The sequence below is a fragment of the Actinosynnema sp. NPDC023658 genome (assembly GCF_040639995.1).
Classification (GTDB): Bacteria; Actinomycetota; Actinomycetes; order Mycobacteriales; family Pseudonocardiaceae; genus Actinosynnema.
Map to the genome: position 1 here is coordinate 1 of NZ_JBFAAX010000006.1, position 49,598 is coordinate 49,598.

Here is a 49,598-nt window from a genome sequence, read left to right on the forward strand (position 1 = left end):
CCGCCCGTGCCGCCACCGCCGCCCCACGCGGGCCCGTACCAGGCGCCGCCCGCCCCGCCGGCCCGACCGTCCCCGCCGCGCCGGCCCTCGCCGGCCGAGGAGCCCGACGACTTCTCGCAGCGCCGGTTCCTGCGCGACGACGACCAGCCGCCCGCGCCGCCCCGGCCGAGCGCGGGGCCGAACCAGGACGGCCGTTTCCTGAACCTCTTCGACGACGAGGACCGGTGAGCGCGCGATGAGCGGTTTCGACGTCAACCCGGCGGAGCTGCGGGAGTTCGCCGGCAAGCTCGACGGCCACCGCGGCACCGCCGCCCAGATCGCGGGCCTGGTCGCCAAGGCGGACGTGTCCGACAAGTCGTGGGGCGTGGTCGGCCTGTTCGTCAAGGACAACTACACCGACATGCTCAGCGACCTGAACGACCTGTTCACCGCGCTCCAGGAGGGGCTCCAGTCGGGCGCGGACAAGTTCAACGGCGCGGCACAGGACTACGACGAGCAGGAAGAAGCGGTCAAGGCGCTGCTCAACGGCCTGCAAGTCGAGCTCGACGGGCAGTAGGGGGAACTGCGATGGCGGAACAGAAGACCACGGCCGGCGGCGTCGAGATCACCGTCGGCGAGAAGACCACCGGCCAGAAGATGGCGGAAGCCGCCCCCTTCTACGGCAACTACCTCAAGACCAAGGACGCCGCGGGCAAAGCCACCGAGAAGGGTGGCGCCGAGGTGACCGGCCTGGTGTCCGAGGGAGCCGGGTTGATCGGCTCGCTCGGCACGTCCGCGTACGGCATCGCCACCGACCCGATCGGCTGGCTCGTCGGGCAGGGGCTGAACTTCCTGATCAGCGTGGTGCAGCCGCTGGAGGACGCGATCCACTTCGTCAGCGGCGACGGTCCCGCGCTGGCGCAGGCCGCGGAGAACTTCGACGCCATCGCCAAGGGCGTGGCCAAGCTGCGCGACCAGTTCGACAGCGACCTGGAGAAGTCGGTGACGAGCTGGGGCGGCCCGGCGTCGGAGGCGGCGAGCACGAAGCTGGGCGAGTTCGCCAACGGCATCGACGGCGTCGCGGGTCAGGCCGGTGAGCTGGCGCAGATGCTCCAGGTCTCCAGCATGATCATGACGATCATCGAGGACTTCATCAAGGCGATCCTCACCGAGCTGATCACGTGGTTGATCATGATCTGGATCCCCGCGCTCGCGGCCGCCGTGCCCAGCTTCGGGGCGTCGACCGCCGCGGCGGGCACGGCGACCGGCGTGCGGGTCGCCACCACCGGTAGCCGGGTGGCCCGGATCGTGGCCAGGCTGAAGCAGTTCCTCACCAGGATCCTGGACTTCCTGCGCAACCTGGCCAAGCGGGTCGGCAACGTGAAGACCGCCTTCCAGCGCTCCATGGCCAACAAGCAGATCAGCAACGCGGTCGCCCGGGGCATGCGGGAGAACAAGCTCCCCGGCAGCAACTCGCCGGTGGTGCGGATCTGGGGTGAGGGCGGCATGCTCGGCCAGCGGGTGCAGGACGGGGTCGGCGGGTCCCTCGGGACGGCGGCCCTCGACGCCGCGAAGGCGCAGCTGGGCATCGGCAAGGGCGCGAACGCGGGCGTCGACAAGCCGATCCGGAACTTCGGCGCCGGTCAGAAGGCGGCCGGCTACGACGACACCGGGGCCGACCAACCCCAGCAGCAGACCGAGGAGTACCTGGACATCTGATCATGGAATACCTACTGGACCTCGCGCCCCTCGTCGCCATCGTCGTCGTCCTCCTCGGCGTGCTGGTCTGGTGGCGTCGGCACAAGAAGCGGAAGGCCGAGCGCGCGCACGCCGAGGAGGTGGCCGCCTTCGCGAGCGCGCTCGGGGGCCGGGTGGCCGGTCCGGACGACGTGCGGCCGTGGTCGGCCGAGCTGCTCGCGCCGTTGCGGGACGAGACCGACGGCGTGATCAACCGGATGGGCGTGGCGTCACGTCGGCGCTACACGACCGCCGTGGACCTCCGGCGCGGTCCGTGGTCGGTGCGGGTGGGCGAGGCGTCGGTGGAGAAGTCGCGCGACAACGGCACGCGCACGGCCCGGGAGCAGCGGATCGAGGTCGCCACCGCACCCCTGGCCCCGACCAGGATCGGCCGCCGCGTCCACGGGGGCAGGACCCTCCTCGGACCGGACCGCACCGCCGCCGAGGGCGGTGGACTGGTGCGCGAGGTGCCGGTGACGGTGGCCGCGGCGGGTGGCGGGTGGCACCGGGTCGCCTTCCCACCGGGACCGTTCGACGCCGGGTTCGCCGTGTTCACGAGCGACCCGGCCGCGGCGGTGCGGGCGCTGCACCCCCGGGCCGTCGAACACCTCCTCGCCGTGGGTCACGACCTGCCCTTCACGCTGCACTTCGAGGCGGGCCTGGTCTTCGGCACGATCCCCGGCCCGATGGAACCGGACCGCACGACGGCCGCCGTGGACGCGATCGTCGGGCTGCTCGACCGGATGGGAGCGATACCAGTGGATCGTTGAACAATCCAGCGATCCTTCGTTCGACCCACCGCACTAGACTCGGTCGACATGACGACCGCGCAGGCAGACGGCTGGCTGAACGCCCTCGCCCGGGACCGGGACGGCCTGGACCGGTCCAGCACTGCCGAGCGCGTGGCGGACAAGCTCCGCGCCAGGGTCCTCGACGGGGACATCGAACCCGGTCGGCAGCTCAACGAGAAGGCGCTAGGCGAAGCCCTCCGGATCTCCCGCAACACGCTCCGCGAGGCGTTCCGACTGCTCACCCACGAACGCCTGCTGGTGCACGAGTACAGCAAGGGCGTGTTCGTCCGCCGCCCGGACGTCACCGACGTCGTCGACCTCTACGCCGCCCGCCGGGTCATCGAGTGCGGCGCGGTCCGGCGCTGGCCGGACGTGGACGAGGACGCGAGGCGTGCCGTGCGCGAGGCCGTCACCCTCGGCCTGGCCTGCCGCGAGCGGGACGACTGGACCGGCGTCGGCACCGCGAACGTCAAGTTCCACCAGGCCGTCACCGCCCTGGCGGGCAGCGCCCGGCTGGACGAGGAGATGGAGCGCCTGCTCGCGGAGCTGCGGCTGGCGTTCCACGTCATGGGCGACCACGAGGAGTTCTACCGCGACTACCTGACGCTCAACCAGTCCATCGTGGACCGGTTGGACGCGGGTGAGGTTCGGCAGGCCGAAGAAGCGTTGCTCACCTACTTCGACCGGGCCGAGAACCACTTGGTCACCGGCCTGCAGGCGGCCGAACGGTAGTTGGTCACGATCCAACTACGTCATGCGCCGGCAACCCACCTGACATGGTGACGACTGTCCCCCCTCCGGCCTAGCATCGCGACACCGCGTCACCGGGCCGCCGTACGGAGGGGCACATGTCGTCCGCTCGAAAATCCAGCCTCCGCTGGAGCAACTGGAACCTGCTCCTGCTCGTTCCGCTCCTCATGCTCATCACGCCTTGGTTCAACTCCGACGAGCCCAGGGCCCTAGGGCTGCCGTTCTTCTACTGGTACCAGTTCGCCTGGGTCCCGGTGGGCGTGATCTGCGTGGGCCTGGTCTACGTGAAGACCAGGGACCGATCCGCCGTCGGTGGCAAGCCGGACCGGCTCGGCGTGGACGACCTGGACGAGGGGGCCAAGTAATGCAGTGGACCGAGTTGGTGGTGTTCAGCGCGCTGTTCCTGCTGGTCACCGTCCTGGGCTTCATCGCGGCGAAGTGGAAGGCCGGCAACACCCTCGAACACCTCGACGAGTGGGGCCTGGGCGGCCGCAAGTTCGGCTCCTGGATCACCTGGTTCCTGGTCGGCGGTGACCTCTACACCGCCTACACGTTCGTCGCCGTGCCCGCGCTGGTGTTCGGCTCCGGCGCGCTGGGCTTCTACGCCCTGCCGTACACGGTCGTGCTGTACCCGATCGTGTTCCTGCCGCTGGTGCGCATGTGGTCGGTGTCCCGCGTGCACGGCTACGTGACGCCGGCCGACTTCGTCCGCGGCCGGTACGGCTCGCACTGGCTGGCGCTGCTGGTCGCGATCACCGGCATCATCGCCACGATGCCCTACATCGCGTTGCAGCTCGTCGGCCTGGAGGCCGTGCTGCGCACGATGGGCCTCAACGGCTCCGGCATCCTCGGCCACCTGCCGCTGTTCATCGCGTTCGTGATCCTGGCGCTCTACACCTACCAGTCGGGCCTGCGCGCGCCCGCGCTGATCGCGTTCGTCAAGGACACGCTGATCTACATCGTCATCCTGGTCGCGGTGATCTACCTGCCGTCGAAGTTCGGCGGCTGGAGCGCGATCTTCGACACCGCCCAGGCCAAGTACGCCGCCACGGAGAGCAAGGCCGACGGGATCATCCTCAACGCCAACAACCAGCTCCAGTACGCCACGCTGGCGCTGGGCTCGGCGCTGGCGCTGTTCCTGTACCCGCACTCGCTGACCGGCATCCTGGCCTCGCGCGGCCGCAACGTGATCAAGCGGAACATGGTCGCGCTGCCCGCGTACTCGCTGCTGCTGGGCCTCCTCGCGATGCTCGGCTTCGTGGCCATCAGCGCGGGCGCCAAGCCCATCACCAACCAGGCCACCGGCCGCCCGGACACCAACACGATCATCCCCGTGCTGTTCGGCCAGCAGTTCCCCGGCTGGTTCGCGGGCGTGGCGTTCGCGGCCATCGCGATCGGCGCCCTGGTGCCCGCGGCGATCATGTCGATCGCGGCGGCGAACCTGTGGACGCGCAACATCTACAAGGAGTACCTGAAGAAGGACGCCACGCCCGCCCAGGAGGCCAAGCAGGCCAAGCTGGCGTCGCTGGTGGTGAAGTTCGGCGCGGTCGCGTTCATCGTGTTCATCGACCCGCAGTTCTCCATCGACCTGCAGCTCATCGGCGGCGTGATGATCCTGCAGACGCTGCCGGCCGTGGCGATCGCGCTGTACACGCGGTGGTTCCACGTGTGGGGCCTGATCATCGGCTGGGTCGCCGGCATGGGCTACGGCATGTGGCTGCTGTACAACATCGGCAACCCGGCCGTCGGCAAGGCGCACTTCGCCGGGTCGGCGCTGCCGCTGGGCAAGCTGTCGCTGTTCGGCTGGCACCCGTTCGGCGCGTCGACCGTGCAGATCTACGTCGGCGCGGTCGCCGTCGTGGCCAACCTGGTGGTCGCCGTCGTCGTGACGCTGATCGCCAGGCGGTTCCGCGCGTCCAACGGCACCGACGAGACGCAGGCCGACGACTACCACGCGGACGAGGACAGCGACCGGGTCAAGCCCATCGCCGTCCACTGACCCGCGAGGTCAGCCGAGCACCAACCGCGCGGCTCCGACGAGTCCCGCCCGGCCACCCAGCCGGGCGGGCTCGACGCGCAAGCCGTCCAGGTAGGACAGTCCGCAGTGGTCGGCGACGGTGCGCCGGATCGGGTCGAACAGCAGGTCACCGGCCTGCGCCACGCCGCCGCCGACCACCGCGAGGTCCAGGTCCACCACCGCTGCCGTGGCCGCGATCGCCAGCCCGACCGCCCGCCCGGCCCGCTCGAACGCGGCCTTCGGGATCTCCTGGCCCGCCTCGGCCTCCGCCGCCAGGTGCGCCGCGTCCGCGTCGTCGGGCGCCAACCAGCCGTGCCGACGCGCCCACGCCACCAGCCACGGCCCACCGGCCACGGTCTCCGCGCACCCGCGCCCACCGCAGGGGCACCGCTCGCCGTCGTCCGGCTCCACCACCACGTGCCCGACGTGCCCGGCGTTGCCGGTCCGCCCGCCGAACGGCCGGCCGCCGAGCACCAGCCCGCCGCCGACGCCCGTGCTCACCACCAGCCCGAGCATGAACCGGCTGCCGACGCCCGCGCCCAGCCAGTGCTCGCCCAGCGCCATGCACGGCCCGTCGCCGGCCACCTCCACCGGCACGCCGGGCAGCAGCTCCGACACCCGGTCGCGCAGCGGGAACCCGCGCCACCCGGTGACGTTGATGGGGCTGACCTCGCCCCGCTCGACGTCCACGGGCCCGGCCGACGCGATGCCCACACCGGCCACGCCCTCGCCGCGGGTGACCTCCTCGACCACGGACGCCACCGCGGCCCACGTCCGCTCCGCCGACTCCAGCGGTGTCGCCACCCGGACCGCCCGCCGCACCGCGCCGTCGCGGTCGACCAGCCCTCCGGCGATCTTGGTGCCGCCGACGTCGAGTGCCAACACCAGGTCCGTCACGGCCGCAACCCTAGGTCACCGCTTCAGCATCCGGGTCACGCCGGCCGCGACCGTCGTCGCCAGGGTCCAGCCCATCACGATCAACCCGGACGCGATCCACTGCGCCCCGCCGGGCGTGTGCCAGCGGTTCTTGTTGCCGAAGTCCACGATCGGCACCACCAGGTCGATCGTGTACAGCCACGGGTTCCACGTCAGGTGGTCCTGCTCGTTGATCTCCGACAGCTCCGGCCCGGCGGCGAAGTACGCGCTGCCCAGCAGCCACGTCACCACCAGCCACGCCAGCGCGCGGGCCGGGCGGTAGCCGTAGCCGACCATCGAGCGCTGCAGCCAGCTCCACAGCAGCACCAGGGGGCCGAGCCACCGGCGGCCCTCCGCGACCGCCCGGTAGCGCAGCCGCTGCTTCTCCACCAGCACGGTGGCCGCGTGCTCGTCGTTGCCGCCCGCCCGCAGCATCTCCGCGAACTGGTCGTACGGGCCCGGTCGGTAGGCGCGGCGCATCGCCTGCCGCAGCCAGCGCAGCCGCCGGTCGACCTCGGCGTCGTCACGCAGGTCGATCGGGTGCCGCAGCGAGTCGTAGCGGAACTCCTCCAGGTCGATCCACCCGGTCGCGCCCCAGAAGTGCTCGTTGTCGTCCAGCACCGTGCAGCGCACCTGCCGCAGCGTCACGTCGCCGCGCGGCGGGCTGATCGGCGTCACCTCCAGCTCCTGCACCTGCATGCCGAGGAGGTTCAGCGCGTGCGCGTCGAGCTTGTCACCGAGCACCGCGCCCGCGAACGTGGCCATCCGGCCGACCTGCGCCCGCCGGGCCCGCACGCCGCCGTGCGCGACGAACTCCTTCGCGCCCCGCGCGCAGATCAGGTCGCGCCCGATGACCGCGCCGCCGACGTCCAGCGACGGCTTGCCCGCCGGCTGGTGCCGGTAGCGGCCGGGGCTGGTGATCCGGCTGCCGCGCAGGTCGAGGTTCGCGCCCACGTGCACGCCGCGCAGCTCCAGCCCGCCGGACACCTGCACCTCGCGGGCGGCGAAGTTGCTGCCGATGCGGGACCGGTTGCCCAGCACCGCGTCCGCGCGCGGGTTGTCCAACGTGGACCCGTCGAGGATGAGGCTGCCCTTGGCCCGGAGGTCGACCATGCGGAACTGGCCGCGCACGGTCGCCTGGCGGCCGATGACGTCCCCGCCGATCGCCGTGCCGTCCAGGTGCAGCGCGCGCCCGTACCCCGTGGGCTCCGCGGTGTCCGTCGCCAACGCGCGGCCGTAGCCGGTGGGCTCGGTGTCGGCTTCCCCCATCGCGTCGAACGTGCCGCCGGACAGCGACAGCGTGCCGCCGACCGAGGCGTTGACCATGCGCACCGTGCCCGCGCTGGTGAAGCCGCGGTCCAGCTGCACGTCGCCGTCCACCGTGATGCGGTCGAACACGAGGGTGGCGTTCGGGTCGGAGTGCGGGTCCAGCGCGTCCTCGTCCGGCCGGCCGTCGGCGGCGGTCGCGCCCCGCAGGGTCAGCGCGGAGTCGACGCGCGCGCCCGCGAGCAGCACGGTGCCGTGGAACGCGCAGCCGTTCATCAGCAGGTTGCCGCCCACGTGCAGGCCGGTGCCGTTGAACGAGTGGCCCGACGGGTTGGTCAGCAGGCCGCCGCTGAAGTTGCAGTAGCCGCCGACGTGCGCGCCCGCCATCCGCAGCTCACCGGTGACCCGCACCCGCTGCGCCAGCAGGCCGCCCGCGACCTTCAACCGGTCGGCGTGCAGCGCGATCCCGTCCGGCAGGCGCAACGCGCTGTCCCGCAACGACAACGACCCGGCGACGTCGGCGTCGACCAGGTCCACCAGGCCCTCGACGGCGCTGCCGGCCAGCGAGACCTCGTTGGCGCTGCCGAGGTTGCGCGCCGACAGGCCGGGCAGCCAGCAGTCGGCGAACTCGATCCCGGCCAGCTTGGCCTGCCGCAGGTCCGGCGGCTCCTCGAACCGGCACCGCACGAACTCCAGCAGGTACGGGAACTCCACCGCGCGCAGGTCGAGCGCGCCGGTGAGGAACCGGTCCGCCACCCGCACCACCGGCGGCATCCCCGCCCGCCTGCGCGGCAACCGCCACGTCCCGTCCGGCTCGCCCACGCCGCGCAGCACGTCGGCCGCGGCCACCCGGGCGGAGCGCGGCGGGCTGGGGTCGAACACGTCCAGCCCCCGCGCCCCCACATCGGTCATGTGATCGACAATCGCGGTCCGACGGCCCCTTGGCAAGCGAACCGCGCGAGGATCAGGCCCCGCGCGGCCCCTGGTGCGTCGGGTCGAGCACGCGCGCCAGGAACGACTGCGTGCGCTCGTGCTGCGGTGCCCCGATGACCTGCTCGGCGGGACCTTCCTCGACCACGCGCCCGTCGTCCATGAACAGCACCCGGTCCGCCACCTCGCGGGCGAACTGCATCTCGTGCGTCACCACGAGCATCGTCATGCCCTCGTCGGCCAACTGGCGCATCACGCCCAGCACGTCACCGACCAGCTCCGGGTCCAGCGCCGAGGTCGGCTCGTCGAACAGCATGACGTCCGGGTCCATCGACAGCGCCCGCGCGATCGCCACGCGCTGCTGCTGGCCGCCGGAGAGCTGGGCCGGCATGGCGTTGACCTTCTCCGAGAGCCCGACCCGCTCCAGGTTGCGCAGCGCGATCTCCTGCGCCTGCTTCTGGTCGCGCTTGAGGACCTTGCGCTGCGCGACGGTCAGGTTGTTCAGAACGTTCAGGTGCGAGAACAGGTTGAACGACTGGAACACCATGCCGATCTTGGTGCGCGCGGCGTCGATGTCCACGTCCGGATCGGTCAGCTCGGTGCCGTTGACGACGATCTTCCCGCCGCTCGGCTCCTCCAGCAGGTTCACGCAGCGCAGCAGCGTGGACTTGCCCGAGCCGGACGGCCCGATGATGCACACCACGTCACCGCTGTTCACCCGCACGTCGATGCCCTTGAGCACCTCCAACGAGCCGAACGACTTCTTCAGCCCGGTGATCTCGACCGCCGACCCGGTCACGCGGACACCCCCAACCCGGTCGATTCCGGCGTGCTGATCTTCTTGCCGCCCGTGCGCCGCTCCAGGTACCGCGACAGGTGGCCCAGGGGCAGCGTGATGAGCAGGTAGCACAGGCCGACCACCAGGATCGGGGTCAGCGACGGCGACCGGCTCAGCGTCTCGCGGCCGAACTTCGTCAGCTCGTACTGGTCGCGGGCCAGGCCGATGATGTAGATCAGCGACGAGTCCTTGGTGAGCAGGATGAGCTCGTTGGTCAGCGGCGGCAGGATGATCCGGAACGCCTGCGGGATGACCACGGTCAGCAGCGTGCGGCCCTGCGACATGCCCAGCGACCGGGCCGCTTCGAGCTGCCCCTTGGGCACCGCCTGGATGCCCGCGCGGATCGTCTCCGCCATGTACGCGGCGCCGACGATGCCCAGCGCCAGCATGACCGTCGAGTAGATGTCGAACTGGATCCCGAACGCCAGCGGCACGCCGAAGCTCAGCGCGATGAACACCAGCAGCGCGGGGACACCGCGGAAGAACTCGATGTAGATCGTGGCCAGCCACCGGTACGGCGCGACCGGGGACAGCTTCATCAGGGCCAGGATCAGGCCGAAGACCAGCCCGAACACGAACCCCAGCGCGGTGTAGACGAGGGTGTTCTTCAGCGCCACGGTGAAGACGCCGGGGAACATCGACGCGGCGATGTCGAAGTTGAAGAAGGCGCGCTTGATCTCGCCCCAGTCGGCGACCAGGGCCAGGACGAGGAAGACGACGACCAGCAGCGCGTACTGGGCACCGCGGAACGCTTTCGTCCGCTGTCGCTTGGTGAGTGCCATGTGGGTTACCTCGTGGGTGGGGTGGACAAGGCGCGGGGCCGGTGCTTCGTGAGCACCGGCCCCGCCGTCGTGCCGGTTACTTGGACTCCGGCTTCTTGCCGAACCACTTCTCGTAGATCTCGTCGTACTTGCCGCTGTCCTTGGCCTTCTTCAGGACCGCGTCGACCTTGGTCTTCAGAGCGGTGTTGCCCTTCTTCATGCCGATGCCGTACTGGTCACCGGTGTCGAACTCCTTGGTGACCTCGGTGTCGGGGAACTCCTTGGCGTAGTCGAAGAGCACGCCGTTGTCGTTGACGGCGGCCTCGACCGAGCCGGTGCGCACGGCGGTCTCCATCAGCGGCAGGTCCTCGAACTGCACGACGGTGTAGCCGAACTCGGCGGCCTTCGCGTTCGCGTACTCCTCACCGACGGTGTCGAGCTGCACACCGACCCGCTTGCCCTTCAGGCCGTCCAGGCCCTTGATCCCGGAGTCCTTCTTGACCAGGAGGGCCTGGCTGGCGTCGAAGTAGGGATCGGAGAACTCGATCGCCTCCTTGCGCTCGTCGTTGATCGTCATCGCCGCCGCGGCGAGGTCGCACTTGCTGGTGTTGAACACCTCGCCGGAGGTGATGGTCTCGAACGGCGTGTCGAAGATTTCCTGGGTGACGTTGAGCTCCTCGGCCACCAGGTCCACCAGGTCCACGTCGAACCCGATGGTCTTGTCCCCCTCCGAGTACTGGAAGGGCTTGTACGACAGGTGGGTGCAGGTGACCAGCTTGCCGCTCTGGACCAGGGTGATGCCCGACCCGTTGTCCTGCGAGCCGGTGTTGACCTTGGTCGCGCACGCCGTCATCGTGGCCGCCAGGGCGAGCACGGGGAACAGGGCGAGCGCAGCGTGCCTGGTACGACGGGCCACGGCGTCACTCCTCGTAACTGTGTCGGTCGAGTGTTCGGCATACTGCCACTCGTTTGACGCCATGCACAGCACGTGCATGTTACGGACCGGTATGGGTCGGTGAGTCTCTTATCATACTCAAGGGTTGCGAACCGTGTTTGAGACGAGCCATCCGCGTTCGGCGGAACCTTCGCGAAGGTCACGATCGACAGCGCGTGATCTGCAAGGGTGATCTTTCCTCCATTCGTGGAGTGATCAATGGTGGGTTTCTGTCAACCTATTTTAGGTATCCAGTAAATCGGACAAAATTCGTAAACGTCATCCATGGTGGTGAATGGGTGGACATCTTCACGGATTGCGTCCATTGATCCGTTCGGCCTATTTTCAGGTCCTTGGGATGATGGGAGGCTGGGTTGCCGGGGGGCGCAAGGGTATGCCTCTCGGGGGTTTCATTATCGAGGGGGTTACTTTGCTGCGTCGTTTTGTGCGATATTTTTCCGTGCTCGCTTTGGTGGTGTCCGGGATCTTCACCGCGGCTGGAGCGGCTTCTGCCGACCCTCCTGGCCCGTGTGGCTTCTACAGCGGAACCAACGGCAAGTACGTGGTGAACTGCGTGTACGGGTACGTCAAGTACCGCATCTACTTCGCCTTGGGCTCCTCGGAGGACCGGTGCCTGGAGCCCAAGGAGTGGTATGCCATTCCGACTACTTTCGCGCCGTACGCCGCTGACAAGCTCGGTGCCTGCTGACGAACACTGAAATGTCGGATTGACGGACATGGGTGGCGCCGACTGCGATCAGGTGCTGCCCATGTCCGTAATTCATCTCCCCGAAAGTCCGATGAGCAAGCTGGCGACCAGCGCCGTCCAGCCGGTCTGGTGGGTGGCACCCAGTCCTTCACCCGTGTCGCCGTCGAAGTACTCGCTGAAGGTGACGTGCTCCCGCCACAGGGGTGAGTCGGTCGACTCGACCCGCTTGCCGTCCGCGGGCCGGCGGCCGTCGTGGTCGGGCAGGAACAGCGACACCAGCCGTCCGACCAGCTCGTCCGCCGCCCGACCGGCCGTCACGTGCTTCTGGCTGCGAGTGGGAAGTTCCACGTGGAACCGACCGCCGTGGAACTCCTCGATCGTCCGCAGCGCCTCCACGAGCAGCGCGTTCGTCGGGAACCACACCGGGCCGCGCCAGTTCGAGTTGCCGCCGAACATCGGCGTGCGGGACTCGCCCGGCTCGTAGCCCATCCGGTGCTCCTGGTCCGCGACGTGCACCTCCAGGCCCTCCCGGTGCGCCGCGGACAGGCTGCGGATGCCGTGCGGCGAGAGGAACTCGCCCTCGTCCAGCATCCGGCTCAGCACCCGTCGCAGCTTGCGCTCGTCCAGCAGGCTGAGCAGCGCGCCGCCGCCGCTGTTGCGGCTGAGGAACTGCTGGAGCTCCGGCCGCTTGGACAGTAGGTGCTCCAGCCGCCGGCTGAAGTCGGGCAGCTCCTCGAACACCCACGGCTCCAGCACCGCGCACGCCAGCACCGGGATCAGGCCGACCATCGACCGCACCCGCACCGGCTGCGACTCGACGTGCCCGTCCGACCGACGCCGCGACACCACGTCGTAGCAGAAGCCGTCCGTCTCGTCCCAGATGCCGCGCCCGCCGGAACCGAACTGCGTGGACGCCTCCGCGATGCCCAGGAAGTGCTCCACGAACTTCGTGGCCACGTCCTCGTACGACTCGTCGTGCCGCGCCAGCTCCAGCGCGATCTGCATCAGGTGCAGGCTGTAGGCCGCCATCCACGACGTCGCGTCGGACTGCTCCAGCCGCCACCCGCCGAGCATCGGCTCCGACCGGTTCACCGGGCCGATGTTGTCCATGCCGAGGAAGCCGCCCTCGAACAGGTAGCTGCCGTCGGCGTCCTTGCGGTTGACCCACCAGGAGAAGTTCAGCAGCAGCTTGTGGAAGACCTTGGCCAGGAACTTGCGGTCCTTGACCTCCTCGGACCGGTAGACCTGCAACGCCGCCCAGGCGTGCACCGGCGGGTTGACGTCGCCGAACTCCCACTCGTAGGCGGGCAGCTGGCCGTTCGGGTGCATCAGCCACTCGCGGCACAGCAGGAGCAGCTGCTCCTTGGCGAACGCCGGGTCGACCTTCGCGAACGGCACGGTGTGGAACGCGAGGTCCCACGCGGCGAACCAGGGGTACTCCCACTCGTCCGGCATGGAGATGACGTCGGCCACGTCGAAGTGCCGCCAGTGCGCGTTGCGGGCGTGCATGTTCCGGCGGGACGTGGGCGCGGCGGGCTGCGCCGGGTCGCCGTCCAGCCAGTCCGCGGTGCGGAAGCGGTAGTGCTGCTTGGTCCACATCAGGCCGGCCAGCGCGCGGCGCACGATGGCGGCCCGCTTCGGGTCCAGGTCGGTGTGGTGGAACTCGTCGGCCTCGGCCTTCCGCTGGTCGACGGTGTCGGAGAAGCTCGGGCCGAACGCGTCGAGGTGGCCGTCACCCTCCACCAGGCGCAGCCGCACGGTGACCGACTCGCCCGGCTCCACCGGGTCGAACGAGTACCAGGCGGCGACCTTCGTGCCGGGCTCGCTCGTGTCGTCCGGGCCGACGACCTGGCACGCCGTCGCGTCCTCGCGGATGACGTACCGGTCGATGCCGTCCTTGGTGTAGCGGGTCGGGTTGCGGTGGGTGCCGAACAGCTCGACCTCGTTGGTCTCGTTGTCGGTGACCAGCAGCGTCGGCGTGCCCTCGACGTGCAGCGTGTAGCGGCCGAGCGCGCCGTGCTCGGCGGTGATGCGGCGCCAGCCGTCCCGCGTGGACGCGGTCAGCGACGGCTTGCGGTCGTCGCGGCCCCACGCCCACGTGTTGCGGAACCAGAACTGGGGCAGCAGGTGCAGCGGCGCCGGGTCCGGGCCGTGGTTGGTGGCGGTCAGCTCGACGCAGATGTCCTTCGGGCCCGCCTTGGCGTAGCTGACCCGCACGTCGAAGAACCGGTTGTCGTCCAGCGCGCCAGTGTCGGACAGCTCCGGCTCGCGCTCGTTGCGGCCGGCGCGCTGGGCCATCCCGCGCAGCTCGGCGTAGGGGAACTCGCACTGCGGGTACCGGTAGACGACCTGCATCCACGAGTGCGTGGGCGTGCCGTCGGTCACCCACCAGTGCTCCTTGGCGTCCTCGCCGTGGTTGCCCTCGTTGTTGGTGAGCCCGAAGTAGCGCTCCTTGAGGATCGGGTCGCGGCCGTTCCAGAGCGCGACGCCGAAGTTCAGGAAGCCGTGCACGTCGCAGATGCCCGCGATGCCGTCCTCGCCCCAGCGGTAGGCGCGCGAGCGGGCGTGGTCGAACGGGAACGACGTCCACGCGTCGCCACCCGCCGAGTAGTCCTCCCGGACCGTGCCCCACTGGCGTCCGGCCAGGTAGGGGCCCCAGAGGCGCCAGGGTGCGGTCGGCGAGTCGGACTCCGCCAACCGCGTCCGCTCGGCTTGCCGGCTGTGCTCGTTCACTCGGCCAGTGTGCGGCATCGGTTCAGTAAACCTGTTACCCGCCGGTTAGGTCACACCTCCGACCGGTGTTTGCAAACCCTGTCAGTGGACTGCGATGGTCACTCTCCGTGGACTACGACTTACCTCCCTGGTACAGCGGCTCGGACGCGCCCCCACGCGTGCTGGAACGGGCCGTGGCGGCGGCGCTGGTCCGCCCGGAGGTGACGCGGTCCGTCGAGGCGGGGCACGTCACGCAGCAGGAGCTGCTCCGCGCGCTGGACGGCGCGGAGACCGCCGTGCTGGCGGCGGCGGTCCAGGCGGAGCTGCGGTACCGGGCCCAACGGCCGGGCTGGTGGGCGTTGTTCGCGGTCAACGCCCCGGTCGGCCGGTGGGTGCTGCTCGTCGCGCCGGTGCTCGGCCTGGCGGCCCTGGCCTGGTTCGTGACCGTGCTGGTCGGCCTGCCGCGGCTCGGCGCGCTCGCGGTGGTCGCGGGCACGGCCGCGCTGGGGGTCGTGCTCGACCTGCTCCTGCTGGCGAACTGGTCGCAGGGCCGTTTCAGCCGACGTCTCGTGATCGGCTGGTCGTGGTGCGGGTGCATGTTGCCGCAGACGGCCTTCGAAGCGCTGCTGGCGTCCGGCTCACCGCAGCGCCCGCTGCTCCTGGCGACGGCGGTCGGTTCCATCGCGGTGAGCGTCGCGGCATTCCTCACCGTGCGCACGCTGTTGCGCGGCTTCAAGCACTACGGCCTGGACGACGTCGCGCGGGTCGCCTTCACGGCCTGGGAGGAGAGCGTGCTGGTCGACGGGGTGCTGCCGGTGCTCTACAGCCGGCTGAACGAGGCGAGGCCGCCCGTGCACTCCACCACCCTCACCGCGCGGGAGGCGTTCCCGGTCGTCCGGGCCGACCCGCTGCGGATGCACGTGCCGACGCCGGCGGGCGCCGTGCTGGCCGGGCTGGTCGACCAGCTCGACGGCGGCAGCTTCGCCGTGGCCGGGCCGCGCGGCGCGGGCAAGACCGACCTGCTCCGGGCGTTCTGCGGCGGGCGGTACCGGCCGGCCGGCCGTGCGCCCGACCTGGCGGTGCTGGTGTCCGCGCCGGTCGACTACGTGCCGCAGGAGTTCGTCGTGCACCTGTTCGCCGAGGTGTGCGGGGCGGTCCTCGACCGCTTCGGGCCGCGCCACCCGCTGACCGCCGCCGCACGTGACGAGCTCCTGCTGCTCAACCACGTGCGCAGCCTCACCGACGAGGTCAGCGGCAAGGGCGGGTTCAAGGGGTTCGAGCTGGCCGGCAAGCGGGCCGTCACCCTGACCGGTCGGGCGCTCACCTACCCGGAGGTGGTCAAGCGCTTCCGGGTGTTCCTGGGCCGGATCGCCGCCGAACAGGCGACCGAGCGTGAGTCGGCACCCGGTCGGGTGATCATCGGCATCGACGAGCTGGACCGCATCGGGGCGGGTGAGCCGGCACGCAGGCTGCTCAACGAGGTGAAGGCGCTCTTCGACGTCCAGGGCTGCTACTACCTGGTGTCGGTGTCCACGGAGGCGCAGCACGACTTCGAGCTGTCCGGCATCGGCCTGCGCAGCGTCTTCGACAGCTCGTTCGACGAGGTGGTCCGGGTCGACTACCTCGACCTCGTCCACGCCCGCGCGCTGCTGCGCCGCTACGTCCTCGACCTGTCCGAGCAGTTCCACGCCCTGGCCTACGTGTTCTCCGGCGGACTGGCCCGCCAGCTCGTCCGCACCGCGCGGGCCATCGTGGACCTGGGCCGCGACCGGCCGGGGCGCGACATCGCGGACGTCGTCCGGGCCCTGGCCTCGGCCGAGCTGACCCGCGCGTGCCAGGCCACCGCCGACGCCCTGACCGCCGCCGACGACCGCGAGGGCGTCACCGGGCTGCTCCGCCTGCTCGACGAACGCCCGCCCACCGACCTGAAGGCCTACGGCGACCGCGTCCTGGGCGCCTACGCCGGCGGCCGGTCCGACCGCGTCCGGCGGCTGAGGGACGCCGTCGCCGCCCGCGCCTACTTCCTCGCCACGGTGACCCGCACGTTCACCGCGGACCTCACCGAGGACCGCATGGCCGCCCTGGACTTCGACGAGCTCGCCCGCGCCCGCCGCTACGCCGGCACCAACCCCGACGCAGGTCTGTCCCTGCTCCGCGACCTCGACCGGAGGTGGGCCACGTGAGGGGCGGCGGTCGGTGACCACCGCCCCGTCCGCTCAACGCCGGGCGTGCGCGTCCAGCACCACGGCGACGGCCTCGGTGATCCGGGCCGCGTGCGCCAGGTGCAGCCACTCGTCCGGCACGTGGCAGTTCGAGTCCGGCCCGACCGCGCCCGTGACCAGGAACTGGGCCTGCGGGTACGCCTCGTGCAGCAGCCCCATGAACGGGATCGAGCCGCCGAGCGCCACCGTCCGCCACGGCGCGTCGAACACCTCCTCACCGACCCGGTCCAGCGTCTCGCGCAGCCACGGCGCGAGCTCCGGCGCGTTCCAGCCGTCGGCGTGCTCGACGCGCGACAGCTCCACCGTCGCCCCGTACGGCACGTCGGTCGTCAGCGCGTTCCGCACCGCGTCCATGGCCGCCTTCGAGTCGGCCGTCGGCGGCAGGCGGAAGCTCAGCACCAGCGTGGTGAACGGCCGCAGCACGTTGCCCGCGTCGTCCGGCTGGGGCAGCCCGGCCGCACCGGTGACCGACAGCGTCGGCCGCCACCCGGCGTTGAGCGCCAGCTCGGCCTCGTCCTCGCCCATCGGCCGCGTCCCGTCGGCCCACGGCACGCTGCCCACCAGCACGCCGGGCACGCTGGACACCGCGTCGCGCACCTCCGCCACCCGGTGCGGCGGGATGTCGACGTGCATCTCGCGCACCAGCACCTCGCCGGTCGTCGAGTCCTCCAGCCGGTCCAGCAGCTGCCGGGCGATCCGGAACGACGACGGCACGATCCCGCTCGCCATGCCCGAGTGCAGCCCGCTCTCCAGCACCCGCACGGTGACCGAGACCTGCGCCAACCCGCGCAACGACGTGGTCAGCCACATCCGGTCGTAGTCGTTGCCGCCCGAGTCCAGGCAGACGACCAGCGACACGTCACCGAGCCGCGGCCGCAGGTGGTCCAGGTAGGCGGGCAGGTCCGGGCTGCCGGACTCCTCACCGGTCTCCAGCAGCACGACGCACCGCGAGTGCGCGCCGCCAGACCGCCGGACCCCCTCGATGGCGGCGATGGCCGCGTAACCGGAGTAGCAGTCGTCGGCCGAGCCGCGACCGTAGAGCCGCCCGTCGCGCACGACCGGCGTCCACGGGTCGAGCCCCTCGCCCCAGCCGCCGACCGGCGGCTGCTTGTCCAGGTGGCCGTACATCAGCACCGTGTCCGACGTGGAGGCGGTGCCGGGCACGTCCACCAGCAGCAGCGGCGTCCGGTCGGGCAGCTGGACGACCTCGACGGTCGCGCCCGGCAGGTCGCGGTCGGTGAGCCAGGCGCGCACGTGCTCGATCGCGGCGGCCAGGTGGCCGTGCGCGGCCCACTCGGGGTCGAAGGCGGGGGAGATCGACGGTACGGCGATCAAGGCGGACAGGCTCGGGAGGATGTCGTCATCCCAGAGCCCGCGAACGGTACGGGTCAGCGCTGAACGGTCCACGCCCCGATCCTGTCACGGCCCCGTTCGCCGTCGTCGCACCACGAGGGCGCGTCCGGGTGCGCGCTACCAGGTTTCGCTTCGTGGAAATGGGCAGTCCGGCCGATGGTCGGTAGTCCATCCAAAGGCACGGTGCCGACGTGGGCCGTTTGGTCCACCGCCCGTGCCGGGAACCCTACCGACGGTGGTTAACGATCGGTAACCGGGACAAGGGTGTTCGACATCCGGGCGCTCTACTCGGACTGCCGAAGATTGGCCGTCCAACCGTTGCCGCACGTCAGAACGTTGCGCCGGAGATTACGAACTGGGATGGGGCTCACCATGACGGGTGACGCCATGTCAGGATGTGGATGAGAACACCGTCAGCGCCGACGGTTGCCAGACCCCCACACCCCGGGGACGACGGCGACTGGCGGTGCAGCCGCGCTGGGTCGCCACAAGCGACCGGGCGGCCTCGTAGACGAGGAGACAAGGCGCATGTCGTCCCCCGAAGAATGGACGCACCCAGGGCCGGATGCCGCGCCGGCCACTGCTGCCACACCGACAGCGGAACAGGTGATCGCAGGCTTGCGAGCGACAGACGAGGGCGGCGCCGACCTGGTGCAGCTGCTCACCCCCGAAGGTGAGCGCGTCCAGCACCCGGACTTCGACATCGACATCACCGGCGAGGAGCTGCGCGGGCTGTACCGCGACATGGTCCTGGTCCGCCGGGTCGACCGCGAGGCCAACGCGCTGCAGCGCAAGGGCGAGCTGGGCATCTGGGTGCCGCTGCTCGGCCAGGAGGCCGCGCAGATCGGCGCCGGCCGGGCCCTGCGCCCGGAGGACATGGCGTTCCCCAGCTACCGCGAGCACGGCATCGCGTGGACGCGGGGCATCAAGCCCACCGACCTGCTCGGCATCTTCCGCGGCACGGACATGGGCACCTGGGACCCGGTCGAGCACCGCTTCCACCCGTACACGATCGTCATCGGCAACCAGGTGCTCAACGCCGCCGGGTACGCCATGGGGCAGAAGTTCGACGGCAAGGTCGGTGACGCCGACGGCGAGGCGACGATCTGCTTCTTCGGCGACGGCGCGACCAGCCAGGGCGACGTGCACGAGGGCTTCGTGTGGGCCGCGGTCTACGACGCGCCGCTGGTGTTCTTCTGCCAGAACAACCAGTGGGCCATCTCCGAGCCGACCGAGCGCCAGTCCCGCCTGCCCCTCTACCAGCGGGCCCGCGGCTACGGCTTCCCCGGCATCCGGGTCGACGGCAACGACGTGCTGGCCACCCTCGCGGTCACCCGCTGGGCGCTGGAGGAGTGCCGCCAGGGCAACGGCCCGATCCTGATCGAGGCCTTCACCTACCGGATGGACGCGCACACCACGTCCGACGACCCGTCCCGCTACCGGCTGTCCGACGAGCTGGAGCTGTGGAAGCTGAAGGACCCGATCGAGCGGGTCAAGGTGCACCTGGTCAAGCAGCAGTGGGCCGACCACGCGTTCTTCGAGTCCGTCGAGGCCGAGGCCGAGCAGATCGCGGTCGAGCTGCGGGACTACTGCGTCAACCTGCCCGACCCGCCGGCCGGGCGGATCTTCAGCGAGGTCTACGCCGAGAGCAACCCCGTCCTGGACGCGCAACGCGACGAGTTCCTGGTCTACCACACCGGGTTCGCGGGAGGTGAGCACTGATGGCTGCTCCGACCATGGACCGCCCCGCGACGGGCGACCAGGGCGCGACCGCGGTGCAGACGCTGACCATCGCCAAGGCCTTGAACAACGGCCTGCGCGCGTCGATGGAGGCCAACCCCAAGGTCATCGTGATGGGTGAGGACGTCGGCAAGCTCGGCGGCGTCTTCCGCATCACCGACGGCCTGCAGAAGGACTTCGGCGAGCAGCGCGTGCTGGACACCCCGCTGGCCGAGTCGGGCATCATCGGCACCGCCGTCGGACTCGCGATCCGCGGCTACCGGCCGGTGTGCGAGATCCAGTTCGACGGGTTCATCTTCCCCGGCTTCGACCAGATCGTGTCCCAGGTCGCCAAGCTGCACTTCCGCACCCAGGGCCGGCTCAAGGTGCCCATGGTGATCCGGGTGCCGTTCGGCGGCGGCATCGGCGCGGTCGAGCACCACTCCGAGTCGCCCGAGTCGTACTTCGCGCACACCGCCGGCCTCCGGGTCGTCTCGTGCTCGAACCCGGCCGACGCCTACTGGATGATCCAGCAGGCGATCGACTGCGACGACCCGGTGCTGTTCTTCGAGCCGAAGCGGCGCTACTACGAGAAGGGCCAGGTCGACACGACCGCCGTGCCCGGACCGCTGTTCTCCTCGCGCACGCTGCGCACCGGCGACGACGTCACGCTCGTGTCGTACGGCCCGATGGTGCGCACGTCGCTGGACGCCGCCGCGGCGGCCGAGGAGGAGGGGCGTTCGCTGGAGGTCATCGACCTGCGCACGCTGTCCCCGCTCGACCTCGCGCCCGTGTACGAGTCGGTGCGCCGCACCGGCCGGCTGGTCGTGGTGAGCGAGGCGCCCGGCGAGTCCTCCATCGCCGGCGAGATCGCGGCCAAGGTGCAGCAGGAGTGCTTCTACTCCCTGCAGGCGCCGGTGCTGCGGGTGACCGGGTTCGACACCCCGTACCCGCCGTCGAAGCTCGAGGAGGAGTTCCTCCCCGACCTCGACCGGGTGCTGCACGCCGTCGACCGCTCGCTGGCCTGGTAGGGGGAGTCGTGCCGCAGTTCAAGCAGTTCCCCCTGCCCGACACCGCCGAGGGGCTGACCGAGGCCGAGATCCTCACCTGGCACGTCAAGCCGGGTGACGCGGTGAAGGTCAACCAGATCATCCTGGAGATCGAGACCGCCAAGGCGGCCGTCGAGCTGCCGTGCCCGTGGGACGGCGTGGTGACCGAGTTGCTGGCCGAGGTCGGGCAGACCGTCGAGGTCGGCGTCCCGATCATCACCATCGACGTGGACCCGTCCGGTGCGGCCCCGGCCGCGCCCGCACCGGCGGCCACCCCCGCCCCGGCGGCGTCGAACGGCAAGATCGGTGAGGAGATGCCGGGCGGCCGGATCGCCACGCTGGTCGGCTACGGGCCCCGTGCCGGTGCGGCGAAGCGCCGTCCGCGCAAGGACGCCCCGGTCGCCGCGGCTCCCGCGCCCGTCGTACCTGCTGCTCCCGTCGCTCCCGTCGTCGCTCCCGCCCCGGTGGTCGCTCCCGCTCCGGCTCCGGTGGTCCCGGAACCGGTGACGCCCCCCGGCGGGTACGTGCCGCTGGCCAAGCCGCCGGTGCGCAAGCTGGCGAAGGACCTGGGCGTCGACCTGTACGCGCTGTCGGGCTCCGGCCCTGGCGGCGTGATCACGCGGGAGGACGTCGAGCAGGCCGTCGCGCCCGCGCCGACGACCCCGCCGACCACCGCGCCGTTCCCCGCGGCCGGCGGTGCGCGGGAGCGTCGCGTCCCGATCAAGGGCGTCCGCAAGGCGACCGCGCAGGCGATGGTGGACAGCGCGTTCACGGCGCCGCACGTCACGGAGTTCCTGACCGTGGACGTGACGCCGATGATGGAGCTGCGGGCCCGGCTGAAGAACGTGCCGGAGTTCCGCGGCGTCAAGCTCACGCCGCTGGCGTTCGCCGCCAAGGCCGTGGTCCTGGCCGCGCGCCGCACGCCCGACGTCAACGCGACGTGGGACGCCCAGGCGGGCGAGATCGTCTACAAGGACTACGTGCACCTGGGCATCGCCGCCGCGACGCCGCGCGGACTGGTGGTGCCGAAGGTCCGCGACGCCGACCGGATGTCGCTGCGCGAGCTGGCCGTGGCCCTGGACGAGCTCGCCACGACCGCCCGCGAGGGCAAGACGTCACCGGCGGACATGATGGGCGGCACGTTCACCATCACCAACGTCGGCGTCTTCGGCGTCGACACGGGCACCCCGATCATCAACCCGGGTGAGTCCGCGATCCTGGCCCTGGGCGCGATCCGGGACATGCCGTGGGTGGTCGACGGCCAGGTCGTGCCGCGCAAGGTGTGCCAGCTGGCGCTCAGCTTCGACCACCGCGTGGTCGACGGCCAGCAGGGTTCGCAGTTCCTGGCGGACGTGGGCGCGCTGCTGGCCGACCCCGGCGTGGCGATGACGTACTGATCGACAGAGCGGCAACGGGCCGGCGTCCACCTCGGGCGCCGGCCCTTCCGCGTCCGGGTGTGGTCGCAGGCCGGTAAAACCGGTTGAAGTTCCAGTCGCTGGAAAGTTCAGGGTGATCCCGTGACGCACTACTCGATCGGTGACCTGGCGCGGTTGACCGGCCTGTCCACGAGGACGATCCGGTTCTACTCCGACACCGGCGTGATCCCCGTGGCGGGGCGCACGGCGGGCGGCTTCCGCACCTACGACGTCGACGGGTTGGCGCGGCTCAAGCTCGTGCGGACCCTGCGTGAACTGGGCGTCGACCTGCCCACGGCGCAGCGGGTGCTCGCGCGGGAGGTGTCCGTGGCCGAGGTGGCCCGGACGCACGCGGAAGCCATCGACGCGCAGATGCGCACGCTCCGGTTGCGCCGGGCCGTGCTGCGGGTCGTGGCGCGGAACGGGGAGGTGGAGATGGTGCACGAGTTCGCGCGGCTGTCGGAGGAGGAGCGGCAGGCGATCCTGGACGACTTCTTCGACGAGGTGTTCGGCGGGCTGGAGATGGACCCGGACTTCGTGCGGCACATGAGGTCGGTCCGGGTGGAGCTGCCGGACGACCCGTCGCCGGAGCAGCTGGAGGCGTGGGTCGAGCTGGCGAACCTGGTGCGCGACCCGGACTTCCGGGCGTCGATCCGGCGGATGTCGGTGCGGCACGAGGAGATGAGGGCCGAGGGCACCGACATGTCCGCGCCCTCGGCGGAGCAGATGGAGGCGTTCCGGTACGCGATGGCCCAGGCCCGCGAGGCGCTGGACGCGGGGGTCGAGCCGAAGTCCGCCGAGGCGGCGGACATCGTCCGGCGCGTCAACGAGCGGTGGGCGGGGGTCGTGGGCCTGCCGGTCGGCCCGGAGCTGGCCCGGCACCTGACCGAGTTCGGCGACCCGAGGGCCGAGCGCTACTGGTCCCTGCTCGCCACGGTCAACGGCTGGGAAACCCCGATCCCCGACACCACGGCCGAGCGGAAGTGGCTGGCCGACGCGGGCCGCTAGCCACCCCCGGGAATCCGGCTCGACGCTCGCACCGACCCGATCGGCCGCGGGTGGCGAAGGGCGGGGTCTTCCGCGTCCCGAAGACCCCGCCCGCTTCCCAGGCGGCCCGTGGGCGGCCTGGGAAGATCAACTCACTTGATGTACATGCCGGAAATGGCCCTGGCCACCACCAGCCGCTGGATCTCCGACGTCCCCTCGAAGATGGTGAAGATCTTGGCGTCGCGGTGCATCCGCTCGACCGGGTGCTCGCGCGTGTAGCCCGCCCCGCCCAGGATGTGGATCGCGCGCTCCGTCGCCCACACCGAGACCTCGCCCGCCTTGAGCTTGGACATCGACCCCTCGCCCGCGGTGAACGGGACGTTGTTGCGGCCCATCCAGGCGGCACGCCAGACGAGCAGGCGGGCGGCGTCGATCTCCATCTTCATGTTCGCCAGGTCGAACGCGATGGACTGGTTCTCGATGATCTTCCGGCCGAACGCCTCGCGGTCCTTCGCGTACTCCAGCGAGTACTCGTACGCCGCACGGGCGACGCCCACCGCCATCGCGCCGACGGTCGGGCGGGTCGTCTCGAACGTCGCCATCGCCGCCTGACCACCGGCCTTCTGCCCCTCGCGGGCACGGGCCAGGCGCGCGTCCAGCCGCTCCTTGCCGCCCAGCAGGCACCGGCCGGGCACGCGCACGCCGTCCAGGAACACGTCCGCCGTGTGCGACGCCCGCATCCCGTGCTTCTTGATCTTCCCGGGTGACGACAGGCCGGGCGTGCCGGGAGGCACGACGAAACCGGCCTGGCCCCGCGCGCCCAGGGCGGGGTCCACGACCGCGGTCACGACGTGGACGTTGGCGATGCCGCCGTTGGTGGCCCACGCCTTCTGCCCGTTGAGCACCCACTCGTCGGTGGCCTCGTCGTACACGGCCCGCGTCCGGTACCCCGCCACGTCCGACCCGGCCTGCGGTTCGGACGCGCAGAACGCCGCCAGCTTCGGCTCGTCCTCGGTGCCGAAGCACTCGGGCACCCACTCGGCCAGCTGCTCCGGCTCACCGGAGGCGAAGATGCCCGCCGCCGCCAACCCGGTGCCCATCAGCGCGAGCGCGATCCCGGCGTCACCCCAGAACAGCTCCTCGGTGGCGATCGGCAGCGACAGCCCGATGGGGTCCGCGAACCAGGTGGCCAGCGACTCGAACCCGTACAGGCCGATCTTCGCCGCCTCCTGGATCACCGGCCACGGCGTCTCCTCGCGCTCGTCCCACTCCGCCGCCGCCGGCCGGATCACGTCCTTCGCGAAGCCGTGCACCCACTCGCGCAGGTCGACCTGGTCCTCGTTGAGCTCCAGCGAAAAACCGCCCATGGTCCCCTCACGCCTTCGGAATGTTGAACAGGCTCATGAAGCCGGCCGCGAAGCCGAGGTCGCCCTTGACCTTCAGCTTGCCGGTCATGAACAGCACCGGCGCCGACGCGTTGCCGGTCGCGAGCTTCAGGAACTCCACCGGTCCCAACGTCACAGTGGCCCTGGGGTCACGGGTCGCGCCCTTGTTGATCGTGCACGCGGCGTTCTCGATGATCACCTCGTACACGTCGTCGCCGTCGGACCCGCCGGTCAGCCCGAAGTGCACGACGGCACGCGTCGCGCCCGCGCGGTCGCTGCGCAAGTGCACCTCCATGCGCCGGAACACCTCGTCGAGCACGCGTTCGCGCAGCCCCGGCCGGGACGTCACGGCCTCGACCTGCTCCTTGGACGCGCGCGAGATGATCCGCGCGAAGTTCTGCGGGTCCATCTTCGCCAGGTCGAGGTCGGCCCCGCCGTCGGCCAGCGCGCCCAGCGCGTCCAGCAGGTCGGCGAACTCGTCCCGGCCGAGCTTCTTCGGGTCGATGCCGCGCGCGATGACGTCGATGTCGACGCCCTTGAGCGCGGGATCGGCCGGATCGACCTGCTTGAGCGTTGAGATCAGCTCCGGTGGGCTGAGCTTCGCGATCGCCTCGGTGGTGAGGTCGATGGTCATGTGGCACCTCCGCTACCTACTGATTGGTAAATCTACTGGCGAGTAGGTAGGGCGGCAAGGGGCTCGGAGTAATCTCTGTGCCAGCCATCCAGGGGGTGCGATGCACGCAGAGCAACCGGTCCGCTCGGGTCGGGCCAAGAGGCTGCCACGAGCGGTGCGCGAACGGCAGATCATGGACGCCGCGGTGGACGTCTTCTCGCGCTTGGGGTTCCACGCCGCGTCCATGGACGAGATCTCCGAGGTCGCCGGCATCTCCAAACCCATGCTGTACGCCTACCTGGGTTCGAAGGAAGAGCTGTTCGCCACCTGCATCCGCCGCGAGGCGACCCGGATGATGGAGGCGATCGCGGGCGGCGTCGAGGCCGAAGAGCCGCCGGACGTCCAGCTGTGGAGCGGTCTGCGGGCGTTCTTCGGGTTCGTCGGCGAGAACCGGGCGAGCTGGCAGGTGCTGCACCGGCAGGCGTCCTCGCAGGGCGGGCCGTTCGCCGAGGAGCTGGCCGACATGCGCGGTAGGGCGATCAGCCTGGTGGCGGCGCTGCTGGTGCACTCGTCGGACTTCAGCAACGTGCCGCGGGCGGGCGACAAGGAGGCCGAGTCGCTGGCCGCGGCACTGGTCGGCGCGGGCGAGTCGCTGGCCGACTGGTGGTTGGACAACCCCCAGGAACCGGCCGGCGTCGTTGCCGCCCGACTGATGAACCTGGTGTGGATGGGGTTCGGGGACCTGGTGGCCGGCGACGTGTGGCACCCGCCGTCGCGCAGGTCCGAGCACGTCGCCGGAGGGTCGGAAGGGGCTTAGGCCAGCGCGTTCTTGAGCACGGACACCGCCTGGCCGATCGCGGCTTCGGCGGCGTGGGTCTCGCGCAGGGCGTTGAGCATCACGAAGTCGTGGATGACGCCCTGGTAGCGCACGGCGGTCACCGGCACGCCGGCTTCGCGCAGCTTGTTCGCGTAGGCCTCGCCCTCGTCGCGCAGCACGTCGGCCTCGGCGGTGATCACCAGGGCCGGCGGCAGGCCGGCGAGGTCTTCGAGGGAGGCGCGCAGCGGTGACGCGGTGATCTCCGCGCGCTGAGCCTCGGACGTCGTGTACTGGTCCCAGAACCACTGCATCGCGTCACGCCGCAGGAAGTAGCCCTCCGCGAACTCGTGGTACGACGGGGTGTCGAACGACGCGTCCGTCACCGGGTAGAACAGCACCTGCTGCCGGAACACCACGTCACCGCGCTGCTTGGCCAGCAGCGTCAGCGCGGCGGACATGTTGCCGCCGACCGAGTCGCCCGCCACGGCCAGGCGCGACGCGTCGAGCCCGCGGGCGGCGCCCTCGGTGACGATCCACCGCGCCACGGCGTAGCTCTCCTCCAGCGCGACCGGGTAGTGCGCCTCGGGCGAGAGGCTGTAGTCGGGGAACACCACGGCCGCGCCGACGCCCACGGCCAGCTCGCGGACCAGCCGGTCGTGCGTGCCGGCGTTGCCGAACACCCACCCCGCGCCGTGGACGTAGAGGACGACGGGCAGCGGGCCGGTGGCGCCCGCGGGCCGGACGACCCGGACGGGCACCTCCCCGACGGTCACCCACTCCTCGTCGACCTCGGGCTTGAACACCTCGCCGGACTGCACGGAGTCCACGGCCTCGCGGCCCTCGACCGGGCCGAGGTCGAACAGGTACGGCGGGTTGGCGGTCGCGGCGGCGAACTCGGCGGCGGCCGGTTCCAGGACAGTCATCTCGGGCTCCTCGGGGGTCGTGCGGTCCTGACACCCGAAACATAGGCCGCGATTACATCGTGCACAATCTAAATGGGTGCAGGTGTATCGTGGTCTTTCTCACAAGTGGAGGGACGACCCGCATGCGGGACTTCAGCCTGGAGCTGGACGACCAGCTCTGCTTCGCGCTCTACGCGGCCTCGCGAGCCGTCACTGCGCGGTACCGGCCGCTGCTGGACGAACTGGGCCTGACCTACCCGCAGTACCTGGTGCTGCTGGTGCTGTGGGAGCGCGGCCCGGTCCCGGTGAAGGACGTCGCCGCCGCGCTCCAGCTCGACTACGGCACCCTCTCCCCGCTGCTCAAGCGGTTGGAGGCGGCCGGCCTGATCCGCCGCGAACGCCGTCCCGACGACGAGCGCTCGGTCCGGCTCGTGCTGACCGAGGCGGGCGACGGGCTGCGCGAACGCGCCAAGGACGTGCCGCCCGTGATGGGCGAGGCGATGAACCTCAGCGACGAGCAGACCGCGCACCTGCGCGACCTGCTGCGCACGCTGGCCGACAACGTCAGCCGCTGATCACGCCCTCCAGGTGCGGCTTGCGCGACCAGAGCGCGAACCGCCACCCGTCACCGGTGGGCGCGGAGGAGAAGTCGACCTCGCCGAGCAGCGGGATCGGGGCCTTGAACCGCACGTCGACCTCGTACGCGTCCGGGAGCCGCCCCTCGAACGCGGCCACGCACCGCGCCTTCGACCACATCCCGTGCGCGATGGCGCGGGGGAAGCCGAACGCCTTGGCGGTCAACGCGTGCAGGTGGATGGGGTTGCGGTCGCCGGACGCGTCGGCGTACCGCCGGCCGAGGTCGCCGGGCAGCCGCCACCGCGCCGTCGGAGCGGGCGGGTCGGCGCGCGCGGAATCGGTCCCGGCGGTCCCGGTCCCGGTCTCTACCGTCCCGCCGCCCCGGCGCAGATAAGTCGACACATCGACCCAGACCTCTTCGCCGTCCACCGACGCCGTGGTCACCACGTCGAACTGCCGCCCGCGCTCGTGCGGCCGCAGGTTGCCGAGGCCCACGTGCAGCGACAGCGGTTCGGTCACGAGCAACGGCCGGTGCTGCCTGATCCGGTTGGCGACGTGCACCAGTCCGGGCAGCGGGAACGGGAACCCGGGTCCGGTCATCAGCCGGAGCTGCAACCCGAACCCGAGCACGTGCGGGTAGGTGATCGGGAGCTGGTCGCGCAGGCCGAACCCGCACACCCCGGCGTACCGGGCCAGGTGCGCGGGGTCGACGGTCACCTCGGCGTCCAGCGACGAGTCCGGCAGCTCGGTGCCGCGCCGGGTGAACCCGGTCAGCGCGGCCTTGGCGTAGAGCAGGGTCAGGTTCGCCATCACGCCCCCAGCAGGCTCTGGCCGCACACCCGCACGACGTTGCCGTTCACCCCGGCCGACGCCGGGTGCGCGAACCAGGCGATGGTCTCGGCGACGTCCACCGGCAGGCCGCCCTGCGACATGCTGTTCATCCGCCGACCCGCCTCGCGGATGAACAGCGGGACGGCGGCGGTCATCCGGGTCTCGATGAACCCCGGCGCGACCGCGTTCACCGTGGCCCGGCCCTCGACCCGCCGCGACAGGGAGTCGACCATGCCGATCACGCCCGCCTTGGTGGTGGCGTAGTTGGTCTGGCCGACGTTGCCGGCGATGCCCGCGATGGACGAGACGCCGATGATCCGCCCGCCGTCCCGCAGCGCGTCCGCGGCGAGCAACGCCTCGTTGACCCGTTCCTGCGACGCCAGGTTCACCGCGACCACCGCGTCCCACCGGTCCGCGTCCATCCGCCCGAGGGTGCGGTCGCGGGTGATGCCCGCGTTGTGCACCACGACGTCGACGCCGCCGTGCCGCCGGCCGAGGTGCTCGACGATCCGCGCGGGCGCGTCCGGCCGGGTGATGTCGAGCTGGAGCGCGGACCCGCCCACCCGGTTGGCCACCGCGGACAGCTCGTCGCCCTGCGCGGGCACGTCGAGGCACACCACGTGCGCGCCGTCGCGCCCCAGCACGTCGGAGATCGCCGCGCCGATGCCCCGCGACGCGCCCGTGACCAGCGCGACCTTCCCGGCCAGCGGCCGGTTCCAGTCCTCCGGCACCGGCACGTCGGCCGGCCCGATGCGCACGACCTGCCCCGACACGTACGCCGACCGGCCCGACAGCAGGAACCGCACGGTCGACTCGACCGCGTCCTCGCCGCCCGGCGCGACGTACACCAGCTGGGCCGTGCCGCCCCGCTTCAGCTCCTTGCCGACGCTGCGCGTGAAGCCCTCCAGCGCGCGCTGCGCGATCTGCGACCCGGCCTGGTCGGGCGGCGTGCCGAGGACTACCACCCGGCCGCACGGCACGAGGGACCGGATCACCGGCTGGAAGAACCCGTGCAGCTCGCGCAACCGCTCGACCGAGTCGATGCCGGAGGCGTCGAACACCAGCGCGCCGTACCGCTCGCCCGGCGACGCGTCGGCGTGGCCGGGCGCGACCTCCAGGCCCATGGACTTCACCGCCGCCGCGACGGGTTCGGCCAGTCGACCGGCACCGCCGATCAGCACGGGACCGGTCAGCGGCGGTTGTCCGGGCGAGTGGCGCCGCAGCGGGTACGGGTCGGGCAGACCCAGCTTGCCCACGACGAACCGACCGAAGCCGGACCTGGCGAAGGACTGGTATCGATCCATGTGCACATCACACTCCCTACTCGGTAGTAAGTCTACTGATCAGTAGGTAAGATTGACCACGACTCGCCCACGACCCTGGAGGACGACATGGCCCGAGTAGCCATCCTCGGCGGCAACCGCATCCCGTTCGCCCGGTCGAACGGGCCCTACGCGACGGCGTCGAACCAGGACATGCTCACCGCCACGCTGGACGGCCTGGTCAGCCGGTTCGGCCTCCAGGGCGAACGGCTCGGTGAGGTGGTCGCGGGCGCGGTGCTCAAGCACAGCCGCGACTTCAACCTGGTCCGCGAGGCCGTGCTGGGCAGCAGGCTGTCCGCCGAGACGCCCGCGTACGACGTGCAGCAGGCGTGCGGCACCGGCCTCCAGGCCGTCATCGCGGTGGCGAACAAGATCGCGCTCGGTCAGATCGAGGTCGGCGTGGCGGGCGGCGTGGACACCACCAGCGACGCGCCGATCGGCGTGAACGAGGACCTGCGCGGCGTGCTGCTGGAGTTCAACCGGGCCCGCAGCGCCGGCGCGAGGATCAGGGCGGCGCTGAAGCTGCGGCCCCGGCACGTGGTGCCGGACATCCCGCGCAACGGCGAGCCGCGCACCGGCCTGTCCATGGGTGAGCACGCGGCGATCACCGCCCGCGAGTGGGGCATCGGGCGCGAGGAGCAGGACGAGCTGGCCGCCGCCAGCCACCGCAACCTCGCCGCCGCGTACGACCGGGGCTTCTTCGACGACCTGGTCACGCCGTACCTGGGGCTGGTCCGCGACCAGAACCTGCGGCCGGACTCGTCGGCGGAGAAGCTGGCGAAGCTCAAGCCGGTGTTCGGCCGGGGCGAGGGCGCGACCATGACCGCGGGCAACTCCACGCCGCTCAGCGACGGCGCGTCGGCCGTGCTGCTGGCGTCCGAGGAGTGGGCGGCGGAGCGGAACCTGCCGGTGCTGGCCCACCTCACGTTCACCGAGACGGCCGCGGTCGACTACGTGCACGGCGGCGAGGGCCTGCTGATGGCGCCCGCGTACGCGGTGCCGCGGATGCTGGCGCGCGCCGGCCTGTCGTTGCAGGACTTCGACTACTACGAGATCCACGAGGCGTTCGCCTCGCAGGTGCTGGCGACGCTGAAGGCGTGGGAGGACGCGGACTTCTGCAAGGGCAGGCTCGGGCTGGACGCCCCGCTCGGCGCGATCGACCGGTCGAAGTTGAACGTCAACGGCTCGTCGCTGGCCGCCGGTCACCCGTTCGCCGCGACCGGCGGGCGGATCGTGGCCACGCTGGCCAAGCTGCTCGCGGAGAAGGGCTCGGGTCGCGGGCTCATCTCCATCTGTGCAGCGGGTGGTCAAGGTGTTACGGCGATCGTGGAGCGATGACGCCTTCGTTACTCCAAACGGGTGTTAGTGGTAACACAAACCGCCCTAATGCCGTTCTCCATGCATGAACCACTCACGGCTCTTCGCCGCAGTCGTGCTTGTGGCGGCGTCTTGTGCTGCCTGCGGGGAGACGTCCCGCGAAGCCACCACCGTGCGCATCGGGGTCACCGCGTCGTCCAACGAGCCGCGGGTCACGCTCACCCGGACGGTCGTCGACCGGTTGTCGGACGCGGTCGACCGGGGCGTGACCCGCGTCGTCGTGTACCGGCAGGGTGACGACTCCGGCGGCGCGTACTCGGACGAGGACTTCACCGTCCGGGACGGCAACGACCTGGAGAGCGACGCCGACCTGCGCGAGCTGGGCTTCGAGCAGAACATGAACCGGCTCACCGGTGAGCTGTCCCAGCTCGGCGGCACGCGTCCGCAGCTCGACCCGCTGTCCGTCCTGGCCGACATGGCGACCGCGCCGGGGCCCGCGGTGCTCGTGCTGCACAGCAGCGGCCTGCAGACCGCCGACCCGCTCGACCTGACCCGGCTCGGGCTGGACGTCGACGTGAAGTCCGTGGTGGCCTCGGTGCCGGACGACGCCCTGCCCGAGCTGACCGGCAAGGACGTGATCTTCTCCGGGCTCGGCCAGGTGGCGGGCGACCAGAAGCCGCTGCCGCCGGCCGCGCAGGAGGCCCTGGTGGCGCTGTGGCTGGGGATCTGCGAGAAGTTCGGCGCGAACAGCTGCACGCACGACACCGAGACGGTGCCCGGCGGCGCGTCGATCGGCCGGGCCGAGGTGCCGACCGTCGACCTGGGCGAGGTCGTCCACCAGGACGCGCTGGTGCACCTGCCGAACTCGGTGCTGTTCAAGGCGGGCAGCGACGAGCTGGCCCCCGGCGCGCGCGACGTGCTGCGCGAGGTGGCGGAGAAGTTCGACGGCCGCACGACCGCGCGGGTCATCGCCCGCACGGCCACGTCGGCCTCGGCGGAGGTGGCGGTCAACCTGACCCAGCGGCGCGGCGAGCGGGTGGTGGCGGCGCTGGTGGAGCTGGGCGTGAGCCGCGCGGCGTTCACCGAGGTCATGGCCGCGGGCTTCACCTCGCCGCTGGCCGTGGACGTCGACCGGGACGGCGACCTGATCCCGGCCGCCGCCGCGCGCAACCGCTCCGTCGTGGTCGAGCTGGCCGAGCCCAGGTCGAGCAGCTGACCCCCGCGCCCCCCGTGTCCCTCTCCGAACCGCGAGAGTCCTACGTCCAGGACGCGAGAGTCCTACGTTCAGGACACCTGAGTTCAACGCTCAGGACACGCGGGGGCGTCGGCTGACAGACGTCGGCCGAAGGGGTGCGCGCGGGCGTGGGTGTCAGTCGAGGAGCGTCCACGACGCCGTGCAGCGGACCGTGACGACGATCTGCTGCGCTTCGAGGTTGAGCTGGTCCACCTGCGGCGGCACGCCGGGTGCGCCGCCGTACCCGGCCGCCATCATGCGGTGCGACTCGGTGGTCCAGGCCTCGGCGTCGCCGTCGGTCAGCCGCTGGAGCGGGCCGAGCCGTGCGCCGAGCGCCTCCGCGTACCCCTGGGCACGCCGGCGCGCGTCCTGCACGGCCTCGCGCTGCGCCTCGTGGACGGCCTCGGCGTCGTCCTTGAGCTGCCACGTCGGTCCGTTCAGCCAGGTCGGCTCGGCCGTCACCAGCGCACCCAACAGGTCGTCGAGGCCCGCGACGTCGTCGATCCGCACCACGTAGTTCTGCGCGGCACGGCTGCCGGAGCGGCGCTTGCCGTCCCAGTTGTCGTGCACGGCCAGCTGCCGCGACCGCACCTCGACGCCCGGCCGCTGGAACGCGGGCTCCAGCGCGGCGACCCGCGCGGTCAGCACGTCCACCGCCTCGTTGCGCGTCGAGCCCGTCGTCTCGAAGCTCACGTTCACCTCGGCGCGGTCGGCGGTCCGCTCGACCTTGCCGACGCCCTTCGTCACCACCTCAGCCATGGCACGACGCTACCGCCCATGTCACTCGATAGCGCTATCTAACGTCAAAACTAGACAACCGGATACGGGCCGACACGGCGCGAGTATTGGATCGGCCGTAGACACCTCGATACCGTCCGAGGATGGATCCGGTGCGCAACCCGTTCGCCCCCGGCGCGGGCCAACGGCCGCCCGAGCTGGCGGGGCGCGACAAGGAGCTGCGCGCGTTCGAGGTCGTGCTCGAACGGGTGGCGCGCGGCCGGCCGGAGCGCAGCCTCGTGCTCACCGGCCTGCGCGGCGTGGGCAAGACCGTGCTGCTGGGCGAGCTGCGGTCGATGGCGGTGAAGCGCGGTTGGGGCGCGGGGAAGATCGAGGCACGTCCCGAGGCCGGGTTGCGCCGCCCGCTGTCGGCCGCGCTGCACCGGGCGATCCGCGACCTGGCCGTGCGGCACCGCGCACCGGACCGCGTGGAGTCCGTGCTCGGCGTGCTCAAGGCGTTCGCGCTGCGGTCCAACCCGGAGGACGCGAAGCTGCGCGACCGGTGGCAGCCGGGCATCGACGTGCCCGCGGCGGTCGGCCGGGCCGACTCCGGTGACATCGAGATCGACCTGGTGGAGCTGTTCACCGAGGTGGCCGAGCTGGCGCAGGACGTCGGCACGGGGGTCGCGCTGCTGATCGACGAGATGCAGGACGTGCCGGCGGACGACATCTCGGCGCTGTGCGCGGCGTGCCACGAGCTGTCGCAGTCGGGTGCGCCGCTGGTCGTGGTCGGCGCGGGCCTGCCGCACCTGCCCGCCGTGCTGTCGGCGTCGAAGTCCTACTCGGAGCGGCTGTTCCGGTACGTGCGGATCGACCGGCTGACGCGGGAGGACGCCGACCGCGCGGTGCTGGCGCCGGTGGACCGCGAGGAGGCGGGCATCGAGCCGGAGGCGCTGGACGCGCTGTTCGACGCCTCGGGCGGCTACCCGTACTTCATCCAGGCCTACGGCAAGGCGGCGTGGGACGCGGCGCCCGCCGACCCGATCACGGCGACGGACGTGGCGGTGGCCGCGCCGGAGGCGGACGCCGAGCTGGCGGTCGGGTTCTTCGGGTCGCGGTACGAGCGGGCGACGCCGGCCGAGCGGGAGTACCTGCGGTCGATGGCGGAGCTGACCGACGGCAAGGACGCGGGCGTGAACACCGCGCAGGTGGCCGAGCACCTGGGGCGCAAGCCGTCGTCGCTGTCGCCCGCCCGGGACAGCCTGATCAAGAAGGGGCTCGTGTACTCGGCCGAGCGCGGGCAGATCGCGTTCACCGTGCCGCACTTCGGGCGGTTCCTGCTCGGTCGCGAGGACTGACGGGCCCGACAGGGCTCCCACCTGGGGTTACAGGGTGCTTCGGTTGCCTAAGGTCATCTAGCGCGCACGCTAGAGAGTTGGTCCGATGCCGTCCGGTCATTCAGGTGTCGTTCAGGCGAATCGTCGGGGCCTACGTCGTTACGGCCGACGATTCGCCGGTATGTGCGGCACCTCACCGGATAATCGGGTGCTTTCGGGCTCGTCAGGGTGCATACTTGAGGCACACCACCGAGGAACACCTTTGAGAGGGATGAACCCCCGATGAACTTCACTGCGAAGCTCCGCGCTCGTCGTGTCGAGGCTCGCAACCGCAAGGCTGTCGCCCGCGCGATCGACATGGCCCCGACCCCGGCCATGCGTCACGAGCTGATGGCGATCGCCCAGGCCCAGGGGACCACCCTCCGCTGACGAGGGTCTTCCTCCGGCGCGCGTGACGACCACCCGATCGACACCGGGTGCGCGCCCCGTCGTCCGCGTTCCGGCGAAGGAACGACGAAGCCCTGCCGCACCTCCCGCGCGGCAGGGCTTCGTCACTTCACACAGTGATCTGTGTCACACCCCGTAGGGGGTGTAACGGTCCCCGATCGTGTATCGATGTTTTAGATGACCCCGCGGTGCTGTCGGACCCCCGACCTGGCAGCACCGCGGGGTTTCCCATGTCCGGCTACTTGGCCGTGGCCGAGCCGTTCCAGGTCTCGTCCGTCGTCCTGCGGGCGTGCCTGATCATCACTATGTCCCCCTGCGTGTTCATGTCTGTCCCCCAATGGACCACTCCATCGTGCCATTGGAGTACAGCGATTACTTGAGGGTTTGCTGAGAGCATGACCCGATGACGCCCCCGCTCCTGGTCGTCGACGCGGCCAACGTCGTCGGCTCCGTCCCGGACGGCTGGTGGCGCGACCGGGCCGGTGCCGCGACCCGCCTGCGCGACCACCTCGTGGACGTGGCCGAACGCGGTCTGCCGGACCTGCCGGGCCCGTTGGAGGTGGTCCTGGTGGTGGAGGGCCAGGCCCGCCACGTCGACTCGGTCCCCGGTGTGCGCGTCGTCTCCGCCCCCGGCTCGGGTGACGACACGATCGTGGAGGTCGTCAGGGCCAACCCGCCGGACCGCCCGTGCACGGTCGTCACCGCCGACCGGGCCCTCCGCCACCGCGTCGAAGCGCTGGACGCCGCCGTCCTGGGCCCGCGCACGGTGCGTCACCGCTAGCCCGTTCGGCCGGCCGCCGAACGTGTCCGCGACCGTCTCAGCTCGTGGACGCCGAAATACCCGGCCCCGGACCTCGTGTTGACTCCGGTCGTGACGACCGCACAACGCCGCCGCGCCCGTGTCCGAGCCCCCGAGCTGGTGGGCCGCGGGTGGCTCAACACCGGCGGGCAGGACATCGCGCTCAAGGAACTGCGCGGCAAGGTGGTCCTGCTCGACTTCTGGTCCTTCTGCTGCATCAACTGCCTGCACGTCCTCGACGAGCTGCGCCCCCTCGAAGCCGAGTTCTCCGACGTCCTGGTCACCATCGGCGTGCACTCGCCCAAGTTCGTCCACGAGGCGGAGCCCGCGGCCCTCGAAGCGGCCGTCGAGCGGTACGAGGTCGCGCACCCCGTGCTCGACGACCCGGAGCTGACGACCTGGCAGAACTACGCGGTGAAGGCGTGGCCCACGCTCGTCCTGGTCGACCCCGAGGGCTACGTCGTGCACGTCGCCGCCGGCGAGGGCCACCTCGACGCGCTGCGGCAGGTCGTCTCCGAGATCGTCGCCGAGCACGACGCCAAGGGCACCCTGCACCGCGGCGACGGTCCCTACGTCGCCCCACCGCCCCGTGAGACCGAGCTCCGCTTCCCCGCCAAGGCCGTCCTCACCGCCGGCGGCACGCTGCTCGTCAGCGACTCGGCCCACCACGGCCTGGTGGAGCTGGAACCCGACGGCGAGACCGTGATCCGGCGCATCGGCACCGGTGAGCGCGGACGCCGCGACGGCCTGGAGCCCACCTTCTCCGAACCCGCCGGCATCGCGCTCCTGCCCGACGACGTCGCCGCCCGGGTCGGCTACCACGTGGTCGTCGCCGACACCGTCAACCACCTGCTGCGCGGCGTCGACCTCGACACCGGCGAGGTCACCACCGTCGCGGGCACGGGCGAGCAGTGGCGCGACGGCGACACCGACGGCCCGGCCGACGCGATCCACCTCACCAGCCCGTGGGACGTCGCCTGGTGGGAACCGGCAGGCGGCGTCGCCATCGCCATGGCGGGCAACCACACGCTCGGCCTGTTCAAGCCGCTGGAACGCCGCGTCGAGCGCCTCGCCGGCACCACCGTCGAGGGGCTGCACGACGGCCCGGCGCCGGAGGCGTTCTTCGCCCAGCCCTCCGGCCTCGCCGCCGACGGCGACCGGCTCTGGCTGGTCGACTCGGAGACCTCGGCGCTGCGCCGGCTGGACGCCGACCGCACCGTCCACACCGTCGTCGGCAAGGGCCTGTTCGACTTCGGCCACCGCGACGGCCCGGCCGACCAGGCGCTGCTCCAGCACCCGTTGGGCGTGACCGTCCTGCCCGGCGGCCAGGTCGCGATCTCCGACACCTACAACGGCGCGATCCGCCGCTACGACCCGGCGACCGGCGAGGTGTCCACCCTCGCCACCGACATCCCCGAGCCGTCCGACGCGGTCCTGGTCGACGGCGAGCTGGTCGTCGTCGCCTCCGCCGCGCACCGCCTCGAACGCCCCGTCGCGCCCGGCGCGCGGCTGGTCGGCGGCGAGGCCCACCGGGTGCGCCGGCCGCCGTCGGTCATCGCGCCGGGCGAGGTCGAGCTGGCCGTCGTGTTCACCCCGCCGACCGGCCAGAAGCTGGACGACCGGTTCGGCCCGTCCACCCGCCTGGAGGTCACCAGCTCCCCGCCGGAGCTGCTGGAGTCCGGCGCGGGCGTCGGCACGGACCTGGTCCGCACCCTGCGCGTCGCGGAGGGTTTCACCGAAGGCGTCCTGCACGTCGTCGCACAGGCCGCGAGCTGCACGGACGACCCGGAAGTGGAGCACCCGGTGTGCAAACTGGCCCGCCAGGACTGGGGCGTCCCGATCCGCGTGGTAACGGACGGGCCCCGGCGGCTACCCCTCATGATGGGTGGCCTCGACGAGGGCATCTAGACTCTGCCGGTGCCCGATGTCAAGCTCGAGATCCAGATGCTGCACGACCGCGTGATGGTGCGGATCTCGCCGGAGGACGGCGAACGTCGCAGCAGCGGCGGCATCGTGATCCCGGCGACCGCCCAGATGGCGAAGCGCCTGGCCTGGGGGGACGTGCTCGGGGTCGGAACGAACGTGCGGCACGTCAAGGTCGGTGACCGCGTGCTGTTCAACCCGGAGGACCAGTTCGAGGTCGAGGTGCAGGGCAACACCTACCTCGTCATGCGGGAGCGGGACGTGCACGCGACCGCTACCGAGCGGACGGAGCACGGAACCGGGCTCTACCTGTGACCACCGCGGTGGACCACTGAACGACCCGACCGCGGTCGACGCGCGACGACGGCCGGGTAAGCAGTCCCAGGACCTTGCGAGAGGCAAGAGGGGGAGCGGTGCCGGAGAACCAGCGACCGGAGTACGACGCTGAGCGGACCAGGGCGATGGAGCCGGTCCGCCCGTCGGGCACCGCTTCGGAGCGGACCACGAAGATCACCGCGGGCTCGGTCCAGGACGCCGCGTGGCCGCAGGAGGAGCCGGACAACGAGCCGGACGCCGCGGCCACGGTCCGCAACGTGGCGCCGCGGTCGACCGCGGCCGCCGACGACGCGGCCCCGACCAGCGTCTTCCGCGACGTGACCCAGCAGAGCACGACGCGCAACACGCCGCCCAGGGGCTTCGACGCCACCCAGGCGCTCACGCCGTCCGGCGACGTGACGCGCGCCCTCACGCCGCCGCCCGCCTCGGCCGAGCGCACCCAGACCATCGCCACCCCGCCCGGCGGCTTCGGCCGGCCCTCGGGCGCGGACGCCACCACGGTCTTCGCCGCGCCCGTGACGCCGCCGGAGCCGGAGGCCACCGTCCACGGCCCGGTGATGGTCGACCACGACACCGAGGTCGACGAGGCCGACGCCCGCCGCAAGCGCCTGCGCAAGGGCGGCCTGATCGCCGCCGCCGTGCTCGGCGTGCTGGTCGTCCTCTACGGCCTGGACCTGGTCGCCTCCGGCGGCAACGTGCCGCGCGGCGTCACCGTCGCGGGCGTGGACGTCGGCGGCATGAGCCACCCCGAGGCCGAGCAGAAGCTCCGCGACGAGATCGGCCCCCGCCTGGCCGCGCCGGTGAAGGCGCGCGCGGGCGACGTCGAGACCGAGGTCGACCCGAAGGTCGCCGGCCTGGAGCTGGACTGGACCGCCACGCTGGACCGCGCGGGCAGCCAGCCGCTGTCCCCGATCACCCGCATCACCTCGTTCTTCACCTCCCGCGAGGTCGGCTTCTCCACCCGCAGCGACCAGGCCAAGCTCGCCGCCGCGCTGGAGGCCATGCGCGCCAAGACCGACCACGAGCCCGCCGAGGGCGCCATCCGCTTCGAGGGCGCGACCCCGATCGCGGTCGACCCGAAGCAGGGCCAGAAGCTGGACGTGCCCGGCGCGTCGGACAACCTGCTCGCCCACTGGGCCGACGGCGGCACGGTCGAGCTGCCGGTCGCCACCACGCCGGTCAAGACGACCAAGGAGAGCGTGCAGAAGGCCCTCGACGAGGTCGCCAAGCCCGCCACCTCCGCTCCGCTGATCATCCAGGGCGAGGGCAAGGACGCGACGCTCACGCCCGAGCAGCTGGCCACCGTGCTGGTGTTCGAGCCCGCCGACGACGGCAGCCTCACCGCCAAGGTCGACAACGGCAAGGTCGTCGAGCACGCCGGTCCGCAGCTCAAGGAGACGGAGAAGGAGGGCAAGGACGCCCAGATCGTCTTCGAGGGCGGCCGCCCGGTCGTGAAGGAGTCGGTCGACGGCCTCGGCGTCGACTGGGACAAGTCCCTGGCCACGGCGCTCGACGTGCTCAAGCGCGACAACGAGCGCACGATCAAGGCCGAGTACAAGCACACGCCCGCGAAGGTGACCACCGAGCAGGCGAACAAGATGGGCATCAAGGAGGTCATCGGGGAGTTCCAGACCGGTGGCTTCGTGGCCGCGTCCGGCACGAACATCCGCGTGGTGGCCGAGAAGGTCAACGGCGCGATCGTGAAGCCGGGCGAGACGTTCAGCCTCAACGGCTACACCGGTCCCCGCGGCGTCGCGGAGGGCTACGTCGAGGCGGGCATCATCGAGAACGGCGTGCCCGGCAAGGCGGTCGGCGGCGGCATCTCCCAGTTCGCCACCACGCTCTACAACGCCGCCTACCACGCGGGCATGAAGGACGCGGGCCACAAGGAGCACAGCTACTGGATCTCGCGGTACCCGAAGGGGCGCGAGGCCACGGTGTTCATGGACTCCGCGGGCAACAGCCTGATCGACATCAAGTTCACCAACCCGGACGAGACCGGCGTGGCGATCCAGACCATCTGGACCCCGTCCACGATCAAGATCGTCCTGTGGGGCACCAAGAACTACGACGTGACGGGCTCGACCAGCGCCGACTTCAACCCCACCCAGCCGCAGGAGCGCAAGGTCGACAAGCCGGACTGCCAGCCGAGCAACGGCGCACCCGGCTTCTCGGTGACCGACACGCGCACGATCACCGACCGCCGCACCGGCCAGTCCCGGCAGGAGAGCCGGACCGTCCGGTACGACCCGCAGTTCAAGATCGTCTGCGAGAAGCCGCCGGGCGGCTGAGCAGGCCGTGAGGTTCGCGTGAGCCGCGAATGGGTATCACCCGTTCGTGGCTACCGACGTGCAAGACGATGTGCGAAGAAACCCCGCCGTGCAGGCGTTCGGGCGCGCGGGGATGGTGTGCTACGGCCTCGTCCACGTCCTCCTGGCGGCGTTGACGGCGCAGGTGGTCCTCGGTGACTCCGGGGAGCGCACGGACCAGAAGGGTGCCGTTGCCACCCTCAACGAGTCCCCGATCGGCCCGGTCCTGCTGTGGGTGCTGGCCATCGGCCTGTTCGCGTTCGCGGTGTGGCAGCTCAGCATGGCCGTCTCCGGGTACGGCTGGGTGACGAAGAAGCGCAAGCGCGTCTACCGGCGGTGCGGCTCGGTCGGCCGGGCCATCACCGGCACGGCCATCGGCATCGCGGCGGTCAACTACGCGACCGGCACGTCGCAGAAGAGCTCGACCGAGCAGTCCCAGACGTGGACGGCGAAGGTGCTCGCGCTGCCGTTCGGCCAGGTCCTCGTGGGCGCGGTGGCGCTGTACGTGATCGGCCTGGGCGTCATGGTGGCCCGCAAGGGCATCAAGAAGTCCTTCGAGGACGACCTGGACATGTCCCGGCTGCCCGGCGCGACCCGGATCTGGGTCGAGCGCCTGGGCCGCATCGGCTGGATCGGCAAGGGCGCGTCCTACGCCCTCATCGGCATCCTGCTCGCGATCGCCGCGGTCACCGCCGACCCGTCGGAGTCCGGCGGCCTCGACAAGGCGCTGCACACGCTGGCCGCCCAGCCCTACGGCATCTTCGTGCTGGCGATCATCGCGGTCGGCTTCCTCGGCTTCGGCGCCTACTGCTTCGCCGCCGCGCGGGCCCACAAGGTCTGACCCGGCACCGCGACCGGAGCAGGTCACGCATCGAGCAGCGGCAGTCATCGAGCTGAAGCCGGATGAAGCGAAAAGCCGGTTCAAGCAAAAGCAGGGGTCCCCGCCAAGGACCCCTGCTTTTATCTTGCCCTAACGGTCTGACAATTCCGGACGACTCCGGGTCCGGCGGGAGGTCAGAACGAGGCCTCGTCGACGTCCATCAGCGAGTTGTCGGTGGCCTCCGCGATCTTGCGGCGGGCGGTGAGCTCCGGCAGCACGGTCTTCGCGAAGAACGACGCCACGGCGACCTTGCCCTCGTAGAACGCCTTGTCCCGGGCCGACACCTGGCCGCCCAGCTTGGTCAGCGCCACGTCGGCCTGCCGCAGCAGCAGCCAGCCCACCAGCACGTCACCCGCCGTCATGAGCAGGCGGACGGTGTTCTGGCCGACCTTGTACAGGTTGCGGACGTCCTCCTGCGAGCTGGTCAGGAAGCCGACCAGCGTGCCGAGCATGCCCTGGAGGTCCTCCAGCGCCCGCTTGAGGAGGGCGCGCTCCTCCTTCAGCCGGCCGTTGCCGCCCTCGTTGTCGAGGAACTTCTGGATCTCGCCGTTGAGGAAGCCCAGCGCCTGGCCCTTGTCGCGGATGATCTTCCGGAAGAAGAAGTCCAGCGACTGGATGGCCGTGGTGCCCTCGTACAGCGAGTCGATCTTCGAGTCCCGGATGTACTGCTCGATCGGGTACTCCTGGAGGAAGCCGGAGCCGCCGAGCGTCTGCAGCGACTGCGCCAGCTGCTCGTACGCGCGCTCCGAGCCGACGCCCTTGACGATCGGCAGCAGCAGGTCGTTGACCTTCTCGGCCAGCTCCTTGTCCGGACCGCCCAGGGCGATCCTGTCCTGCTGGGTCGCGGTGTAGAGGTAGACCGCGCGCAGGCCCTCGGCGTAGGCCTTCTGCAGCATCAGGCTGCGGCGCACGTCCGGGTGGTGGGTGATGGTGACGCGCGGCGCGGTCTTGTCCGTCATCCGGGTCAGGTCGGCGCTCTGCACCCGCTCCTTGGCGTAGGCCAGGGCGTTGAGGTAGCCGGTCGACAGGGTGCCGATGGCCTTGGTGCCGACCATCATCCGGGCGTACTCGATGACCTGGAACATCTGCGCGATGCCGTCGTGCACCTCACCGAGCAGCCAGCCCTTGGCCGGGACGCCGTGCTGGCCGAACGTCAGCTCGCACGTGGTCGAGACCTTGAGGCCCATCTTGTGCTCGACGTTGGTGACGAAGGCGCCGTTGCGCTCGCCGGTCGACTCGCCGGTCTCCGGGTCGAAGTGCCACTTCGGCACGAGGAACAGCGACAGGCCCTTGGTGCCCGGCTTCGCCTCGATGCCGGGGCCCTCGGGACGGGCCAGCACCAGGTGCATGATGTTCTCGGTCATGTCCTGGTCGGCGGAGGTGATGAACCGCTTCACGCCGTCGATGTGCCAGGTGCCGTCGTCCTGGAGCGTGGCCTTGGTGCGGCCCGCGCCCACGTCGGAACCGGCGTCCGGCTCGGTCAGCACCATGGTGGCGCCCCAGCCGCGCTCGATCATGATCTCGGCCCAGCGCTTCTGCTGCTCGGTGCCGTTCTTGTAGACGACCGAGGCGAAGTTCGGGCCCGCCAGGTACATGTAGATGGCCGGGTTCGCGCCCAGGATCAGTTCGGCGGCCGCCCACTGGACCGACGGCGGGATGCCGAAGCCGCCCAGCTCGTTGGGCAGCGACAGGCGGTACCACTCACCGTCCCAGATGGCCTGGTAGGACTTCTTGAACGATTCGGGCAGGGTGGCCGAGTGGGTCTTCGGGTCGAAGACCGGCGGGTTGCGGTCGGCGTCGGCGAAGGACTCCGCCAGCGGGCCGACCGCCAGGTTGTTCAGCTCGGCAAGCACGCCGCGCGCGGTGTCCTCGTCGGACTGCTCGAACGGCCCCGTGCCGAGGTGGTCCTGCACGTTGAAGACCTCGAACAGGTTGAACTCGAGGTCCCGGACGTTGCTCTTGTAGTGACCCATCTCGTCGCTCACTCCATGCTGGTCGGGGCGGTCCCCTACTGACCGGTAACAACAGGGTATTACCTGTCAGTAACCCCGGCAAGGCCGATCGGCGGTCTTGTGGCGAACCAGACGTGCCGCCGACGGGAGCTCCCGAGCCGGTTCAGCCCAGCCTGACCGTGCCGCCGGACAGCAGTCCGGCCTGGTAGGCGAGGGACACGGCGTGGGTCCGGTCGCGGGCGCGGAGCTTGCGCAGGATGTTCTTCACGTGCGTGCGGACGGTCTCCACCGACACGAACAGCGCGTTCGCGACCGCCTGGTTCTCCATGCCGTCCGCGATGAGCTGGAGCACCTCGTACTCCCGGCGGGACAGCGTCCGGCGCGACCCGGCGTCCGCGGCCGGCGTGACGCCCGCGGCCAGCGGCGCGAGCGTCGGGTCCAGGTACGTCCCCTCCGCGTGGGTGCGGGAGATGGCGTGCAGGACCTCCCCGATCTCCGCCGCCCGCGGCACCATCCCGCGCACGCCCGCGGTCAGCGCCGAGCGCACGTACTTCGCCGTCCGGTGCGGGTCGCGCACGAGGGACACCACGAGCGCGGGCGAGCCATTGCCCGTGAGCAACGCGGCCAGGTGTCCTTGGGGGTCGAGGAGCGAGTCCACCAGCAGCACGTCGGGCCGCAGCCGCTCGTTCATCCGCACGGCCGTGTGCAGGTGACCGGTGGCGCCCAGCCAGTGCATCGACGGCGTGCGCCGCACGACGGCGGCCAGCCCCTCGCGGAACAGGGGCAGGGGGTCCACCAGCGCGACCCCGGGTCCGGGGGCACGCCGGTCTCCGTCCGGCAGGGGCGCACGCGCGTTGGCACCGGTTCGCATGCCCGTGCGACCGCGTCGGGGGCCAACCATGACGCCGATTTCGCGAATTTGCGCTGTTCCGACGCCTGGGCCGGTCACATATATGAACAAGAGTCACGAATGTGACTCAATGATCCCTCGCGGCCTTCCGCCACGTGCAACCGCCTCGTAAGACGTACGTCACACACCCATGTGGGACGCCGCGCACCGCCGCCGCTCTCGACAGCGCTGCCACCCGTGGGCCGAGCACTCGTGGAGGCCTCATGGAAACCCTCGACTGGATCGTGGTCGGTGGGTACTTCTTCGTGATGGTGGCGATCGGCTACTGGTCACGCGGGCGGATCAAGAACATCGCCGACTTCTTCACCGCGGGCGGCAGGATGCCCTGGTGGCTGTCCGGCATCTCGCACCACATGTCCGGTTACAGCGCCGTCATGTTCGTGGCCTTCGCCGCCGAGGCCTACCGGCTCGGCCTGACCGTCTACATCTGGTGGGCGTTGACGATCGGCGTCGGTGTCGGCATCGGCGCGTTCCTGTGGGCGGGCACCTGGAACCGGCTGCGTTCCAAGCACGGGGTGAAGTCGCCGCTGGAATACCTGGCCCGCCGCTACAACGTGCCGACCCAGCAGATCATGGCGTGGGCGGGCGCCGCGCTGAAGGTCGTGGACATCGCGGCCAAGTGGGTCGCCGTCGCCGTGCTGCTGCAGGGCTTCGCGGGCGTGCCGGTGTGGCTCGGCATCGCGCTCGTCGGCGTCGTCACGATGGTCTACTCGGTGATGGGCGGCCTGTGGGCCGACGCGCTGACCGACTTCGGCCAGTTCGTCATCCAGGGCCTCGCGGGCATCGCCATGTTCGTCGCGGTCGCCGCGCACTTCGGCGGCATCGACTTCATGTGGAACATCTGGGACCAGCTGCCCGAGTCGCACTCCGACCCGCTGTCCGGCCAGTACACGCTGATCTTCTTCATGGCGCTGTTCCTGATCAAGACGCTGGAGTACAACGGCGGCATGTGGAACCTGGCGCAGCGCTACATGGCGGCGCCGTCCGGAGCCGCGGCCAAGCGGTCCGCGCTGCTGTCCAGCGTGCTGTGGCTGGTCTGGCCGCTGATCCTGTTCTTCCCGATGTGGGCCGCGCCGCTGATCGTGCCGGGCATGGAGTCCAACGCCGAGCAGGCCTACGTCGAGATGGGCAAGGCCATGCTGCCCGCGGGCATGATCGGCCTGGTGCTGGCGGGCTTCTTCTCGCACACCATGGCGATGGTGTCCTCGGACGCCAACGTGATCTCGGCGGTCATCACCCGGGACATGCTGCCGAAGCTGTGGAAGGGCGTGCGGCGGTTGAGCGAGCCCGCCCAGCTGCGGATGGCGCGGATCACCACGTTCGCGTTCATCGGGCTGAGCATGACGATCGCGTTGACCGCCGACACCAAGGGTTTCGTGCTCAAGGTCGTGATCGCGCTGGTCGCGGCAACCATGGGTCCGATCGCGATCCCGCTGATGCTCGGCATGCTGCCGTGGTTCAAGAAGGTCGGCCCGACCGCGGCGGCGACGTCGGTGGTCGGCGGCCTCGGCCTGTGGGCCGTGCTGTACGTGATGCAGCAGTACAAGGTCGGGTTCGTCACCCAGGCGGTGATCGTGTCCTGGCCGCTGCTGCTGTCGCTGGTGCTCTACCTGGTGATCGGCCTGGTCATCAAGCCCGAGCCGTCGGAGGACCGCTCGGCGCTGGTCGACTCGCTGAAGTCCGACTCCGATGACGAGAAGGTCGCCGCGCGCGCCTGAGCAGGTCGTCGGTCGGGTCTTCCCCGTTGTGCGGGCGTTGCACGCGCCCGCACAACGGGGGTGCGGGCGGAAGGGCGGTAAACGGATTGCCCCCGCTCTTACCGTCGGAAGATGGACCAGGAGATCAGGGACTTCTACGCGCAGGGCTTCGAGCGGGAGCGGTTGCACGTCGGGGGCAACGGACGGCTGGAGTTCCTGCGGACCCAGGAGGTCGTGCGGCGGTTCGCCGGTCCGCGCAGCAGGGTGCTGGACGTCGGCGGGGCGACCGGCGTCCACGCGGCGTGGTTGGCCCGGGATGGGCACGACGTGCTCGTGGTCGACCCCGTGCCGTCGCACGTGGAGGTGGCCGGCGCGCTGCCCGGGGTGTCCGCCGTCGTGGGTGACGCCCGCGACCTGCCGGACGGGCCGTTCGACGTGGTGCTGCTGTTCGGCCCGCTGTACCACCTGACCGACCGCGCGGACCGGCTGCGGGCGTGGCGCGAGGCGTGCCGCGTGGTGCGGCCCGGCGGGGTGGTGATCGGGCGGTTCGCGTCGCTGTTCGACGGGCTGCGCAAGGACTTCCCGCTGGACCCGCGGTACCGGGACGTCGTGGCGCACGCGGTGCGGACCGGCCAGCACCTGCCGCCCGCCGATACGCCCTGGTTCACCACCGCGTACTTCCACCGGCCCGACGAGGCGGCCGGCGAGGCCCGCGAGGCGGGGCTGGACGTGGTCGGCACGTACGCGGTGGAGAGCGCGGCCTGGTTGCCGTCGAACGCCGACCTGGACGTCGTCTACGCCGACCCACGGCGGTTGGAGTACCTCATGTGGGCGTTGCGCCAGGTCGAGCAGGAGGAGTCGGTGCTCGGCGCGTCGTCCCACCTGCTGACGGCGGCGCGGCGCTGAGTCGGGGGTCACGGTGCGCGGACCGCCCGAGCGGGGATAGTGTGGGTACAAATGATTAGTGCACAAACTGTTGAGGACGACCCGCTGGCCCTGGAACGGCAGGTCTGCTTCGCGCTGTCCATCGCGTCCAGGAACGTGGTCGCCCTCTACCGGCCGCTGTTGGAGCCCATGGGGCTCACCCACCCGCAGTACCTGGTGATGCTGGCCCTGTGGGGTCGCGCGCCGCTGTCGGTGAAGGAGCTGAGCAGGATGCTGGCGCTGGAGCCGGCGACGCTGTCCCCGCTGCTCAAGCGGCTGGAGGCGATCGGGTACGTGACGCGGGCGCGGGACGCGGCGGACGAGCGGCAGCTCGCCGTGACGCTGACCGGCGAGGGCGCGGCGCTGCGCGAGCAGGCGCTGGCCATCCCGCCCGCGGTCGTGGAGCGGCTGGGCATGTCGCTGGACGAGCTGCGCGACCTGCACGCCGTGCTGACCAGGGTCATCGCCGCGTCGGAGCGGTCATGAGCAGCCCGAACCCGCTGCTCCAGGCCTGGTACCTGCTCGGCGGCCGGCTGCCGATGCGGCACCGCGAGTGGGTGTTCCGGCAGGCGACCAAGCCGACGTGGCTGGCGTGGTTCGGCGTGCGGATGTTCCTCCAGGTGCTGCCGCTGACCGTGGTGATCACGCTGGCGCTGGTGCTGGGCCTGGGCTCGCCGTTGCCGCTGGCGATCGCGTGCGGCTCGCTGGGCCTGGTGGTGGGCGTGTACTTCGGCGTGTCGTACGCGATCGAGAGCACCGACCACCGGATGACGAAGTACGGCTACCCGGCCGGCGCGGCGGCGGAGGTGCGCAAGGAGCGGACCCGACGCGACCAGGAGCGTTACGAGCAGGTCTGGCGTTCGGCGGAAAACGAGTCCTGACCCGGCCGCCCGGTGCCCTAGCTTCGGGCGCGTGGAGTGGCAGGCGGCGGTGGCGGCGGCGTTCGGACTCGGTGACGTGGTCGAGCCGTGGACGCCGATGACCCGCTGCGGCGATGCCCGACCGGTGGGGATCGCTCCTGCCGGACCATGACGACGGCACGGCGGGCGTGCTGGTCCCGGTCGGCTAGTTGCACGCCGGTTGCACGGTGACGTACTAGCCCAATCACGACGAAAGCCCAGGTCGTCCGGCTGAACCGGCGCTGACCTGGACCTTCGGTATAAAGAGCGGGTGACGGGAATCGAACCCGCCTCTACAGCTTGGGAACCCGATCTTGCTCCGCTGGTACACGCGCTGATCTGCGACGACGTCGTGGCATGAGTGACCGGTGTTGACCTCAGCTGACCTGTGCCTACAGCACGCCGACAGCACGGCAGACGGCCGTTTCGTCGCGCGTGTACCTACTGTCGGGTACGGCGATCGTCCCCGGTTGGTCGGGGTACTGGTGACACTGGCCGAGACCTACGAAGAGCTGGGTGACGCCCGGCATGAGGGGTGGTATATTTTCCGGCATGAAATCGTGTCCCAGTGCGGACGAGGTGGTTGACGATCTTGGGTCCAAGGTGGTCGATGGCATCGCGCGAGCGGTCCGCGACGCCAAGACGGCCCTCGCGACCTACAGGCAGGTCCTTCCCGCTTACGCTCTTCAGCAGAGCGAGCGTGGCCTCGCGAACTGGGTGCACGACCAGCTCTGGTTCTACTTGAACCTTCACCTCGGAGACGTGCCCGAGGTCAGCTTCATCGACCAGGAACCCCACCGTGAGATCTTTGTGGGCACGCGGTACCGCTTTCGTGTCAAGCGGCACAGTTCGCTTGGGCGTGTTCGGAGCTACCCTACTCAGACTGTGCTCAACTTCTACGAGGACGGTCCGGTTCAACGCGCGCTCGAAGGTTTGGAAGAGGTTTGCTTGACTATGGGGTACGCATGGGATCGAGAAATGCGTGACCTTGGTCCTGCTGTGATGACTTTGCCAAAAAACACAAAAGAGCCTGAGTGGGTCTACGAGTTTCCTGCTCCCACCGCGGCTTCTGGTACCGTCGTCACCCCCGTTCCCCCGCGCATTGAACCGCCGAAGCCGTCCGTTGAAGTTGAATCCGATGATGACGCGACGGAGTCGGGGAACGAATCATAATGAGTAATATCGGCGAGGTGCTGGAAACGGCACGTCGTGCCCGAGGATTGACCCAGGAGGAGTTGGCGGAAGCAGCAGATGTATCTCAGGGTGCGCTGTCCAGATACGAGACTGGTCAGCGTGAGCCTGACGATGAGGTATTGGAAAGGCTTGCTTCTGCACTTGGAGTTACCCGCGATTTTCTTGATCGCGCCGGGCGTATACGAGGTGGCATGGCTGTTGATGCGCACATGCGTCGTCGGCAGACTGCCAAGCCGACCACATGGCGTCAGCTTGAAGCGCAGCTAAATCTATACAGAATCCATGCGAGGATGCTATACGGCGAAGTCGCTGTACGTGCTGAGCAGAGCATTCCCCGTTTGGATGTCGTCGAGACCGACCCTGTTACTGCTGCACGTATCGTCAGAATGCAGTGGCGTATGCCGGTGGGCCCCGTACGCAACCTCGTAGGGTGGCTTGAGGCTGCAGGCTGCATCGTAATCGAAAAAGATTTCGGCACTCCTCGTGTCGACGGTCTTTCTCAGTGGATCGATGACTACCCGCTTATAATGATCAATTCTCGCGTTCCGACTGATCGTAAGCGCTTGACGCTTGCTCATGAGTTGGGGCATCTTGTGCTGCATTCCGTTGATGTCAGTTCCGAAGTTGAATCCGAAGCGAACTCTTTCGCGGGAGAGTTCCTTATGCCTACAGAGGTCATTCGACCTCAGTTGCGGACGATCAATCTCGGGAAACTTCATGACCTGAAGCGTGAGTGGGGTACGTCAATGCAAGCAATCATTGAGCGGGCAAATGAGCTGCGCCTCATCAGTGCTGCACAGCGGACCAATCTATATAAATCTTTGAGTGCTCGCGGATGGCGAACAAGTGAACCTCTCAGTGACGAACTTGCCCCGGAGGCTCCGGCGTTGACGCGCTCTATCGGAGCAGCCCTTGCCGCCAAGGGGTACAGTGATCCGGACATTGCAAAACTGGCCGGATTTGATCCGAATACAGTGGATCATCCATTTCGTCCAGACTTGCCTCGTTTGCAACTCGTTTAATTCCGAACTGCTGGACCACCTGCTCTATTAAACGAGGGTTTCGTGTCATCCCGCCGACCTGGCTCGTCCCAACCGCGCGTGTCAAGGGGGTACCTTCCGTCCATTCTGGACTGTTGGGCTGGGTCTGCCCCCTTGACGCGTGTGGTTGCCCTCGTGGAGGTCGGCGGGATG

44 protein-coding genes and 1 pseudogene are annotated in these 49,598 nt (G+C 70.5%); 30 read left to right on the forward strand and 15 right to left on the reverse strand.

Features of this window, described 5'->3' with window-relative positions; all coding sequences use genetic code 11:
* The 7 genes and pseudogenes from AB0G02_RS01690 to mctP form a co-directional block, all read left to right on the forward strand.
* Nucleotides 1-228, forward strand: a pseudogene (locus AB0G02_RS01690) (YbaB/EbfC family DNA-binding protein); the annotation flags it as partial.
* A 7-nt stretch (nt 229-235) separates the two neighbouring features.
* On the forward strand, nt 236-556 hold the full coding sequence (locus AB0G02_RS01695) for a type VII secretion target (protein ID WP_360787721.1): 321 nt from the start codon (nt 236-238) through the stop codon (nt 554-556).
* Nucleotides 557-567: 11 nt separating this feature from the next.
* Nucleotides 568-1,698, forward strand: a complete 1,131-nt coding sequence (locus AB0G02_RS01700; RefSeq protein ID WP_360787724.1) for a hypothetical protein — start codon at nt 568-570, stop codon at nt 1,696-1,698.
* A 2-nt stretch (nt 1,699-1,700) separates the two neighbouring features.
* Entirely contained in the window at nt 1,701-2,486 is a 786-nt protein-coding gene (locus AB0G02_RS01705; protein ID WP_360787726.1) for a hypothetical protein, read from the forward strand.
* A 48-nt stretch (nt 2,487-2,534) separates the two neighbouring features.
* Entirely contained in the window at nt 2,535-3,239 is a 705-nt protein-coding gene (locus AB0G02_RS01710) for a GntR family transcriptional regulator (RefSeq protein ID WP_360787729.1), read from the forward strand.
* 116 nt (nt 3,240-3,355) lie between these two features.
* Nucleotides 3,356-3,622, forward strand: coding sequence for a DUF3311 domain-containing protein (locus tag AB0G02_RS01715; protein WP_360787732.1), 267 nt, complete (start codon nt 3,356-3,358; stop codon nt 3,620-3,622).
* Nucleotides 3,622-5,256: a monocarboxylate uptake permease MctP gene (mctP, locus tag AB0G02_RS01720; protein ID WP_360787735.1), complete on the forward strand. Its 1,635-nt coding sequence runs from the start codon at nt 3,622-3,624 to the stop codon at nt 5,254-5,256. Before AB0G02_RS01715 ends, mctP begins: the two co-directional genes overlap by 1 nt.
* Before the next feature lie 9 nt (nt 5,257-5,265).
* On the opposite strand, the gene AB0G02_RS01725 is transcribed toward mctP, so the two are convergent.
* The 5 genes from AB0G02_RS01725 to AB0G02_RS01745 all read right to left on the reverse strand — a co-directional run bounded on the left by AB0G02_RS01725 (nt 5,266) and on the right by AB0G02_RS01745 (nt 10,900).
* On the reverse strand, nt 5,266-6,171 hold the full coding sequence (locus AB0G02_RS01725) for an ROK family protein (RefSeq protein ID WP_360787738.1): 906 nt from the start codon (nt 6,169-6,171) through the stop codon (nt 5,266-5,268).
* Between the two features lie 15 nt (nt 6,172-6,186).
* On the reverse strand, nt 6,187-8,367 hold the full coding sequence (locus tag AB0G02_RS01730; RefSeq protein ID WP_360787740.1) for a hypothetical protein: 2,181 nt from the start codon (nt 8,365-8,367) through the stop codon (nt 6,187-6,189).
* 52 nt (nt 8,368-8,419) lie between these two features.
* Nucleotides 8,420-9,184 (reverse strand): amino acid ABC transporter ATP-binding protein, encoded by a 765-nt coding sequence (locus tag AB0G02_RS01735; RefSeq protein ID WP_360787743.1) that lies wholly within the window; start codon nt 9,182-9,184, stop codon nt 8,420-8,422.
* Nucleotides 9,181-10,005 (reverse strand): amino acid ABC transporter permease, encoded by an 825-nt coding sequence (locus tag AB0G02_RS01740; protein ID WP_360787746.1) that lies wholly within the window; start codon nt 10,003-10,005, stop codon nt 9,181-9,183. The genes AB0G02_RS01735 and AB0G02_RS01740 overlap by 4 nt, the downstream gene beginning before the upstream one ends.
* A 76-nt stretch (nt 10,006-10,081) precedes the next feature.
* Nucleotides 10,082-10,900, reverse strand: coding sequence for a transporter substrate-binding domain-containing protein (locus tag AB0G02_RS01745; RefSeq protein WP_360787749.1), 819 nt, complete (start codon nt 10,898-10,900; stop codon nt 10,082-10,084).
* Nucleotides 10,901-11,378: 478 nt separating this feature from the next.
* Here AB0G02_RS01745 and AB0G02_RS01750 point away from each other — a divergent pair, with 478 nt between their 5' ends.
* Nucleotides 11,379-11,627, forward strand: a complete 249-nt coding sequence (locus AB0G02_RS01750; RefSeq protein ID WP_360787752.1) for a hypothetical protein — start codon at nt 11,379-11,381, stop codon at nt 11,625-11,627.
* Nucleotides 11,628-11,699: 72 nt separating this feature from the next.
* On the opposite strand, the gene AB0G02_RS01755 is transcribed toward AB0G02_RS01750, so the two are convergent.
* Nucleotides 11,700-14,360 (reverse strand): glucosidase, encoded by a 2,661-nt coding sequence (locus AB0G02_RS01755; RefSeq protein WP_360787755.1) that lies wholly within the window; start codon nt 14,358-14,360, stop codon nt 11,700-11,702.
* Nucleotides 14,361-14,467: 107 nt separating this feature from the next.
* Here AB0G02_RS01755 and AB0G02_RS01760 point away from each other — a divergent pair, with 107 nt between their 5' ends.
* A complete protein-coding gene (locus AB0G02_RS01760; RefSeq protein ID WP_360787758.1) occupies nt 14,468-16,522 on the forward strand; it encodes a hypothetical protein in 2,055 nt (684 codons plus the stop codon).
* Between the two features lie 33 nt (nt 16,523-16,555).
* On the opposite strand, the gene AB0G02_RS01765 is transcribed toward AB0G02_RS01760, so the two are convergent.
* Nucleotides 16,556-17,968 carry a M20/M25/M40 family metallo-hydrolase gene (locus AB0G02_RS01765; protein ID WP_360787760.1) on the reverse strand — a complete coding sequence of 471 codons (1,413 nt, stop codon included), beginning with the start codon at nt 17,966-17,968 and terminating at the stop codon, nt 16,556-16,558.
* A gap of 474 nt (nt 17,969-18,442) precedes the next feature.
* Here AB0G02_RS01765 and pdhA point away from each other — a divergent pair, with 474 nt between their 5' ends.
* The 4 genes from pdhA (at nt 18,443) to AB0G02_RS01785 (ending at nt 23,105) form a co-directional block, all read left to right on the forward strand.
* Nucleotides 18,443-19,636: a pyruvate dehydrogenase (acetyl-transferring) E1 component subunit alpha gene (gene pdhA / locus AB0G02_RS01770; RefSeq protein ID WP_360787763.1), complete on the forward strand. Its 1,194-nt coding sequence runs from the start codon at nt 18,443-18,445 to the stop codon at nt 19,634-19,636.
* Complete coding sequence (locus AB0G02_RS01775; RefSeq protein ID WP_360787765.1) at nt 19,636-20,664, forward strand: alpha-ketoacid dehydrogenase subunit beta; 1,029 nt, start codon at nt 19,636-19,638, stop codon at nt 20,662-20,664. Before pdhA ends, AB0G02_RS01775 begins: the two co-directional genes overlap by 1 nt.
* 8 nt (nt 20,665-20,672) lie before the next feature.
* Complete coding sequence (locus AB0G02_RS01780; RefSeq protein ID WP_360787768.1) at nt 20,673-22,079, forward strand: dihydrolipoamide acetyltransferase family protein; 1,407 nt, start codon at nt 20,673-20,675, stop codon at nt 22,077-22,079.
* A 120-nt stretch (nt 22,080-22,199) separates the two neighbouring features.
* Nucleotides 22,200-23,105, forward strand: coding sequence for a MerR family transcriptional regulator (locus AB0G02_RS01785; protein ID WP_360787771.1), 906 nt, complete (start codon nt 22,200-22,202; stop codon nt 23,103-23,105).
* A 131-nt stretch (nt 23,106-23,236) separates the two neighbouring features.
* On the opposite strand, the gene AB0G02_RS01790 is transcribed toward AB0G02_RS01785, so the two are convergent.
* On the reverse strand, nt 23,237-24,451 hold the full coding sequence (locus AB0G02_RS01790) for an acyl-CoA dehydrogenase family protein (RefSeq protein WP_360787773.1): 1,215 nt from the start codon (nt 24,449-24,451) through the stop codon (nt 23,237-23,239).
* A 7-nt stretch (nt 24,452-24,458) separates the two neighbouring features.
* Nucleotides 24,459-25,103, reverse strand: coding sequence for an SCP2 sterol-binding domain-containing protein (locus tag AB0G02_RS01795; RefSeq protein WP_360787776.1), 645 nt, complete (start codon nt 25,101-25,103; stop codon nt 24,459-24,461).
* A gap of 100 nt (nt 25,104-25,203) precedes the next feature.
* Between AB0G02_RS01795 and AB0G02_RS01800 the strand changes: the two genes are divergently transcribed.
* Nucleotides 25,204-25,899, forward strand: a complete 696-nt coding sequence (locus AB0G02_RS01800; protein ID WP_360787779.1) for a TetR/AcrR family transcriptional regulator — start codon at nt 25,204-25,206, stop codon at nt 25,897-25,899.
* On the opposite strand, the gene AB0G02_RS01805 is transcribed toward AB0G02_RS01800, so the two are convergent.
* Nucleotides 25,896-26,822 carry an alpha/beta hydrolase gene (locus tag AB0G02_RS01805; RefSeq protein WP_360787781.1) on the reverse strand — a complete coding sequence of 309 codons (927 nt, stop codon included), beginning with the start codon at nt 26,820-26,822 and terminating at the stop codon, nt 25,896-25,898. The genes AB0G02_RS01800 and AB0G02_RS01805 overlap by 4 nt on opposite strands.
* Before the next feature lie 122 nt (nt 26,823-26,944).
* Here AB0G02_RS01805 and AB0G02_RS01810 point away from each other — a divergent pair, with 122 nt between their 5' ends.
* Nucleotides 26,945-27,376, forward strand: coding sequence for a MarR family transcriptional regulator (locus AB0G02_RS01810; RefSeq protein WP_360787784.1), 432 nt, complete (start codon nt 26,945-26,947; stop codon nt 27,374-27,376).
* On the opposite strand, the gene AB0G02_RS01815 is transcribed toward AB0G02_RS01810, so the two are convergent.
* Nucleotides 27,366-28,187 carry a MaoC/PaaZ C-terminal domain-containing protein gene (locus AB0G02_RS01815; protein WP_360787787.1) on the reverse strand — a complete coding sequence of 274 codons (822 nt, stop codon included), beginning with the start codon at nt 28,185-28,187 and terminating at the stop codon, nt 27,366-27,368. The two genes, AB0G02_RS01810 and AB0G02_RS01815, sit on opposite strands and share 11 nt — an antisense overlap.
* Nucleotides 28,187-29,512 carry a 3-oxoacyl-ACP reductase gene (locus AB0G02_RS01820; RefSeq protein WP_360787790.1) on the reverse strand — a complete coding sequence of 442 codons (1,326 nt, stop codon included), beginning with the start codon at nt 29,510-29,512 and terminating at the stop codon, nt 28,187-28,189. Before AB0G02_RS01820 ends, AB0G02_RS01815 begins: the two co-directional genes overlap by 1 nt.
* Before the next feature lie 87 nt (nt 29,513-29,599).
* Here AB0G02_RS01820 and AB0G02_RS01825 point away from each other — a divergent pair, with 87 nt between their 5' ends.
* Entirely contained in the window at nt 29,600-30,868 is a 1,269-nt protein-coding gene (locus tag AB0G02_RS01825) for an acetyl-CoA C-acetyltransferase (RefSeq protein WP_360787793.1), read from the forward strand.
* 151 nt (nt 30,869-31,019) lie between these two features.
* Nucleotides 31,020-32,063, forward strand: a complete 1,044-nt coding sequence (locus AB0G02_RS01830) for an OmpA family protein (RefSeq protein ID WP_360787796.1) — start codon at nt 31,020-31,022, stop codon at nt 32,061-32,063.
* Between the two features lie 153 nt (nt 32,064-32,216).
* On the opposite strand, the gene AB0G02_RS01835 is transcribed toward AB0G02_RS01830, so the two are convergent.
* A complete protein-coding gene (locus AB0G02_RS01835) occupies nt 32,217-32,840 on the reverse strand; it encodes an SIMPL domain-containing protein (protein WP_360787798.1) in 624 nt (207 codons plus the stop codon).
* A 122-nt stretch (nt 32,841-32,962) separates the two neighbouring features.
* On the opposite strand from AB0G02_RS01835, the gene AB0G02_RS01840 reads away from it, so the two are divergent.
* The 7 genes from AB0G02_RS01840 (at nt 32,963) to AB0G02_RS01870 (ending at nt 40,790) form a co-directional block, all read left to right on the forward strand.
* Nucleotides 32,963-34,156: an ATP-binding protein gene (locus AB0G02_RS01840; protein ID WP_360787801.1), complete on the forward strand. Its 1,194-nt coding sequence runs from the start codon at nt 32,963-32,965 to the stop codon at nt 34,154-34,156.
* Between the two features lie 261 nt (nt 34,157-34,417).
* Nucleotides 34,418-34,564, forward strand: coding sequence for a hypothetical protein (locus AB0G02_RS01845; protein WP_170185182.1), 147 nt, complete (start codon nt 34,418-34,420; stop codon nt 34,562-34,564).
* Between the two features lie 421 nt (nt 34,565-34,985).
* Nucleotides 34,986-35,363, forward strand: a complete 378-nt coding sequence (locus AB0G02_RS01850; protein ID WP_360787804.1) for an NTP pyrophosphohydrolase — start codon at nt 34,986-34,988, stop codon at nt 35,361-35,363.
* 90 nt (nt 35,364-35,453) lie between these two features.
* Nucleotides 35,454-37,289, forward strand: coding sequence for an NHL domain-containing thioredoxin family protein (locus tag AB0G02_RS01855; RefSeq protein WP_360787807.1), 1,836 nt, complete (start codon nt 35,454-35,456; stop codon nt 37,287-37,289).
* A 36-nt stretch (nt 37,290-37,325) separates the two neighbouring features.
* Nucleotides 37,326-37,619, forward strand: coding sequence for a co-chaperone GroES (locus AB0G02_RS01860; RefSeq protein WP_360787835.1), 294 nt, complete (start codon nt 37,326-37,328; stop codon nt 37,617-37,619).
* Nucleotides 37,620-37,717: 98 nt separating this feature from the next.
* Entirely contained in the window at nt 37,718-39,931 is a 2,214-nt protein-coding gene (locus AB0G02_RS01865) for a VanW family protein (protein ID WP_360787810.1), read from the forward strand.
* 46 nt (nt 39,932-39,977) lie between these two features.
* Nucleotides 39,978-40,790: a DUF1206 domain-containing protein gene (locus AB0G02_RS01870; RefSeq protein ID WP_360787813.1), complete on the forward strand. Its 813-nt coding sequence runs from the start codon at nt 39,978-39,980 to the stop codon at nt 40,788-40,790.
* 173 nt (nt 40,791-40,963) lie between these two features.
* Here the strand turns inward: AB0G02_RS01870 and AB0G02_RS01875 are convergent, their stop codons facing one another.
* Together AB0G02_RS01875 and AB0G02_RS01880 are read right to left on the reverse strand one after the other, a co-directional pair.
* Nucleotides 40,964-42,802: an acyl-CoA dehydrogenase gene (locus AB0G02_RS01875; protein ID WP_360787838.1), complete on the reverse strand. Its 1,839-nt coding sequence runs from the start codon at nt 42,800-42,802 to the stop codon at nt 40,964-40,966.
* A gap of 142 nt (nt 42,803-42,944) precedes the next feature.
* Nucleotides 42,945-43,577, reverse strand: a complete 633-nt coding sequence (locus AB0G02_RS01880; protein WP_360787816.1) for a response regulator transcription factor — start codon at nt 43,575-43,577, stop codon at nt 42,945-42,947.
* A gap of 317 nt (nt 43,578-43,894) precedes the next feature.
* On the opposite strand from AB0G02_RS01880, the gene AB0G02_RS01885 reads away from it, so the two are divergent.
* The 6 genes from AB0G02_RS01885 (at nt 43,895) to AB0G02_RS01910 (ending at nt 49,427) form a co-directional block, all read left to right on the forward strand.
* Nucleotides 43,895-45,409, forward strand: a complete 1,515-nt coding sequence (locus AB0G02_RS01885; RefSeq protein ID WP_360787818.1) for a sodium:solute symporter family protein — start codon at nt 43,895-43,897, stop codon at nt 45,407-45,409.
* A 111-nt stretch (nt 45,410-45,520) separates the two neighbouring features.
* Nucleotides 45,521-46,294: a methyltransferase domain-containing protein gene (locus AB0G02_RS01890; RefSeq protein ID WP_360787821.1), complete on the forward strand. Its 774-nt coding sequence runs from the start codon at nt 45,521-45,523 to the stop codon at nt 46,292-46,294.
* A gap of 51 nt (nt 46,295-46,345) precedes the next feature.
* A complete protein-coding gene (locus AB0G02_RS01895) occupies nt 46,346-46,798 on the forward strand; it encodes a MarR family transcriptional regulator (RefSeq protein WP_360787824.1) in 453 nt (150 codons plus the stop codon).
* Nucleotides 46,795-47,193 (forward strand): DUF5313 family protein, encoded by a 399-nt coding sequence (locus AB0G02_RS01900; protein ID WP_360787826.1) that lies wholly within the window; start codon nt 46,795-46,797, stop codon nt 47,191-47,193. The genes AB0G02_RS01895 and AB0G02_RS01900 overlap by 4 nt, the downstream gene beginning before the upstream one ends.
* A gap of 534 nt (nt 47,194-47,727) precedes the next feature.
* Nucleotides 47,728-48,384, forward strand: coding sequence for a hypothetical protein (locus AB0G02_RS01905; RefSeq protein WP_360787829.1), 657 nt, complete (start codon nt 47,728-47,730; stop codon nt 48,382-48,384).
* 17 nt (nt 48,385-48,401) lie between these two features.
* A complete protein-coding gene (locus AB0G02_RS01910) occupies nt 48,402-49,427 on the forward strand; it encodes an ImmA/IrrE family metallo-endopeptidase (RefSeq protein WP_360787832.1) in 1,026 nt (341 codons plus the stop codon).
* Nucleotides 49,428-49,598: the final 171 nt, after the last annotated feature.

Coding starts and splice junctions, on each gene's coding strand:
- AB0G02_RS01705 (WP_360787726.1), top strand. CDS start 1,701: ATGGAATACCTACTGGACCTCGCGCCCCTCGTCGCCATCGTCGTCGTC.
- AB0G02_RS01740 (WP_360787746.1), bottom strand. CDS start 10,005: ATGGCACTCACCAAGCGACAGCGGACGAAAGCGTTCCGCGGTGCCCAG.
- AB0G02_RS01820 (WP_360787790.1), bottom strand. CDS start 29,512: ATGGATCGATACCAGTCCTTCGCCAGGTCCGGCTTCGGTCGGTTCGTC.
- AB0G02_RS01885 (WP_360787818.1), top strand. CDS start 43,895: ATGGAAACCCTCGACTGGATCGTGGTCGGTGGGTACTTCTTCGTGATG.
- AB0G02_RS01700 (WP_360787724.1), top strand. CDS start 568: ATGGCGGAACAGAAGACCACGGCCGGCGGCGTCGAGATCACCGTCGGC.
- AB0G02_RS01695 (WP_360787721.1), top strand. CDS start 236: ATGAGCGGTTTCGACGTCAACCCGGCGGAGCTGCGGGAGTTCGCCGGC.
- AB0G02_RS01840 (WP_360787801.1), top strand. CDS start 32,963: ATGGATCCGGTGCGCAACCCGTTCGCCCCCGGCGCGGGCCAACGGCCG.
- AB0G02_RS01860 (WP_360787835.1), top strand. CDS start 37,326: ATGCTGCACGACCGCGTGATGGTGCGGATCTCGCCGGAGGACGGCGAA.
- AB0G02_RS01795 (WP_360787776.1), bottom strand. CDS start 25,103: ATGACCATCGACCTCACCACCGAGGCGATCGCGAAGCTCAGCCCACCG.
- AB0G02_RS01835 (WP_360787798.1), bottom strand. CDS start 32,840: ATGGCTGAGGTGGTGACGAAGGGCGTCGGCAAGGTCGAGCGGACCGCC.
- AB0G02_RS01810 (WP_360787784.1), top strand. CDS start 26,945: ATGCGGGACTTCAGCCTGGAGCTGGACGACCAGCTCTGCTTCGCGCTC.
- pdhA (WP_360787763.1), top strand. CDS start 18,443: ATGTCGTCCCCCGAAGAATGGACGCACCCAGGGCCGGATGCCGCGCCG.
- AB0G02_RS01800 (WP_360787779.1), top strand. CDS start 25,204: ATGCACGCAGAGCAACCGGTCCGCTCGGGTCGGGCCAAGAGGCTGCCA.
- AB0G02_RS01900 (WP_360787826.1), top strand. CDS start 46,795: ATGAGCAGCCCGAACCCGCTGCTCCAGGCCTGGTACCTGCTCGGCGGC.
- AB0G02_RS01730 (WP_360787740.1), bottom strand. CDS start 8,367: ATGACCGATGTGGGGGCGCGGGGGCTGGACGTGTTCGACCCCAGCCCG.
- AB0G02_RS01815 (WP_360787787.1), bottom strand. CDS start 28,187: ATGGCGAACCTGACCCTGCTCTACGCCAAGGCCGCGCTGACCGGGTTC.
- AB0G02_RS01775 (WP_360787765.1), top strand. CDS start 19,636: ATGGCTGCTCCGACCATGGACCGCCCCGCGACGGGCGACCAGGGCGCG.
- AB0G02_RS01825 (WP_360787793.1), top strand. CDS start 29,600: ATGGCCCGAGTAGCCATCCTCGGCGGCAACCGCATCCCGTTCGCCCGG.
- AB0G02_RS01890 (WP_360787821.1), top strand. CDS start 45,521: ATGGACCAGGAGATCAGGGACTTCTACGCGCAGGGCTTCGAGCGGGAG.
- AB0G02_RS01895 (WP_360787824.1), top strand. CDS start 46,346: ATGATTAGTGCACAAACTGTTGAGGACGACCCGCTGGCCCTGGAACGG.
- AB0G02_RS01805 (WP_360787781.1), bottom strand. CDS start 26,822: ATGACTGTCCTGGAACCGGCCGCCGCCGAGTTCGCCGCCGCGACCGCC.
- AB0G02_RS01850 (WP_360787804.1), top strand. CDS start 34,986: ATGACGCCCCCGCTCCTGGTCGTCGACGCGGCCAACGTCGTCGGCTCC.
- mctP (WP_360787735.1), top strand. CDS start 3,622: ATGCAGTGGACCGAGTTGGTGGTGTTCAGCGCGCTGTTCCTGCTGGTC.
- AB0G02_RS01715 (WP_360787732.1), top strand. CDS start 3,356: ATGTCGTCCGCTCGAAAATCCAGCCTCCGCTGGAGCAACTGGAACCTG.
- AB0G02_RS01845 (WP_170185182.1), top strand. CDS start 34,418: ATGAACTTCACTGCGAAGCTCCGCGCTCGTCGTGTCGAGGCTCGCAAC.
- AB0G02_RS01790 (WP_360787773.1), bottom strand. CDS start 24,451: ATGGGCGGTTTTTCGCTGGAGCTCAACGAGGACCAGGTCGACCTGCGC.
- AB0G02_RS01875 (WP_360787838.1), bottom strand. CDS start 42,802: ATGGGTCACTACAAGAGCAACGTCCGGGACCTCGAGTTCAACCTGTTC.
- AB0G02_RS01710 (WP_360787729.1), top strand. CDS start 2,535: ATGACGACCGCGCAGGCAGACGGCTGGCTGAACGCCCTCGCCCGGGAC.